This window comes from Neogemmobacter tilapiae, from assembly GCF_014652215.1.
Taxonomy (GTDB): domain Bacteria; phylum Pseudomonadota; class Alphaproteobacteria; order Rhodobacterales; family Rhodobacteraceae; genus Neogemmobacter; species Neogemmobacter tilapiae.
The window spans coordinates 283,867-339,484 of sequence record NZ_BMYJ01000003.1; the positions used below are offsets into that span (position 1 = coordinate 283,867).

Sequence of the window (55,618 nt, forward strand, 5' to 3'; positions counted from 1 at the left end):
ATGATCGTGACCGCCTTTGACAAGGGCGAACTGGCAAGCATCAAGCCCTTTCTGAACGCTGATGTTCTGGACAGTTTTTCCGAAGCGGTGGCCGCGCGGGAAGCCCAGGGCCTGACCATTCAATCGACTTTTGTCGGCATCCGCGAAGTGGCCATTGATCAGGTCGAATTTGACCGCACGACGAAATGGGCCGAAGTTTCGGTGCGTTTTGTGGCGGAGCTGACGACGGTTGTGCGCGACAAGGCCGGAGTTGTGGTCGAGGGCAGCAGCAGCGAGATCAAACGCCAGCGCGATGTCTGGACCTTTGCCCGCACGATGGGCTCGTCCGATCCGAACTGGCAACTGGTTGCGACCGGGGATTGATGCGTGGCGGTCGTGCCCTTGCGGTTCTGGCGCTGCTGATGGCAGGGCTTGGCGCGACGGCTGGCCGTGCCGAGGTGGAGGTTCTGACCTTTGCCGAACTGGCTGGGTGGGAGGACGACAACCATCTGGCGGCATTGAAGGTGTTTCGCCAGACCTGTGATCAGCTGAAAGACCCGGAATGGCGGCCGATCTGCGATCTGGCGGCGCAGGCGGAAACGACCGAAGCGGCGGCGCGATCGTTCTTTGAGATGTTCTTCAAACCCGTGGTGATCGGCAACCCCCCCGCCCTGTTCACCGGCTATTACGAACCTGAACTTGAAGGTTCGCCGGTGCGCAGCGGGAATTTCATCTATCCGCTTTACGCCAAGCCGAAAGATCATGTTGAAGGCCAGCAATATTACAGCCGCGACCAGATTGATCAGCAGGGGATTCTGGCGGGCAGGGGTTTGGAGATCGCCTGGCTGAACGACCCTGTGGATGTGTATTTCCTGCAAATCCAAGGCTCGGGCCGTATTCGGATGCCGAATGGCGATGTGGTTCGAGTGGGTTATGCGGGCAAGAACGGCCATCCCTATCGTTCCATCGGGCAGGCCTTGGTGGACAGGGGCTTGATGACGCTGTCCGAAGCCTCGGCCCCGGCGATCCGGGCTTGGGTGAAACGCAACGGCAGCTATGGGTTGGATTTGCTGTCGCACAATCCGTCCTATGTGTTTTTCCGCAAGCTGCGGGATGTTGCGGCGAACAAGGGGCCGATTGGTGCGATGGGGCGTTCGATCACCACAATGCGGTCGGTGGCGATTGATCCGGCCTTTGTGCCCTTGGGCGCGCCGGTCTGGGTGGAAAAGGATGGCGATAAACCCCTGCGCCGGCTGATGGTGGCGCAAGACACCGGCGGGGCGATCAAAGGGGCGCAGCGGGCCGATATTTTTTATGGCACGGGTTGGGATGCGGGCGAGGCGGCGGGGATGATCAAAGATCCGGGTCGTCTGGTCGTGCTGTTGCCCATCGACCGGGCCTATGCCGCCCTTCTGCCGGAAGACTGACCCATGACCCGCCGCCGTCGCACCTTGCGCCCCGAGGAAGAGGCGCTTTGGCAGGCCGTGGCCAGAACGGCGGTGCCGATGCATGCCAAGGCGGCGGCCCCGGTGGATCATCAGCCGGTGGAAAACCTGCCGACGGTGGTGAATGTGGAACAACCGCCGAAACCACGCATCCCCAAATTCGCGCTGGGCCAAAAGGCCCATGCCAGCCGGGACCATGATATTTTGCCCGGCCTAGCCGAACGTCTGGCGGCGGCCCCGTTGCGGATGGATGCCAAGGCCTTTGGCCGCATGACGCGCGGGAAACTCTCGCCCGAGGCGCGGATTGATCTGCATGGCATGACGCTGGCCGAGGCACATCCTGAACTGATCCGCTTTGTGCTGAATGCCCATGCGGATGGTCTGCGTCTGGTGTTGGTGATCACCGGCAAGGGCAAGGACAGGGACGATGGCGGCCCCATTCCCCAACGTTTTGGCGTGTTGCGGCATCAGGTGCCCGTCTGGCTGCGGCAGATGCCGCTGGCGGCTGTGGTTTTGCAAACCGCCGAGGCGCATTTGAAACATGGCGGTGGTGGGGCCTATTACGTCTATCTGCGGCGGGGCCGTTAGGCCTGCGCGCCTCGGACCAAAGTGCCCACCAAAGCCTGCAATTCGCGGCGTAAGTCTGCCTCACCAACCGAAGCAAAGCGCCCTTCCAGCGACAGGTCGATCACCCCATGCACGGCGGCAAACATCGTGCGCGCCCGTGCCCGAATCAGTTTTTCATCGGCATCCGGCAGCAGGGCCTGCAAGGGCCGGATAATTTCCGCGATCAAGACGCCCTGTTGTTCGCGCAGCCAATCGGGAATTTCGGGCGGGTTGTGGTCAAACAGCGCCTCCCAAGCCTTGCGATGGGTCAGCGCGAAATCCAGATAGGCCGCGGCTAGGGCCTGAAGCACGCCCTCGGGATCGGACTTTTCGGCCACGGCGGAGGAAAGCGCCTGCCCCAGCCGCTGCAAGGTGCGTGCGCCGACATGCAGAATCAAATCATCCAGATCGGCGAAGACCGTATAGATCGCGCCCAAGGCACAGCCCGCGTCCTGCGCGATTTCGCGCGCCCGCAGCCCCGTCAGGCCCTGCGCGACGATCCGCGCCTCGGTCGCATCCAGCAGCCTTTGCCGCAGATCATCCCGTTTTTCCTCACGTTTTCCGGCCATCGAAAAATTCCTGAACGTTGTTCACAAAATTCTTGAACAGCGTTCAGAATCATGCGATACAGGTTTCATGAACGATGTTCATAAAACAGGAGGCCGGAATGATCAAACTCTTTATGACGCTGATGCGGGGTCGGGCCGAAGACACGGCCGAGGCGACGCGTGACCACTATGCCCTGCCACTTTTGCGCCAGCAGATCCGCGAGGCGGCAGGGGCGATTGATAGCGCACGGCGGGCGGTGGCTTTGGCGATGGCGCAGCACGAACAGGAAAAGGCGCTGGGCGCGAAACTGGCCGGGCAGTTGGCGGATCTTGAGGCGCGGGCGATGGCCGCGCTGGAGGCGGGTGATGAAGCCCTAGCGCGCGAAGCGGCAGGCATGATCGCGGAACTGGAGGCCGAGGCGGATTGCTCCAAAGTCGCAGAGGCCCGGTTTGGGGCAGAAGTGACCCGCCTGCGCAAAGCCCTGCGTGAGGCGGAGGGGCGGCTGCGTGCCCTGCAACGTGGGGAACGGTTGTCTGTGGCGGTGGACCGTTCGCAGAAGCTGCGCGAGGTGCTGCCCGAAGGCGGCGACGCGCCGCTGGACGCCGCCGAGGCGACTTTGGCCCGCCTGGCTGGGCGGCAGGAACAGGCCGATCTGATGGCCGGGGCGATGGCAGAACTGAAGGATGAAACCCGTGTCGATGGGCTGCGTGCGAAACTGGCCGAGGCCGGTCATGGCCCAGCCCTGAAACCCAGCGCCGAAAGCGTGCTGGAACGTCTGAAACAACAACGGGCTGCGGCCTGATAGGAGATGATTATGAACGACAATCTTCCCACCAAACCCTCGTCCGCCTTTGCAACCTTCACCTATGTCAGCTTTGCCGTCGCGGCGGTCATGATGGCGGGCGGTATCTACTTTCTGGAGGCGAGTTTTGCCGCCAAAGGCTTTTATTCCATGTCGGCGCTGATGCTGGTGCATACCACGGTGTCGGCCACCAAGCTGATGCGTGACAATGAAGAATCGACACGCCTGCACAACCGGCTGGAAGAAGCCCGCACCGAACGCCTGCTGATGGAGGTGAACGCGGGCAAGACAAGCCTGTAACGCAACAAACCCGGGCCATTGGTCCGGGTTTTCTAACGCGTCACCTCTGCACCAATCACCGCCACCGGGGCCAAGAAGACTCCGGTGGCTTTGCGCACGGTGATGATCGCGCCGGGCAAAAGCCCCACGCGCATCCGCTGATCATCGGCCAAGGCCTGATCCACCGAACCAATGCCGGAAAGCAGGGCAATCAGCGTCGGCGAATTGCCGACGTTGAAATGGCCGCCGTCCACATTGAAATTCGACGTGTCAAAGAAGGTCACTTCCAGATCGGAGACTTTGGTCAGATCTGTCAGGTTGCCCAGCCGTTCAGGCTCTCCTGTCAAGGTGCTGGACACCTTCAGCGCGAAATCGCGGCGTGAACCAAAGATGATAAAGGGCTGCGGCAACTGGCCCAAGGCATGGGCCTGCCCGCGGAATACATCGACATCCAGATCAGGTGAGATCAGCACAACCGCACCCAGCCGATCAATCAAGCTTTGGTTCCCGCGCAGCGCCATGTTGCGCAAGGCTTCCATCGTGACGGCGCCACCCATCGAATGGGCCACCAGATAGATCTTGCGGGCACCAGACCGTGCCACCTGGCCAATCAGCGTTTCCAGCCCATCCCGTGCAAAGGTCGCCGCATCGCGATCATGCACATAACCCAAGGGGTTGGCATTGGAGGGCCAGGAATAGTGAATGATCGTGCCCGAGAATTTCAGATCATAGGAAAGCTGCGCCAGCCGATACAGACCCTCGGCGAAGTTGGTGTTGAAGCCGTGGATAAAGATCACCGCCTCGCGCCCCGGATTGTCAGCCCCACGCAGGGCCGCCGACAGGTTCGCGTCGAACAGGTCTTCGGGCATCCGCGTCGCCGCCTTGGCCACGAAATGCCGCAGCGGGTCGGGGGTGCCGTTCTTGCGCGGCACGGGCACATCCCCCGTCTCGCGGTCGGGCGGCACGGAAATGTCATAGCGCCCGAACAGCACCTGCTCCGAGGCGGTCGCGCCGAACTGGTCGGTTTCCGGGTCTACCGCCCTCGTCGTGCCGACGAAAATCGGCACGATGGTTCCGCCCTGCGCGTTGGGCAGAACCGTCAAACGCCCGCGTGGCGCGCAGGCGGTCAGAGTCAAGGCGCTGCCGGACAGAATCAGGAAGCGGCGGGTCGGGTCAAAGGACATAGCGGCTGATATCGGCATTGCGGGCCAGGCTGCCCACATGGAATTCCACGAAAACCGCATCCACTGTGATACCCTCACCCTTCCGGTCCGGGGCGGTAAAGGACAGCTCCTCAAACACCCGCTCCATCACCGTATACAACCGGCGCGCGCCAATATTCTCCACGCTGCCGTTCACTTCCGCCGCAATCCGCGCAATCGCAGCGACACCATCCGGGGCAAACGTCACAGACACCCCTTCGGTTCCCAGCAAGGCCGCATATTGCCGCGTCAGGGCATTGTCGGTTTCCGTCAGGATGCGCAGGAAATCGCCCTCGGTCAGCGGTTTCAATTCCACCCGGATCGGCAGACGCCCCTGCAACTCGGGCAAAAGATCGGACGGTTTCGCGACATGAAACGCCCCCGAGGCGATAAAGAGGATATGATCCGTCTTCACCGGCCCGTATTTCGTCGAAACTGTCGTCCCCTCGATCAAGGGCAACAAATCCCGCTGCACCCCTTCGCGGCTGACATCCGCCCCGCGCGCATCGGCGCGGGCGCAGATTTTGTCGATTTCGTCCAGAAAGACGATGCCGCTGTCCTGCACCGCCCGCAGGGCCTCGGCCTTCACCGTTTCGTCGTCCAGCAGTTTGTCGGCCTCTTGCCCCAGCAAGATTTCGTGGCTTTCCGCCACCGTCATCCGCTTCTTTTCGCGCCGCTGAAAGGCTTTGCCGAACAGTTCCTGCAAACCCTGCATCTGCTGTTCCATGCCCTGCCCCATCATCGGCATGGTTGGACCCGCGTCGGTCACCTCGATCTCGATCTCGGTCTCGTCCAATTCGCCGGCTTTCAGCTTGCGGCGGAACATTTCGCGCGTCTGTTCCCGTGCATCACGCCCGGCCACTGCCTCGATCACCCGATCTTCGGCAGCTTTCAACGCCCGCGCCCGAACCTCATCCCGCATTCTTTCGCGGGTTTCGATCATCGCGGCGTCCACCAGATCGCGGATGATGCTGTCCACATCGCGACCGACATAGCCCACTTCGGTGAACTTCGTCGCCTCGACCTTGAGGAATGGCGCCCGCGCCAGTTTCGCCAGACGGCGACTGATTTCCGTCTTGCCCACCCCGGTCGGCCCGATCATCAGGATGTTCTTGGGATAAACCTCATCCCGCAGATCATCGCCCAGCCGCTTTCGCCGCCAGCGATTGCGCAGGGCGACGGCCACGGCGCGTTTCGCCTCGGCCTGGCCAATGATGTAACGATCAAGTTCAGAGACGATTTCGCGTGGGGTCAGGTCGGTCATTCAACGGTCACATAGGGGGGCAATCTGGATTTGCCCGGAAAATTCGGAAGGGCGCGCATCACCGCACCCCGCATTTGCGTCCAGAACGTCCCCATCAAGGTAAGGATGATCCCCAGCACCAACAAGACCGCCGCCATCGGTGCGGTCTCACCACCGGCACGAAGCAGCCAACCGACCAAGATCGCCAGATAGACCACCGCCGCCGTCATGAACGAACGCCGGTCAATGATCAGCGCCAAAAGCGCCACCAAGGCCAAGACCACCGCCAGCAAAAGCTTGCCCGTCATATCGCCAGAATTCAGCGCCGTCAGCGCCACGGTGTTCACCAAGGCGGGGGCTGCCAGAATGTGCAACCAAAAGCCGCTGGCCGACGAGCGGCCCAGCCGATAGGGATCGCGCATGTCAAAGGCCACCCCGCCTGCAAAGGCGCAAAGGCCAAAGATCAGCGTGCCCAAAGCAAAACCCGATCCGGTGCGCAGATCGAACATTTCTGACCAAGAGGCGATTCCCGTCTGCAAGGGGGCGACGCTGTCGGTCAGCACAAAGATCAGGCCCATGCCTGCCAACCCGATGGGCACAAAGCTGAACGGCACCTTATAGGACCGATACCAAAAGCCCAGCACGGCCAGCACCACCAGAAAATAGCCGATCAGGAACAACCGTTCCGTCTGCCAGCCATCCCGGACAAGGCCCATCCCAAAGCCAATCGCCGCGGCCGCGCCCAAGGCAAAGCCAAGCGTCAACACGATGCTAGGCAAGGCCATCCGCCGCTTGAGTGTGAAATAGCGCGCAAAGGTCCAGCACAGCGCCGCCGTGATCGCCGGCATCAGAACCGAGCCCGCCACGCTGGTAAAGGCAAGGATCCCGCTGATCAGCAGGATCAGCCCCACGGATACAAAAATTTCGGCAAAGCCACGAAAGAACTCGAACGGCTCCTCATCGGCGGGCAGCGCGTCCCTTTGACCGTGTCTTGCTGCCGCCAAAGCCGTCAGGCTGGCGGCTTGCGCCTCATTCAGAATGCCCGCAGCAACGGCGGAACGGATGTCTTCGTCGGTAATCTGCACGGTGGAACCCTGCCCCTGACTTTAGCCTTCAATCGTCTCAACGGTCAGATTGCCGTTGGTATAAACACAAATATCCGCCGCAATGGCCATAGCACGCCGGGCGATGTCTTCTGCATCAAGATCCGTCGCCATCAGCCCCCGCGCCGCCGCCAACGCATAGTTCCCACCCGAACCTATCGCTGCAACGTCATTCTCTGGTTCTAGCACATCCCCCGCGCCGGTAATCACGAAAAGATCACGCCCATCCGTCACAATCAGCATCGCTTCAAGGTTGCGCAGATATTTGTCCAGCCGCCAATCTTTTGCCAATTCCACACAGGCCCGCGCCATCTGACCCGGCATTGACTCCAGCTTTTTCTCCAACCGTTCCAAAAGGGTAAAGGCATCCGCCGTCGATCCGGCAAAACCTGCCACCACATCCCGCCCACCGGGCGACAACCGCCGCACCTTGCGCGCCGTGCCTTTGATCACGGTCTGACCAAGGCTCACCTGCCCATCCCCAGCCACCACAACCCGCCCACCCCGGCGCACCGCCAGAATCGTCGTCCCATGCCATCCCGGGAATCGCTCTTCGGTCATCATGTCTCCTAGATACCGGCAAAATCGGCTTAGAAACTTCTGTCTACGATCTGCCGGAAATAGCGGCTGATCAAGATATAGCCCACCACCGCCAAGAGCAGCGACACACCAAAGACGTATAGCGGGCTGACGAAACTGGCCTCATACTGTCCGTAAAACCCCCGCCGCATCATCGCGATGATATGGACCAACGGGTTGTACCAAAGGATGTCCTGTGCCGAATTCGGCATCTCATCAAACAGAAAGATCACCCCCGAAATCAGGAAAAGTGGTGTCGTCGCAATCGAAAACAACGACGCATAGATCGGGAACATCGGCATCAGAAAGGCGTTGACCATCCCAACACCGATGCCAAAAGCTGTTGCCATCGCCGTCGCCATCAAAATCCAGCGCAAGTCGACGATGGTCCTTGTCTCGAACAACAGGATCATGCTGGAAAATATCAGCACCATGACGGCCATATGGGTCACAAGGTTCAGCAAAACCCGCGCCAGGATGGCGTCGAAAAACCGCACTGCCGGATAGCGCAGCAAAGACCGGGAATAGGTGATCGAGGTCGCAACCTTTTGCTGGATGCGCACATAGAGCATAAAGATCAGCATCCCCGTGGCGTAAAACATCGGAAAGCTGATGCCCAACGAGGGCTGCCTTAGCCGAAGGCCGACGCTGAACACGATGGTCAAGATCAAGACACTGCCGATCGGTTCGAGCAGGGCCCAAAGGTAGCCCCCGAAAGACCGCCCATAGGTCGTTGTCATTTCGCGCAGAACCAAGGCACCGACCGAGCGTCCGGTCCGCCAAGGCAGCGAAAAACTGCCCGGTCGTTGGGCGGCTGGAACAAAGCCAACCGGTTTCCGTCTCATGCGCGGTCACCCCGTGCTGTCGATCTCAAGACGGTCGCCCGGCAATGTCCTGCCGCGAAACCGCTTTGCGTCTGGATTTCATTGGCCCGTCTATAGTAGGAAACCCGTGGTAAGATCAAATTGCTTCCAGCCTTGGGACGGTTTTCCGCCCTGTGCTGGTAGGGTCGGCACAGAAAGCCGCCCTTTGGAAAAGGATGTCTCGGGTGAATTCCGAACAGGCGGACGGGCCGGAACCGGCAGAAGATAAGCTGGACGAACCGCGCAAAAGACGAAATGGCCAACAGGGCAGACCCGGTGTCGGGGCGGCAAGCAAGGCGGTTCCCCGTCTGGCACGGGCCGTCGGTGCCGCAGCGGTCCCCGCTCCGCCTGTCGGACCCATCGCGCCCATCCGTATGGCTGATGGCTCGGTCGCCAACCATCCCATCGGACCGGCCCGTGCCGAGGCCGCCAGTGGTGTCCGGCCACCGGCCGCCCGCGCCACGGTCAAGCGTCGCCACCGCTTGACGCTTTACACCTTCATTCTGGTTGTTGTCCTGCCGGTGGCCATGCTTGCGGGTTATTTGGGCAGCTTTGCGCAAGATCAGTATGCCTCTGAGTCAGGCTTTTCGGTGCGCAAGGAGGAAGGTGCCACATCGGTCGACATGATCGGCGGCCTGACCCAGCTGACGGGATCAGCCTCGACCGACGCGGAAATTCTTTATGACTATATCCGCAGCCCTGATCTTGTGGCCGATATTGACCGTGACCTTGACCTTTATGGGATCTACAGCCGCAACTATGACAAAGATCCGCTGTTCAGCCTTGCGCGTGATTCCACAATTGAGCAAAAAACCGACTATTGGCGGCGGATGGTGCTGGTCGAATACAATGAGGCGACCGGCCTGATCCGCCTTGAGGTGCGCGCCTTCACCGCCGAAGAGGCGCAGAAAGTCGGTCGTGCCATTCTGGAATACAGCAGCCAGATGATCAACCGTCTGTCCGACGCGGCGCGTGAAGATGCGACGCGTTATGCTGGGGCTGAACTGGAAAAAGCTGTCGAAACCTTGAAAGAAACCCGGGCGGCGATCACAGAATTCCGCACGCGGACCCAGATCATCGACCCGTTGGAAGACATTCGTCGGCAATCGAACCTTCTGAACAGTCTGGAGGTTCAGTTGGCTGAAGCAACGATTCAGCTTGATTCATTGCGGGCGACCGTCACCGTTTCGCGCAGCCCGCAGATTGAACAGACCGAACTGCGTATCTCGATCATCAAAAAGCAGATTGAAGAAGTTCGTGCCAAGATTGGTCTGGGGCAAGACGGCGATCGGGCGGATTCGGGCTATGCCCAGAAAGTCGCGGAATACGAAAGGCTGGTGGTTGACCGCGAAGTGTCTGAAGAACGATTCCGCGCGACCACCATGCTTTACAACGCGGCCCAAGCCGAAGCCGATCGCAAAAGCCGCTACCTTGCAGCCCATGTGGAGCCTACCCTTGCCGAAGGCGCACTTTATCCGCAGGCGCTGTTGCTGTTGCTGATGACCGGGGGTTTCCTGACCCTCGCCTGGGCACTTCTTGTGCTGATTTACTACAGTATCCGCGACCGGCGCTGAGGTCATGATTCGGCTGCGGAACCTGTCCAAATCCTATTTGTTGAACGGCCGTCGCAAAGTGGTGGCCGACAACATCAATATGATCTTCCCCTCGGGCGAATGTGTTGCCCTACTGGGCCGAAATGGGGCCGGAAAATCGACGCTGATGTCGATGATCGCCGGTTCCACCGAAATCGACCGGGGCGAGATCACCAGCACCGGCACAATTTCCTGGCCTGTCGGCTTTCGCGGTTCATTCCACCCCGACCTGAGTGGTGCGCAGAACACGCGCTTTGTCGCCCGCGTCTATGGCGTGGATACCGACGAATTGCTGGACTTCGTTGAAGAGTTTTCCGATTTGGGCGATCATTTCTATCTTCCGATCCGCAGCTATTCCTCGGGGATGCGGTCGCGTTTGTCTTTTGGCATGTCGATGGGCATCCACTTCGACACCTATTTGATCGACGAGGTGACCAGCGTCGGCGACGCTGATTTCCGCCGGAAAAGTGCAGCGGTGTTGCAGGATCGACTGGCCAACAGTGGCGCCATTGTTGTCACCCATTCCATGGCACAAATCCGCAAACTCTGCACTTCTGCGGCCGTTCTTGAGGACGGAAAGCTCACCTATTTCGACGATGTGGACGAGGCAATCAGTTTGCACCACAGGAATCTGGATGTCGCCGAAGAAGAAGCCGAAGAAATGGATGAAGGCGAGTGACAGCCTTGGCGATTGGCCAAAATAGATAAACATGTTCCTGTTAAGCGGCGCTTCACCCCGATCTGTCAGTCTGGGCCTTGGGTGAAATGTGTGGGTGACACGATGGCCAGGCAAACCAATGCCGCGCCAGTCATCATCAAAAGGAAGAAAGTCGTTGCGGGCGGCGGACACCACGGGGGTGCGTGGAAGGTCGCCTACGCCGATTTCGTGACGGCCATGATGGCCTTCTTTCTGCTGATGTGGCTGCTGGGGGCGACGACGGAAAAACAGCGCAAAGGCGTGGCGGATTATTTCAGTCCGGCGATTCCGATCAGCCCGCAATCGGGTGGCGGTTCGGGGGCTTTTCGCGGTGACAACGCTCTGAGCGCCGAAGACCTGGCCTATTCTGGCAAATCGCAATCCGTGCTGTCGGCGGAAGATATCCTTCAACGACAGGCGGCGGCCCAGGCCCAAAAAGATGCCGTCGACAAACAGCTGACCGCACTTGCCGGTGAAAGCATGACGATGGAACAGGCACTCCGTCATGTGGTGACCAAAGTCACCGATGAAGGCTTGGTGATCGAAATCTTTGACCTGCCGCAGGCGCCCTTGTTTCAGATCGACAGTGCCGAACCGCAAGACGTCACCCGGAACATCGCACCGATCTTGGCCGACGTGCTGGCCGTCGCCACGAATCAGTTGGCGGTGAACGGACATGTGCATTCCTATCCAATCACCATGATCGACAATCCAGCCTGGAGCCTGTCGTCGGCCCGCGCTGCCGCCATGCGCGATTTGCTGACCAAGGCGGGCCTTGAACGCCAAAGATTCCAACGTTTCAGCGGTTTTGCAGATCGAAAGCCTGTCACGGCGGATCCGACCGCCATCCGAAACAACCGCATCGAACTGGTGCTTTTGCGATGGGATCGATGAAAATGCACCGCCATTAGCATCATCTTAACAGGCCTCGGCGCAACGATGGTTACCATTGGAATTGACGTTGCAGAAAGGCTTCTGTCCCATGACCATCTCTTCGGCCCTCAACGCCGGCGTCGCCGGCTTGAACGCGAATGCCACCCGTTTGGCCACCATTTCCGACAACATCGCCAATGCCGGAACCTACGGCTACAAGCGCATGGTCAGCGCCTTTGAAAGCATGGTCATCTCGGAAGCGCCGGGCGCTGGCACCTATTCTGCGGGCGGCGTTCGCGCCTCCACCCTGCGACTGATCAATGAACGCGGCACGCTTGTTTCCACGACGAATGCCCTTGATCTGGCCATCAGCGGTCGGGGTATGTTGCCGGTCATGCAAAAGGTCGATGTCGGTGCACCGGGCAATCCAGGCCTGATGATGACGACAACGGCCTCGTTCTATCCCGATGCCAATGGTGTGCTGACCTCGCCTTCTGGTCTGGTGTTGCTTGGCTGGCCCGCCAATGACAACGGCCAGATCCCCAATTTCCCGCGCGATACGACGGCCGGTCTTGTCCCGGTCATTGTCAGCCCCAATCAGCAGGCCGGTGATCCGACCACGGCCATCACCCTGGGCGCAAATCTGCCCGCAACAGCCACGATGGCGGGCGCCTCGGGCGTCTCTTTGCCGCTGACCGTCGAATATTTCGGCAATCTTGGCACATCCGAAACGATGGAAATCAGCTTTACCCCCACCATTCCAGCCTCCGGTGCCTCGAACAGCTGGACAATGGAAATCCGCGACAACGCCCAAGGTGGGGCTGTCATTGGGGAATATACCCTGACCTTTGATGACACGCGTGGCGCTGGCGGCACCCTGGCCAGCGTCACGATGGTCTCTGGCGGTGCCTACGATCCGGGCGATGGCACAATTGCCCTGAATGTGGCCGGTGGTCCCTTGACCATGACCATCGGTCAGATTGGTCAGCAGGGCGGCCTAAGCCAATTGTCCGATACTTTTGCCCCTACCGGTATCACGAAAAATGGTTCGCCCGTCGGCTCGCTAACGGGGGTTGAGGTCGACGAAAAAGGCTATGTCATGGCCACCTATGACACGGGCTTTACCCGCCGCCTCTATCAGGTGCCCTTGGTCGACGTGCCAAATCTCAACGGCCTTGTCGCGATGGACAACCAGACCTATGAGGTCTCGCCCGATTCCGGCCCCTTCTTTCTGTGGAACGCAGGGGATGGTCCAACCGGTTCGGTGGTCGGCTATGCCCGCGAAGGTTCCACCACCGACGTTGCGGGCGAGTTGACCAATCTGATCCAGACCCAGCGCGCCTATTCGTCGAATGCCAAGGTTATCCAGACGGTCGCATTGTCCTTGGCCGAATTGACCGACTTCCCGGTCGAGATTTCGGATTGAACGGTGGCCATCTTGTTGTTGGTCGCCTTGATGGTTTGCAGGGCCACCATGGCGCTGTTGTTTGTCAGAAGCGAAGACATTTGCCTTTTCCTTTGCGTCCGCCGCCCGTTTCGGCGGCATGTCACCGTTGTTGCCAACGGCCATTCGGGCATCCGACCCTTGCAGCCGACCTTTGGGGCTGCGCCATCCCGTCGTGGGATGCAGGGTCAGATTGCGGGCAAAGTTCTAAGGCTTTGCTAAACCCAACCGGCTGCCGCCTTTGGAATGCGACAAATTTTACTCAAATCCGCCGGGCCATTTGCGGTGCTGGCGGTTCCATCGCGGCGCGGCGGCCCTTGCCGTCATAGGTGGCAAGGCCTTGCGCGGCGGCGATCACTTCCGCCAACCTTTGCCTTGCCGCGCGCAGCCCCCGACCCGAGGCGTCGAGACAACGGACATTGCGCTGGGCCGAGGCGCGCAGACGCTTGGCCTGCGGGCTGTCGGCCAGCGACTCCAACGCTGGCAAAAACATCTCGATCTGCTGCCGATGCAATGTCAGATTGTCCCACCGACCCTGCAACAAATCGCCGCTCAAAGCGTCCAGCACCTGCTCCAAGGCTTGCATCTGTTCCTCAGGGGTCATTTCTGGGCCTCGTGGCGTTTCAAAGCCTCAAAAATGGATTGGGACAGTCCGATTCCCCCGGCCCGCACCAAGGCCTCCGCCTGCTTTTCTCGCAGGAATGACGAAAACTGCGCTTCTCCGGCGCCGCCACCAAAGCTTTCTCGGGTCTGCCCGACCCCGGCATGGCCCAGCATTTCCGACAGAAAAGCCGATTCCAGTGCTTGGGCCTTGGCCCAAAGCGGATCGGCGGCTTGGGGCCTTGGCCCCGCGACGATGGGTTCAATCATGGCCTTCTGGTCCTTTGACGATTTTCCCCAGTTTGCGCCAAGGCGGTAAACAAGCAGTAAGGATTTCCCGCCATTCTGGCGCTGTTTGGTAAATTTCGGGGAAAGCAATGCAGGTCACGGCGATTCTGGGTTTGGCCATGCCGGTGGCGACCGAACAGATGCAGGGCATGCCTTTGGCCGGCGGGGAATGGTCCAACCTACTGGCGGCCTTTGCCGCGACCGAGGAAGACGCCCTGCCCGATGCCTCGGTGACCTTGCCGGATCTGGCCGTTTCGTTTGTGGCCCCTTCGGCACCAACCGTGGCCGGGCCAGCGCCCGTTCCACAGGCGGCTTCGAATCCCCAGGTTCAGGGAACAGGGCCGGTGGCAGAGGTCGCCGCCGCTGATTCCGCAAAGGCAGCTTTGTCCGCTTTGCCTTCCGCCGTGGCCGCGTCGCCACCACCGGAAGGTGCCAGTGACGTCCCGGCCGATCCCGCTGAAAAGCCTGTTGTCATTGTGCAAGCCGCTCCCAAGGCCCTGTTGGGCCCAAAGCGTTCGATGGCCGAGAATATGTGGGAAATGCAGGGGCTTATCCCAAAGCCCCCGATCCAGGAAACCTTAGACGAAACCCACGAAATGCCACCAGCGCTTCCCGTGTCAAGGGTTGTCCGCACCGTTACCCGAGGCTCTACACCCTCTGAAAGCCGCCCCATCGCAGCGCAGGGCGCGAACATCGAAACCGTTCACAACCCTGATGAAATCCCCCGCCTGCTGTCGACAGAATCCGCCCTCGAACCCCACTTTATCGGCACATCCCCTTCTGCCCCCCTGCCGCTGATGCATAGCCCTGCGCCCAATGCCGCCCAGCCGCTGGCCCAGACCCTGTCCCCCAGCTTCATCGCACAGGTTCAAGCTCAGGCGGCTGCGCCCGTTCCGGGGGGAATCAACATCACGCTTGATCCGGTCGAACTTGGGGAATTGCAGATGGTCATGCTGCAAGAGGGCGAAAGCCTGCACATCGCCATCACCGCCGAGCGCCCTGAGACACTGGAACTTCTGCGGCGGCACGGCGATCAACTGGCCCAGGAACTGCGGCAGGCCGGGTTTCAATCCACCAGTTTCAGCTTTTCCCAAAGCGGCCAAGACGCCCGAACAACCACCCCCGCCAGAACTGACGATTCCCCCCCCCCGCCATCCCCGACCGAGTCAACAGACCCGGCCCCGCCCCGATCCACGGCGGCGGAGCAAGGCGGGCTCGATTTGCGCATCTAAAGGAAAACTTATGGAAATTACCCAATCCCTTCCCCAAACGCGGACGGCCTTGGAAACCAAGGCCTCGATAAATGCCGATTTCGATCTTTTCCTGAAAATGCTGACCACCCAGATGAAAAATCAGGATCCGCAAGACCCGATGGATTCCGCCGATTTTGCCGTCCAACTCGCGACCTTCTCGGGCGTCGAACAGCAGACCAAGACCAATCAGCTTCTTACCAGCTTGCAGGGCCAGATTGGCATGATGGGCCTGTCCCAAATGGCCGATTGGGTCGGACGCGAGGCGCGCTCGACCGCCCCAGTCTGGGTCGATGGTCAGCCCGTAACGCTGTCGCCTGCCCCGGCCCAAGGGGCTTCGCGCGCGGTGCTGGCGGTCTATAATGCCCAAGGCCAGCTTGTCTCGCGGCAGGATGTGCCGGTCAGCAGCGCCCCTATCGAATGGGCCCCCACCGATGCCGCCGGCAACCCGCTGCCGCAGGGGCAATATACCTTCAAACTGGAAAGCTATCAGGGTGAGGAAAAGATCGACACAAAGCCCGTCGAATCCTATGCCACGGTCGTCGAAATCCGCAGCGGCGCCTTTGGCACGATGGTCGTGATGGAAGGCGGGGCCGAGATTGCCGCCAGCGCCGTGACCGCCCTTCGGGGCTGACCCTTGCACTTTGCACCCCGGCAGGGCAGCGTCCCCGCGTGATGGATCAGACGCTTCCCCCTGCCGATATTCTGGCCGAACTCGCGGCCCAAAGGCCCGACCACCGGCCCGCCACGCCCTGGCAGATCCTGCCCGGCGGCCGCGTCAACCGGCTGTGGCAACAGGGCGATCTTGTCCTTAAAGTCTATGATCCCAATGGGGCAAGCCCGCTTTTCGCCAATGATCCAAAGGCCGAGGCTGCGGCCCTGCGCCATGTTGCCCCCTATGGCCTTGCCCCCGAACTCCGCGCCGAAGGGGCGGGTTGGGTCGCCTATGCCCATGTGCCGGGGCAAAACTGGCAGCAGGATGTCACCATTGTCGCTCGGCTTCTGGGGCGGCTCCACGCCCTGCCCACCCTGCCCGACCTGCCCGAAAAGCGCGAGGTCTGGCCCCATCCCACGGCCCTGCTGCATTACGATCCCGTCCCGGGCAACATCGTCATCCGTCCCGACCAGCCGCCCCTTCTTATCGACTGGCAATGCCCCGCCTTGGGCGATCCCGCCCATGATCTGGCCATCTTCCTGTCGCCCGCCATGCAGATGCTTTACGCCGGAAAACCCCTCTCCCGCGATGACCACGACCTGTTTCTGATGACCTATCCCAATCGTGAGACCGTCGCCCGTTACCAGACCCACGCCCCACAACTTCACCGCCGCATTGCCGATCATTGCCTCTGGCGCGCCGCAAGGTCCGCCCCCGGCTATGCCGAGGCGGCGCGGGCCGAAATGGCCCTCTTAGAGCAACGTCCCGACCCAGACACCCAAGGCCAAAAGTCCCGCGCCCCCTAGCGCCCAGACCAGCCGCTCGCGCCCAAAAGACGGCGGCTTTTCCGGCAAGGCATTCTGCTTTTGCAACTGCGCCTCGATCAGCCCCGGCAGGCGCGGCGCGAATCGTGCCAAGGCCTGCGCCGTCCGCCCCAGATCACGCAGCAAGGCCCGTGGCCCCACGTTCCGCGTGATATACCCCTCGACCACCGGACGGGCCACCTGCCAGATGTTGATATGCGGGTCCAGCGAACGCGCCACGCCCTCGACCACCACCATCGTCCTCTGCAACAGAATCAGCTCGGTCCGCGTCTGCATCCCGAAGCGTTCCGTCACCTCGAACAGATAGGCCAGCAGCCGCGACATCGAAATCTGGCTCGCATCCATCCCGAAAATCGGCTCGCCCACCACCCGCAGCGCCCGGGCAAATTCGTCGATATCCCGGTCGGGCGGCACATAGCCTGCTTCGAAATGCACCTCGGCCACCCGGCGATAGTCCTTGCGGATGAAACCCATCAGAATTTCCGCATAGACCCGCCGCGTGTAATCATCCAAGCGCCCCATGATGCCGAAATCATAGACGATGATATCACCATTCGCCGCCACCTTCAGGTTGCCCTGATGCATGTCGGCATGGAAATACCCATCCCGCAGCGCATGTTTCAGGAACATCTGCAACACCCGCGCCGCCAGAACCGTCCGGTCATGCCCCGCCGCATCCAGCGCCGCGTTGTCGGCCATATTCACGCCTTCGGCCCAGTCCAGCGTCATCACTTGGCGCGAGGAAAGATGCCACACCGGCTTTGGCACTTGCAGCCCTTCGTCCTTGGTCGTGTTGGCCGCAAATTCCGCCATCGCGGCGCTTTCCAGCCGCAGGTCCAATTCGCCCTGCACCACCCCGTCGAAATGCGTGATCACATCCATGGGGCGCAGGCGGCGCGCAAAGGGGGCCAGCAGTTCCACCGCCCGTGCCGCAAAGTAAAACGCGTCAATATCCTTGCGAAATGCCCGCGTGATATTGGGTCGCAGCACTTTGACCGCCACCTCTTGCCCTGTCCCTGCCAGCCGCGCGTGATGCACCTGCGCGATAGAGGCCGCCGCCACCGGATCAGAAAATTCGCTGAACATCTGATCGACCGGCAGTTCCAATTCTTGTTCGATCAGCGCCTTGGCCACCTCGGTCGGAAAGGGCGGCAGCTTGTCTTGCAGATATTTCAACTGCAAAGCCAGTTCATCGCCCACTACATCGGGCCGCGTCGAAAGCACCTGTCCGAATTTGATATAGGCCGGCCCCAACGCCGTCAGCGCCCGCGTCGCCGGTGGCAGGGCCGGATCACCCTTTAACCCCAACCATTTGAACGGCCAGCCCAGCGCATGGGCGGCAAAGCGAATGCGCGGCGGGGCGCGAAAGGCATCCAGCACGACGCCAATCGCCCCCGTGCGCTCCAGCGTCGCCAGCGTCCGCACCAGACGGATGATGTTATGCGGGCCCCGCAACTACAGCTTCCATCCTGAATGCAGCGCCGCGATCCCCATCGTCAGGTTCCGGTATTTCACCTGCCCAAAGCCCGCCTGCCGGATCATCGTGGCGAAGGTCTCTTGTTCCGGAAATTTGCGGATCGATTCGACCAGATATTGATAGCTGTCGCGATCTCCCGCGATGATCTGTCCCATCAGGGGAATCGCGTTGAACGAATAAATATCATAGGCCTTTTGCATCAAAGCATTCGGAATCTGGCTGAACTCCAGCACCATCAGCCGCCCACCGGGCCGCAACACGCGATAGGCTTCGGACAGTGCCTCGCTGATCCGCGTCACGTTTCGTATACCAAAACTGATTGTATAGGTATCGAAACTGTTATCTGGGAAAGGCAGTGCCATCGCGTCGCCCACCACCCAATCCAGCCGTTCCGCCAGACTGTCCGCCTCGGCCCGCTTGCGGCCCTCGACCAGCATCGCCTCGGTCATGTCCACCACGACCGCATTCGCCCCCGGCGCACGGCGCAGGAAACGAAAGGCGACATCACCCGTCCCGCCCGCCACATCCAGCAAGCGCTGACCGGGGCGCGGCGCCAGCCAGTCCATCATCGCATCCTTCCAGATCCGGTGAATGCCCAGCGACATGGCGTCGTTCATCACGTCATATTTGTTGGCCACGCGCGAAAAAACGCCGTGAACCATCCCAGCCTTGTCAGCCTCGGGCACGGTTTGAAAGCCGAAATGGGTGGTGTTGTCGGTCATGGCGGGCCTTGCCGTTCCTGTTCCTGCACCCCCTTATAGGGCGCGGGCCGGAACCTGCAATGTGGAGCGGTCAAAGATGCCAGAACTGCCAGAGGTCGAAACCGTCCGCCGGGGCCTTGAACCGGTGATGACGGGCGCGCGGATTTTGCAGGCCGATGTGCGACGGCCCGATCTGCGCTGGGCTTTCCCGGAACGGATGGCCGAACGGCTGACGGGGGCCGATGTGCTGCGTCTGCGGCGGCGGTCAAAATATATTCTGGCCGATCTCTCCACCGGCGAATCGCTTTTGGTGCATCTGGGCATGTCGGGGCGGATGCTGGTTTCAGGGGCGATGCTCGGCCAATTTGTGCAGAACCACCCGGCACCCGCGAAACATGACCATGTGGTGCTGGATATGGACGGCGGGGCACGGGTGACGTTCAACGATGCCCGCCGCTTTGGCATGATGGACCTGCTGCCCACCGCCACCGCCGAACAGCACCCCTTGCTGGCAGGCATAGGCCCCGAACCCTTTGGCAACGATTTCAACGAAGAATGGCTGATCCAGCGCTTCAAGGGCCGCAAGACCCCGGTGAAATCGGCCTTGCTCGATCAGAAAATCGTCGCTGGTCTGGGCAACATCTATGTCGCCGAAGTTCTCTTCCGCGCCGGCCTCCGGCCCGACCGTCTGGCGGGCGATCTGACCGAAGCCCAAACCGCCGCCCTTGTCCCTCTGATCCGCCAAGTGCTGGACGAGGCTATTCTGGCGGGCGGTTCCTCCCTGCGCGACTATCGCCAATCCGACGGCGAGCTCGGCTATTTCCAGCACGCCTTCCGCGTCTATGGCCGCGAAGGCCAGCCCTGCCCCACCCCCGGCTGCACCGGCCATGTGGAACGCATCGTCCAGTCGGGGCGTTCCTCCTTTTACTGTCCCCAATGTCAAAGGTGACTTGCCTGCTGCATTGCAGCTAAGATAGGGACGCGGCCCATGCCAAACCGGGGATTCTCATGGCCTATGAAACGCTGATCGTCGAGGTCGAGGATTATGTCGCGACCATCCGCCTGAACCGGCCCGATGCGCTGAACGCGCTGAACGCCCGCCTCATGTCGGAACTCGCCCAGGCCGTGACCGAGGCCGACCGCAACGACACCGTCCGCTGCATCGTCCTGACCGGTTCCGAAAAGGCCTTCGCCGCAGGGGCCGATGTCAAGGAAATGGCCGAACTTTCCTATGTTGATGTCTTTCAGGCCGATTTCTTCGCCCAAGACGCCGACACCATCGCCCGCGCTCGCAAGCCCATCATCGCTGCCGTCGCAGGCTATGCCCTTGGAGGCGGCTGCGAACTCGCCATGATCTGCGATTTCATCATCGCCGCCGACAATGCCAAATTCGGCCAACCCGAAATCAATTTGGGCATTGTCGCCGGCATGGGCGGCAGCCAGCGCCTCACCCGATTCGTCGGCAAGGCCAAGGCGATGGACATGCACCTGACCGGCCGCTTCATGGATGCCGCCGAGGCCGAACGCTGCGGCCTTGTCAGCCGCGTTGTGCCGCTGAAATCGCTGATGGAAGAGGCCATGAAGGCCGCGCAGAAGGTCGCTGAAAAGTCCAAGGTCACCGCGATGGCCGTCAAGGAATCGGTGAACCGCGCCTTTGAAACCACGCTGCGCGAAGGGCTGCTTTACGAACGCCGCATGTTCCATGCCATGTTCGCCACCGAAGACCAAAAGGAAGGCATGGCCGCTTTCCTGGAAAAACGGCAGCCCCAGTTCCGCGACCGCTGATTCCCTGTTCCCTTTTCCCCCATTCTCCCCTATAGGCCCCCGTTACATGCGCGTGGGCCCGCTTAGGCAAGAATCATCCCTGTCGGTCAGACGGGGGCTTGGGGCTTTCGTGCGAACAGTTTGAACAGACCCAAGGATCGACCCACATGGCCAATACGCCCCAGTCCAAAAAGCGCGCCCGTCAGTCGGAAACGCGCTATGCCGTGAACAAACAGCGCCGTTCGCGCATCCGCACCTTCCTGCGCAAAGTCGAAGAAGCGCTCGCTTCGGGCGATCAGGCTGCTGCGGCTTCCGCCCTGCAAGCCGCCCAGCCGGAACTGCAACGCGGCGTCTCCAAGGGCGTTCTGCACAAGAACACCGTCTCGCGCAAAATCTCGCGTCTTGCTTCGCGCGTCAAAGGCCTGAACCAAGCCTGATTCTCGTTGAATTGTCTGACAAAAGCGCGCCGCTTGGCGCGCTTTTTCATTTGAATCAAGGGTTTGAATACCACCCGTTGCCCGTTTGCAAGGGCGCGCAGATTCGGTTCAACCAAATTCATGTCAAGAAAGAAGTTCGGTTGCAGCCCCCTTCAACCCCGCGCTAGCTTGGCCCTGCGATTCACCTGTCCTGGGGGACGAGACGTGATTGCGATCTGAAAGTCCGGCGTTTGGGCCGCTGCGCTGCCGCAGTGGGGTCTGGATTTTTGTCGCGTGATCATCGGTCGGCACCGTGCCTGCGGTTCCGATCTGCACCTTTGTCACGATCCGGGGTGGGATCGTGTTTTTGGTGTTTCCCCGGACCCAAGGCCGCAAGGCCGATCGTAACGAGTAGGCGGAGGGATTTTGCCCTTCGGAACATATAAAAACAGACTGGAACGGGTCAAAATGACGAACGATATGTGGGGGAAAATTCGTGAAGAGCTTCGGCAAAGGGTTGGCAAAAACAATTATGTGACCTGGATCGAACCCCTGCGTCTGGCTGACCTGCGCAATGGTGTCGCCCGATTCGAGGTTCCGACAACTTTTTTCGGCGATTGGGTGTCGCGCAATTTTGCCGACCACATTTGCAGCCATCTGAACAACTCTGGCCAGTCAGTCGACCGGGTGGAATTTTCCGTGACCGCCCGCGCCCCGGTGGCTGCAAAACCGGTGGCCAAACCCGTCGCCCGCGCTGCCGAAGAACTGCCCGGCGCACCGCTGGACCAGCGATTCACCTTCGAAACCTTTGTCGTGGGCAAGCCCAACGAACTCGCCCATGCCGCCGCCCGTCGTGTGGCCGAAGGTGGCCCTGTCACCTTTAACCCGCTGTTCCTGTATGGCGGCGTGGGCTTGGGTAAAACCCACCTGATGCACGCCATCGCCCATGAATTGCAGGCCCGTCAGCCGGAATTGCGCGTGCTCTATCTGTCCGCCGAACAATTCATGTATCGCTTTGTTCAGGCCCTGCGCGAACGCCAGATCATGGATTTCAAGGAACTCTTCCGTTCCGTCGATGTCCTGATGGTCGATGACGTGCAATTCATCGCGGGCAAGGATTCGACGCAGGAAGAATTCTTCCACACCTTCAACGCGCTGGTCGATCAGAACAAACAGATCGTCATTTCGGCGGATCGTGCGCCGGGTGAGATCAAGGATCTGGAAGAACGCATCAAATCGCGCCTGCAATGCGGCTTGGTCGTTGACCTGCATCCGACCGATTACGAACTGCGCTTGGGCATTCTGCAAACCAAGGCCGAACAATACCGCCAGCAATATCGCGGTCTGGTTCTCGCCGAGGGCGTCTTGGAATTCCTCGCGCACCGCATCACCACGAACGTCCGCGTGTTGGAAGGCGCGCTGACCCGGCTTTTCGCCTTCGCCAGCCTTGTGGGCCGCGAAATCACGCTGGAACTGACGCAAGACTGCCTGTCCGACATCCTCCGCGCCTCGGACCGCAAGGTCACGATCGAGGAAATCCAGCGCAAAGTGGCCGAACATTACAACATCCGCCTGTCGGACATGATCGGCCCGAAACGCCTGCGCAACATCGCCCGCCCCCGGCAGATTGCCATGTATCTGGCCAAACAACTGACCCCGCGCAGCCTGCCCGAAATCGGGCGGCGCTTCGGTGGTCGGGACCACACCACCATCATGCACGGCGTCCGCAAGATCGAAGAGCTGATGTCCACCGACAGCCAGCTTTCGGACGATCTGCAAATGCTGAAACGCGTGTTGCAGGCATAAGGCGACAGACCATCGCCCACAAGCAAAGGGCGCGCCTTCACCGCGCCCTTTGCGATCTAACCAAAACGCCCCATGTCATATTCAGAATTACGCATAAATCAGAGTTTTGATAGGGTTGTGCCGATTTTCACGCGTGAAATCCGTGACCAGATAGGGATGCCTGTGGCCCTCACCCTTGACGCCCCGACCAATCCAAAGGATTGTCATCAAAAGGCTTGCCGACCGGTGGGAACCGGGTAAATTTCTGCTCCCGTCGTCGGCCCCGAACAAAGGTAACAGGGATGAAGATCAGCATCGAACGCGGCGCGCTCCTCAAGGCGCTGGGGCAGGCCCAGTCGGTTGTCGAACGCCGGGCGACGATCCCGATCCTGTCGAACGTGCTGATCGATGCCGAGGGTGATCAGGTTTCTTTCCGGACGACCGACCTTGATATCGAGGTCGTGGACCGCGCCCCCGCGATGGTGGAACGGCCGGGCGCGACCACGGTTTCGGCGGTGATGCTGCATGAAATCGTGCGGAAACTTCCCGACGGCGCGCTGGTGACCCTGGCCGAGGATTCGGCCTCCGGTCGGCTGACCATCGCTGCGGGCCGGTCAACCTTCAGCCTCGCCACCCTGCCGAAAGAAGATTTCCCGGTGATGGCCAGCTCGGAATATGCCTCCAACTTCTCGGCCAAGGCCCCGGTTTTGCGGCGGCTGTTCGACAAGGCAAAATTCGCCATTTCGACCGAGGAAACCCGCTATTATCTGAACGGCGTCTACATGCATGTCTCGACCGCCGACGGCGGCCAAGTCCTGCGCTGCGTGGCGACCGATGGCCACCGTCTGGCCCGGATCGACGCCGACCTGCCCGAAGGGGCGACGGGCATGCCGGGCGTGATCGTGCCGCGCAAAACGGTGGGCGAGCTGCGGAAGCTGCTGGATGATGACGACGCCATCATCGCGGTTTCGGTGAGCGAGACGAAGATCCGTTTTGCGACCCCGGCGATCACGCTGACCTCAAAGGTGATCGACGGGACATTCCCGGATTACACGCGGGTGATCCCGACAGGGAACACGAAGCGGCTGGAAGTGGATGCGACGGAATTTGCCAAAGCGGTGGACCGTGTGGCGACCGTTTCTTCGGAACGCTCGCGGGCGGTTAAGCTGGCCTTGGATGAGGACCGGCTGGTTCTGTCGGTGAACGCCCCCGACAGCGGTGCCGCTGAAGAAGAATTGGCGGTCGCCTATGGGGACGAGCCGCTGGAGATTGGCTTTAACGCGAAATATCTGCTGGAAATCGCCAGCCAGGTGGACCGGGAAAACGCCGTGTTCCTGTTCAATTCCTCGGGCGATCCGACGCTGATGCGCGAGGGGAATGACACTTCGGCGGTCTATGTTGTGATGCCGATGCGCGTCTGACCGAAGCCGGGGGCTAGCCCCCCGGACCCCCAAGGTATTTTTGGCAAGATGAAAGGGGTTAGGGGCATTGATTTCGTCGCTGACCCTTTCGCATTTCCGCAGCCATGCATTGGGGCGGCTGGCCTTTGATGGTCGGCCTGTGGCTTTGGCGGGGCCGAACGGGGCGGGCAAGACCAATGTGCTGGAGGCAATCTCGTTGTTGTCGCCGGGGCGGGGCCTCAGGCGTGCCGATGGGGCGGATCTTTCGCGGCGGCCAGAGGGCCTTGGCTGGAAGGTGATGGCCGATCTTGCCGGGCATCAGGTGGAAACTTGGGCGGAGCCGGGCGAGGGGCGGCAGGTTCGGATCAATGGGAAGGCTGCGGCGCAGGTCGCCTTGGGTCGGCTGGCGCGGGTCTTGTGGCTGGTGCCCGCGATGGACCGGTTGTGGATTGAGGGGGCTGAGGGGCGCAGGCGGTTTCTGGATCGGATGGCGCTGTCCTTTTTCCCCGACCATGCCGAGGCGACCTTGGGTTATGAAAAGGCGATGCGCGACAGGAACCGGCTGTTGAAGGATCAGGTGAGCGACGCGCATTGGTATGCCGCCTTGGAAGGGCAGATGGCGCAGGCGGGGGCAGTGATTGACGCCAATCGAAGGGCCGCCTTGGCGCGGATCATAGCGGGCCAAGTCGAAGGGCCCTTTCCCGTAGCCGCCTTGACGCTGGAACCGGGTGAGGGCGCTTGGGAGGGCGATCTGGCCGAGGCTTTGGCGGCGGGGCGGCGGCGGGATATGGCGGCCGGGCGCAGCCTGAACGGGCCCCACCGCGCCGATCTGGCGGCCGTTTTTGCCGCCAAGGGTGTGCCCGCCGATCAATGCTCGACAGGGGAACAGAAGGCGCTGCTGATCAGTCTGATCTTGGCCAATGCAAGGGCCTTGGCCGAGGAACCGGTGATTCTGCTGCTGGATGAGGTGGCAGCCCATCTGGACGAAGCGCGCCGTGCCGCACTTTATGATGCGATCTGTGGGTTAAGGGCGCAGGCTTTCATGACGGGCACCGAGGCGGGCCTGTTTGACAGCCTGGGCGGGCGGGGGCAGGGCTTTACCGTTTATGAACAGGACGGTCGGTCGATGATTTCAGAGGGATTGTGATGGATATTCAACGTGTCACGCTGATCACCCTTGGGGTGCAGGATCTGGCGGCAGCCAAGGGTTTTTACGAAAGGCTGGGCTGGGTTCAGCGCGACGGGACCGAGGGCGTGGCCTTTTACCAGATGCAGGGCGCGGTTTTGGGCCTGTTCGGGCAGGCCGATCTGGCCGCGGATCAGGGACGTCCGGGGGCCACATTGGGCACCGGGGCCATCACGCTGGCGCAGAACTTTTCGACCGAGGCGCAGGTGGATACCGCCTTTGCGCAGGCTTTGGCGGCGGGCGCGACCGCACTGAAACAACCCGAAAAGGTGTTTTGGGGCGGCTATTCCGGCTATTGGGCCGATCTGGATGGTCATGTCTGGGAAGTGGCGATGAATCCGTTTTGGCCGCTGGGGCCGGGGGGCAGCCTGACCTTGCCGGGGGCGGTCGAAACCATTGTGGAGCAGGATTTGGGCGCGCAGGATGATCGGCAGATTGCTGATTTGCTCGCCCGCTGTTTCACTACCGACTTTGGCGGGCGGTCTTATTTCATGACCCGGCATCATTGGCGGCATGTTATCCGCGATGATGGCCAGATCGTCGCGCATATGGGCGTGCAGTTGCGTTCCATGCGCTTGGGTGGTCGGCTTATCACGGTGGCAGGCCTGTCCGATGTGGCCAGCGATCCGGCGCATCGCGGCAAGGGGTTGGCGGCAACGCTTTTGCAGGCCGCGATCCAGCGCGCCAAGAACAGTCCTGCGGAATATTTCCTGCTGTTCGGCACGGCGGGGCTTTATGCTGGGGCGGGATTCCGCAAGGTCACCAATCCGATGACCTATCTGGATCTGACCGGGGCCAAGACCGCAGAGATCCATCATGAAAAGGCCGACAGCCTGATGGTTCTGCCGCTGCGCGACACGGCTTGGCAGGACGAGGCTGAACTGGATCTGCTGGGTGGGCTTTTCTGATGACGGTCAGTCTTTGGGAGTTGGGGGTCTATGCCCTTGCCATGGCGGGGCTTTGGGTGGTGCCCGGTCCGGTCTGGGTGGCACTGATTGCCCGGGCGCTGTCGGGCGGTTTTGCCAGCGCCTGGCCCCTGGCGGTGGGCGTGGTGCTGGGCGATCTGATCTGGCCGATTTGCGCCATCTTTGGCCTGTCTTGGGTGCTTTCGGTCTATGGCGATTTCCTAAGCGTGCTGCGCTGGGTCGCCTCGGGTGTCTTTGTTTTGATGGGCGCGATGCTGATCCGCAAACCCGCCGCCGCCCTGTCCGCCGACAGCCGCCTGACCAAACCGGGGCGCTGGGCCGGGTTTCTGACCGGTCTTGCCGCAGTGATTGGCAACCCAAAGGCCATTCTGTTCTATATGGGCGTGCTGCCGGGGTTCTTTAACCTTGGCCGCGTCACCGCCCCCGATATCGCCGCCATCTTGTTCATTTCCGCGCTTGTGCCGCTGCTGGGCAACCTGGTCCTTGCGCTGTTTGTTGACCGGGCCCGGGCGCTGATTTCTTCGCCGGAAAACCTGCACCGCATCAACATCGGTTCGGGTCTGTTGCTGATCCTTGTTGGCGTGGTGATTGTTTTCACCTGACCACCAAATCTTGTGGCCATTGCGTGACATTCCCCCCTGTCACCGCTATAAGATGCGCACCACAAGAAGGGCAAAGAACACATGGCCGAACCCGTAAAGAAACCCGGCGAATATGGCGCTGATTCCATCAAGGTTTTGAAGGGGTTAGAGGCTGTCCGCAAACGGCCGGGCATGTATATCGGTGACACCGATGACGGGTCGGGCCTGCACCATATGGTGTATGAGGTGGTGGACAACGGCATTGACGAGGCTTTGGCCGGCCATGCGACCGAGGTTTCGGTGACGATCCATGCCGATGACTCTGTTTCCGTGCGCGACAACGGGCGGGGCATCCCGGTGGACATCCACGCCGAGGAAGGTGTTTCGGCGGCCGAGGTCATTATGACCCAACTGCACGCGGGCGGCAAATTCAACAACACGGATGACAGCGGCAACGCTTATAAGGTCTCGGGCGGGTTGCATGGCGTGGGCGTTTCGGTGGTGAACGCCTTGTCGGAATGGCTGGAGCTGACGGTCTGGCGGAATGACACGGAATATCGCGCGCGGTTTGAACACGGCGATTGTGTGGTGCATGTGCATGAGGTGGGTCCAGCACCGGGGATGAAGGGCACGCAGGTGCGCTTTCTGGCGAGCGCCAAGACGAACCACCCTGAAGGGACGTTCGCGAACCTGGAATACAGTTTCAAGACGCTGGAAAACCGGCTGCGGGAACTGGCCTTTCTGAATTCCGGCGTGCGGATTGTCATTGCTGACGAACGCCACCCGGAGCCTCTGCGGACCGAGCTTTACTATGACGGCGGGGTCAAGGAATTCGTCAAGTATCTGGACCGTTCGAAACAGGCGGTGATGCCGGAACCGATCTATATGGTGGGGGAACGCGCGGGGATCACGGTCGAAGTGGCCATGTGGTGGAACGACAGCTATCATGAAAGCGTGTTGCCCTTTACCAACAACATCCCGCAGCGCGATGGGGGCACCCATCTGGCAGGTTTCCGGGGCGCGCTGACGCGGACCATCGGGGCCTATGCACAGTCCAGCGGCATTGCGAAAAAGGAAAAGGTGGATTTCACCGGGGATGACGCGCGCGAAGGGCTGACCTGCGTTTTGTCGGTGAAAGTGCCGGATCCGAAGTTTTCCAGCCAGACGAAAGACAAGCTGGTTTCCAGCGAAGTCCGGCCGGCGGTGGAAAATCTGGTGAACGAAAAACTGAGCGAATGGTTTGAGGAAAACCCGGCCACCGCGAAAATCATCGTCGGCAAGATCATCGAGGCGGCCTTGGCCCGCGAAGCGGCGCGGAAAGCGCGCGAGTTGACGCGGCGCAAGACGGCGCTGGATGTGGCGAGCCTGCCGGGCAAGCTGGCCGATTGTCAGGAACGCGATCCATCCAAATCGGAACTGTTTCTGGTCGAGGGGGACAGCGCGGGCGGTTCGGCCAAACAGGGGCGGTCACGGTCCAATCAGGCGGTTTTGCCCCTGCGCGGCAAAATCCTGAACGTGGAACGGGCACGGTTTGACCGGATGCTGGGTTCGCAGGAGATTGGCACGCTGATCACGGCCCTGGGCACGGGTATTGGGCGCGATGAGTTCGACATCAGCAAACTGCGCTACCACAAGGTCGTCATCATGACCGACGCTGATGTCGACGGTGCGCATATCCGCACACTGCTGCTGACATTCTTCTTCCGGCAGATGCCCGAATTGATCGAAGGTGGCTATCTCTATATCGCGCAACCGCCGCTTTATAAGGTCTCGCGCGGACGGTCCGAGGTCTATCTGAAGGATCAAGCGGCGCTGGAAGACTATCTGATCGAGATGGGTGTTGAGGGCGCGGTTCTGCGGCTGGGCTCGGGCGAGGAAATCGCCGGTTCCGATCTGGCCCGCGTGGTCGAAGGGGCCCGCGCCTTCCGCAAGGTGCTGGACAGCTTCCCCACCAACTATCCCCGCAACATTCTGGAACAGGCGGCGCTGGCCGGGGCTTTTGATGCGGGGCAGGCGGATGCCGATCTGCAACGCGTCGCGGATCAGGTGGCGCAGCGGCTGGATATGGTGGCGCTGGAATATGAACGCGGCTGGAATGGCCGGATCACGCAAGACCACGGCATTCGCCTGTCGCGCATTCTGCGCGGTGTGGAAGAGTTGCGCACGCTGGATGGCGCTGTGCTGCGTTCGGGTGAGGCACGGCGTCTGGCGCAGGCCGCTGGCCCCGCTAAACCGCTTTACGCCCGTCCCGCCCGGCTGGTGCGCAAGGATCGCGAGCAGATGATCCACGGGCCGGTGGAATTGCTCAAGGCCATTCTGGCCGAAGGGGAAAAGGGTCTGTCGCTGCAACGCTACAAAGGCTTGGGCGAAATGAACCCGGAACAGCTGTGGGAAACCACGCTGGACCCCGAGGCCCGCACATTCTTGCAAGTGAAAGTGGATGACGTGGCCGAGGCGGATGACATCTTTACCAAGCTGATGGGCGATGTCGTCGAACCCCGGCGCGAATTCATTCAGGCCAATGCCTTGAGCGTTGAGAACCTGGATGCCTGAACCAATCAGCCCCGGCGCAGGTCGGGGCCGATTTTAGATCAGCGTCGCCATATGTTGCATGCAAATGTAATGCGTGATCTCGCCCGCGTCGTTCTTGATTGATCGCAGATCGCAGACGTTCCAGAACTCGCTACCATCCTTGCGATAATTCAGGATCACGATCCTTCCGGATTCCCCTGTTCGCATCAGAAAGCGGAACATTTCGACCGCATCCGGCGAAGTTTTCGTCCCCTGTAGGACGCTCAGATTGCGCCCCACCACCTCGCCTGCCTGATAGCCAGTGTTCCGCGTAAAGCTATCGGTCACCGAAACCACCGGTGCACCGGGCGTCGCAGCGCAGATCACCACCCAACCATCGCTGGACAGCTTCATCTTGGATGGGTCGTAGGGTTTCGCTTGAAAGACCATGATCTGCTTGCTGCACTCTACCGCGACGAATATCGCGCGGCTTCTACAATCTCTACAATACTCTGTCGCAGTCTTCTGTCTGAAATAGCGACGAAACTTGTCACCAATCGGGCAACCAGATCGGTATCCGACACCACATCGCCCTGATCGGCCGGTGGTGCGGGTTGGGGTGAAGGCGTTTCCCGCACGGGCAAGATTGCATCCAGCGAAATTCCATAATGCTCGACCAGCGTGTAGATGTGTACCAGACTGATCTTGCTGCTGGCATCCTCGTATTTCTGGTATTGCTGCGGGCTCACCCCCAGAACCGCAGCGGCCCCCGTCTGGGTCAGACCCCGGTCCACCCGGATCTGCCGCAAACGGCTGCCGATATAGCGGTAAACTTCGCTGGGCAGATTGTCGTCAATCTGCATCTTTCACGACCCTGCCCAAATCTGCCTCCCACGCACCTTCAGTCTCTTCTAGGCATCATGGCACATGATTCGCCACAAGGCACGAATTTCTTATGAATTAGAAGAACATGGATGGCTATTCGGTTGTAGCTGAAACGTTTACACAATCCCCGCTAGAAAGTCTGGCGTAAATCTGGCGTAAATCCCGGAATGTAAGAGTTTCGTGATGAGCAATCTTCCAAAACGCGGGTTTTTCTTCAAAATTGATATAGACAAACGTTGCATGATGATAGATTAAGCATCCATCCAAGGCGGCAACTGCTAGACTTCGAGAGATGCAATTCGGGCTTGAATGGAAAGCCGGTCCGCAAGGGGTAGATGTTATGTGTGGTTGTATTAAGCAATGCGTATAACATTGTAACGATGAAATGGCCGAATGTACGGCTTAAAATGAAACACTGCTTGTAAGAGTAAAGGACTGAATATGTCGATTATCGCAGAAACCGCTTCCATCTCGGGCTTCATCGGGGCTTGCCTCGTGGATACTGACACCGGCTTGATGCTGGCGTCCGAGGGTGGTGGCAAAGGGAAACTTGATCTGGACGCCGCAGCGGCCATGAACACTGCTTTCGTCAAGGCCAAGCGCCAGGCGATGCAAGTTCTGCAACTGGACACCTATATCGAAGATATTCTGATCACGCTGGGCAATCAGATCCACCTGATCCGCCCGCTGGAAAAGAACCCGACGATGTTCATCTATGTCGCGCTGAACCGCACCGACGCCAATCTGGGCATGGCGCGCATTCAGTTGAAGACGATTGAAAGCAAGCTGGAAATCTGATTTCCGCAGATGGTAAAAAAAAGGGCCGGGGCAGCGACACTGCTCCGGCCCTTTCGCATGGCGGCCCCGACAGGATTCGAACCTGTGACCTACCGCTTAGGAGGCGGTCGCTCTATCCCCTGAGCTACGGGGCCTGCGGGCCATACATGCGGTCAAACGGGGCGCAAGGCAAGTGCGGGCTTGGACAAACGCGAATCGCGGCGCTAAGACTGGGGAAATCCCCGTGAAAGGCCGCAGCCCGTGACGATACCGCCCCGCCGCCCCATGACCCTGCGCGACGTGTCCGAAGCCTCGGGCGTCAGCGAAATGACGGTCAGCCGGGTCTTGCGCAACCGGGGCGAGGTGTCGCCCGCCACCCGCGAAAAGGTGCTGCTGGCCGCCCGCGCGCTGGGCTATGTGCCGAACAAGATTGCGGGTGCGCTGGCCAGTCAGCGGGTGAATCTGGTAGGGGTGATCATCCCGTCACTGTCGAACATGGTCTTCCCCGAGGTGATGACCGGTATTTCCGAAGGGCTGGATGGAACTGGCCTTCAGCCGGTGGTGGGCGTCACGAATTACAGGCCGGAGCAGGAAGAGAAAGTCCTGTATGAAATGCTGTCCTGGCGGCCCTCGGGGGTGATCATCGCGGGGCTGGAACATACCGATGCGACGCGGGCGATGCTGGAACATGCCGACATTCCGACGGTGGAAATCATGGATGTCGATGGCACGCCGGTCGACAGCGCGGTCGGCATTTCGCACCGGCGGGCAGGTCTGGAAATGGCGCAGACGATCCTGGCGGCGGGCTATCGGCGGATCGGCTTTCTGGGCACGATGATGCCCTATGACCACCGGGCGCGAAAGCGGCTGGAGGGTTTTGTGGAGGGGTTGGCCAAGGGTGGGATCAAGCTGGCGGATGAAGAGTTCTATTCGGGCGGTTCGGCGCTGCTGAAGGGGCGCGAGATGACCGAAGCGATTTTGACGCGGAACCCGGATCTGGATTTCCTGTATTATTCCAATGACATGATCGGGGCCGGGGGGCTGCTATATTGCCTTGAAAAGGGCATCGACGTGCCGGGGAAACTGGGTCTTGCGGGATTCAACGGGGTGGAACTGCTGGAAGGGTTGCCGCGCCATCTGGCGACCATGGACGCCTGCCGTCTGGACATCGGCCAAGCCGCCGCTGCGATCATCGCGGCCAAAGGGGCGCGGCGGGGGGAAGTGGTGGAGCTAAGCCCTAAGCTGGAGCCGGGCGATACGATTCGGCGATGAAATGTCTTATATTGTCACCCGCCGCTATCAACCCAGCGATCTGGCAGCATGTCTTGCAGTCTTTGACAGCAATCTTCCAATGTATTTTGCCCCCGAAGAGCGGACAGAATTTTACGAATTTCTGGTCGAGACCGATTTTCGGTTCAACCCTTTCCTTGTCCTAAGCCAAAATAACCGATGCATCGCCTGTGGCGGGCTGAATATTGATGGCGGCACGGCCTCGCTTTGCTGGGGGATGGTGGTGGCGGATTTGCACGGGCAAGGCTTTGGGTCGCATCTGACAGAGGTGCGTCTTGAACTGGCGCGGGTGACGCCAGGCTTGCAATCAGTGCATATGATCACCAGTCAGCACACGGGTGCGTTTTATCAACGCTTCGGCTTTGAACTCTCTGAAGTCACACCGAACGGCATCGGTGTCGGCTTGGACCGTTGGGCTATGACACTACACCTTAACCCGGCATCGTGACGATGATCGCGCCTTTGTCGGTCGCCACAACGGTATGTTCATATTGCACGCAAGGGGCGGAGGGGTCGGCGTAAAGCGTCCAGCCGTCATCGCCCGATTCCGCCCATTGCCCGCCCATCGACAGGAAGGGTTCCACCGTCAGCACCAGCCCCCGATGCATCCGCCGTTTGTCGCGGTTGGGCCAGGTCGGCACTTCGCCCGGTTCTTCATGCAGAGCACGTCCCACGCCATGGCTCGCCAGATTGCGGATGAGGGTATAGCGGTTGGCTGCCGCAAAACGCCCGATGGCATTGCCGATGCCCGACAGCGGTTTGTCATGGCCCACCTGCGCAATGCCGATCTGCATCGCCTTTTTCCCGTCGCGGCACAGCCGTTCCAGCGAAGGCTTCACCGTGCCCATCCGAAACGTTGCCCCGGTGTCGGCAAAATAGCCGCCCTTGCTGGCTGACACGTCGATGTTCACCAGATCGCCGTTGCGGATGATCCGGTCGCCGGGAATGCCATGGGCGATTTCCTCGTTCACGCTGATGCAGGTGGCGCCGGGAAAGTCATAGGTGGATTCGGGCGCCGAAACGGCCCCCTCGCGTTCCAGAAAGGCCCGACCGATGGCATCAAGCTCCCACGTCGTCATCCCCGGCTCCAAGGCCTTTCCCATGGCTTGCAAGGTGTTGGCCACAATGCGCCCAATCGCTTGCAGGCCTTCGAGTTCGTCTTGCTGGGTGATGGTCATGGGTTTCGGTCCTGTTGGGAGAGGGCTGTGTAGCATTGCTACAGAAGCAGGGCCAGCGCCTGACCGTGGGGTGGCGCGTGCTACGGTGCGTCGGGGCGCTTTATGGTGCAAACGGCATCCATGGCTTGGATCAAAGCGCTTACATCACCAAAGCGCCAGCCCGAAGGGGCGGGCAGGCGCTGGCCCTGCGCCTTCGGCGCGTACCGGGCCGGGGATAGACGTCACGATGCGAATAGATGATGCTGGAAATCAGCTCTTGGCAGAATTTTTGGAGGCGCTATGAACAGCAAGTTTTTTGCCGCCGTTGCCGTCGGCCTGTCACTTTTTGCAACGCAACAGGCGCAAGCCTGTCTTGTGGCGGGTGGCGTGAGATTCCAATACATCCAGTTTGCTGATGTTGTCGTGATTGGAAAAATCGAGAATTACAGAAAGATAATGACTGTTCAAACCGTCGTCGCGACGACTGAATCGCTTGAAGTAGAACGAAGCGTTCAAAACGAATACGTGAGTTTCGACATTCTGATTCAAGAAACACTTCGCGGTGATGCTGTCGGCAGAATTTCAGTTGTGTGGAAAAATGATCGACGGCTTGATCCTGCATCCTTGGCGAAGGGATCGAAGTTGATTGCGCTTATAGCTCCTGATTCCCCCGGTCCCGATCCGTCCGAAGATGTCTTGCCGCGGGTGGAGTCGGAGTTGATGTCCGTTATCGAACCTCTTTGCGCCTTACCACTCATCCTTACCGTGCCTTCAGAAGATGAGCAGCATGTGCGTGAGATGCTGGCTTATGATTGATCCCAACCAAGTGTTATCTCCCCTTCCTCACCCCCTCAACGCCCCACCCTCAACGCCCGCAATCCGCACGTTCATCAGCGTCCCCTCGGGCATATCCACGCCAAACCGCACTTCGGTAAACTGCTCCGTCCGCCCCATCCTTGGCCCTTCGGTCAGCACCCGGTGTTCCACGCCCACTTGCGCCTCCAAGTGCCGCGCCAAGGCCAAATCCCCAGCCAAACGCAACCGCCCAGCGCGTTCCTTGCGGATATCCCCCGGCACTTGCGGCATGCGGGCGGCGGGGGTTCCCTTGCGGGCGGAATAGGGGAAGACGTGCAGGAAGGTCAGGCCGCAATCCTCCACCAGCCGCAAGCTGTTCTCAAACATCGCTTCCGTCTCGGTCGGGAAACCCGCAATCAGATCGGCGCCAAAGATCATGTCGGGGCGCAAACGCCGCGCCTCCTCACAGAATCGGATCGAATCATCCCGCAAATGGCGGCGTTTCATCCGCTTCAGGATCATGTCATCGCCCGCCTGCAAGGACAGGTGCAGATGGGGCATCAGGCGGGGTTCGGTGGCGATGGCTTGCATCAGGTTCTCATCCGCCTCGATCGAATCGATCGAACTGATCCGCAGGCGCGGCAGATCGGGCACCAGCCGCAGGATGCGCATGACCAGATCGCCAAGACGCGGCAGGCCGGGAAGGTCAGCGCCCCATGAGGTCAGGTCGACCCCTGTCAAGACAACCTCAAGAAAACCCTTGTCCACCAAGCGTTTGATCTGGTCGATCACCACCCCCGCCGGGACGGACCGAGAATTTCCCCGGCCAAAGGGGATGATGCAGAACGTGCAGCGGTGGTCACAGCCGTTTTGCACCTGCACATAGGCGCGGTGGCGGCCGAAACCGTCGATCAGATGCCCCGCCGTTTCGCGCACCGACATGATGTCATCGACCTGCACCTTTTCGGTCTGCCCGATGAAATCGGCCCCCATTCCGGCCCAGGTTTCCGGCTTCATCTTTTCCGTGTTGCCGATGACCCGCGTCACCTCGGCCATCGCGGCAAAGGTTTCGGGTTCGGTCTGCGCCGCGCAGCCCGTTACGATGATCTGCGCATGCGGGTTGTCGCGCGACAGGCGGCGGATGTCTTGCTTGGCTTTGCGCACAGCCTCGGCTGTCACGGCGCAGGTGTTCACGATCACCGCGTTTTGCAGGCCCGCCTTGGCGGCCAGTTCGCGCATCGCTTCGGTTTCATAGGCGTTCAGACGGCAGCCCAGCGTTTCAAAGACCGGGGCGTTCATGCCAGTGCCATCATCGCGGGGGTCAGGCGGCCCTCAAACACATAGGCGACAGGCCCGGTCAGCCAAACGCCATCCTCGCGCCAATCGGCGACCAACTGGCCGCCATCGACATCAATCACCACCCGACGCCCCGTCAGGCCGCGCCGATGGGCGGCCACGGCGGCGGCACAAGCGCCCGAACCGCAGGCCAGTGTGACGCCCGTCCCGCGTTCCCAAACGCGCATCCGCAGATGGTCGGGGGCGATCAGGCTGATGAATTCCACGTTGGTCTTTTCGGGGAACAGGGGATCATTCTCATAACGCGGGCCAAGGGTCAGCAAATCCACCGCCTCGGCATCCGCCACAGGGAATACGCAATGCGGATTGCCCATGCCCACGGCCAAGGGCGCGCCGTCCAAGGGAAGGGCCGTCAGATCAACATCGCCCGACAGGGGAACCTGCTGCCAGTCCAGCAAGGGCTGGCCCATGTTCACACTGACCCGGCCCTGATCATCCCGCACGGCCTGCAAGGCCCCCCGCGCGGTTTTCAGAACCACCGCATCGGCCCCGGTTTCCACCATCACCAGATCGGCCACGCAGCGCGTGGCATTGCCGCAGGCCCCCGCCCGGCTTCCATCGCTGTTCCAGAAATCCAGCTTCAGCCCCGGCGTGCCCCCGCCATGCAGTTCCGCCAGCTGATCATAGCCAACCCCCCGGTGCCTGTCGCCTATCGCCTGCGCCAAGGCAGCCGTCATCATCGGCCCGCCTTTCCCGCGCGAGTCGATCACCACAAAGTCATTGCCCGCCCCGTGCATTTTCACAAAGCGCAACCCGGATTCGTTTCTGTCCAGCATCATGGGCCCCGTTTACGCGCTTGCAGAAGAATTTGCCAGATCGCGCGAAATTCTGGCAGATTGCCCCTTGACCCCCCCGAGTTAAGTTTCTATCCCCCGCCGCAGTGGGCCGGTAGCTCAGTTGGTAGAGCAACTGACTTTTAATCAGTAGGTCTCGGGTTCGAGCCCCGACCGGCTCACCATTTCACCGCCATGCAAAGCAAAAGTCACCACGTTGTGGCTTTGCTTTGCATAGGTCGGTCGTTCCCTGTCGATGAAAGACCAGAGGGCCCAGCAAAAAGCCCGGCATTTCGGCCGGGCCTTGGGCAGTTCTCTGGCGCGCAATCAGCCGCGCAAGACGCCACCTGTCGCTTTGGCCACCTTTTCGATGATTCTGGCGCTGACCGCCTCAATCTCGGCTTCGGTCAGGGTCTTGTCGGTCGGCTGCAAGCGCACCGAAATGGCCAGCGACTTTTTCCCAGCGCCCATCTGCGCCTCGGCCTTGTCGCCGGTGAACTGGTCGAACACCCGCACCGCCGCGATCAGCGCCTTGTCGGCCCCTTGCGCGGCGTTGACCATTGTCAAAGCCTCCACCCCTTTGTCCACCACAAACGCAAAGTCCCGTTCCACCGGTTGCAGGTCGCTGGCTTGCAGCGCCGCCTTGGCGGTGGCGTTCACCTTTGGCTGCGGCACGGCCTCAAGATAGACCGTCAGCGCCATCGCAGGCCCTTTCACATCCATCGCGGCCAAAACTTTCGGATGCACCTCGCCGAACATCGCCAGTTTCACCGGCCCAAGGCCGATTTCGCCCGAACGGCCCGGATGGAACCAGCCTTCGACCTTGCGCCCGACCTGCACGCGCTGCGGCGCGCCAAGGGCGGCCAGAACCGCCTCGGCATCGGCCTTGGCGTCGAACACATCGACCATCCGGCGCGAGCCATGCGGATCGCGCGCCGCCTGTGCGCCGACCAGCAGCGCCGTCGCCTGCACCCGCTGCTCGCCCGGTTCGCCGCCCGTGAAGACCGGCCCCAGTTCAAACAGCGCCAGATCCATGAAACCCCGCGCCTGATTGCGCGCCGCCGCGCGCAGCAGGCCGGGCAAAAGATCGGGCCGCATATGCGACATTTCCGAAGAAATCGGGTTGTCCACCCGCAGGGCATCGGAACCGCCGCCGAACAGCGCAGCCGCGCCTGCATCAATAAAGCTGTAGGTGACGCATTCGTTGTAACCCAAGGCCGCCAGCGTCCGCCGCGCTGCCTTTTCACGCTTTTGCAGCGGTGTCAGGATGGGTTTCGGCACGCCCGGCAGCATGCGGGCCATAGGCTGGCCTTTGAGGTTCGACAGCGAGGCGACGCGGGCCACCTCTTCCACCAAATCCGCCTCACCCTGCACATCGGGCCGCCAGCCGGGTGGGAAAGCTTGGTTGCCCTCCAAGCGGAAGCCCAGCGCGGTGAGCGTCTGACGCTGTTCCGATTCGGGGATGTCGAGGCCCACCAGCGCGCCGACACGGGCCGGATCAAAGCGATAGCTGCGGGTCATGTCGGGGATGGCCCCGTCGATGACCACATCGGAAGGCGTGCCGCCGCAAAGGTCCAGAATCATCTGCGTCGCCAGTTCCAATCCATCGACCGTAAAGGCCGGATCAATGCCGCGTTCAAAGCGATAGCGGGCGTCGGAGTTGATTTTCAGCGCGCGGCCCGTGGCGGCAATGGTGATCGGATCCCACCAAGCGCTTTCCAGAAACACATCGACGGTTTCCGGCGTGCAGCCCGAGACTTCGCCACCCATGATGCCCGCCAGACTTTCCGGCCCCTGATCATCGGAGATCAGCATCTGGCCCGCCGCCAGCGTATAGGTCTTGCCGTCTAGGGCCAGCAGCTCCTCACCCCCCTTGGCGGGATGAATGCGCAGGTCGCCTTTGACCTTGGCCGCGTCAAAGACATGCAGGGGGCGGGACAGGCCGAAGGTGAAATAGTTGGTGATGTCGACAAGGGCCGAGATGGGGCGCAGCCCGATGGCCTTTAGCCGCGCCTGCATCCAATCGGGCGAAGGGCCGTTCTTGACGCCGCGAATGACGCGGCCCGAAAAGACGGGGCAGCCTTTGGCCTTCAAAGCCGGGTCAATCTGCACGCCGATGGGCGAAGGGAATTGGCCTTTGATGGCGACAATTGGCATGTCTTTCAGCTTGCCCAAACCGCGGGCCGCCAGATCGCGGGCAATGCCGCGCACGCCCAAGGCATCGGGGCGGTTCGGGGTGATCTTGACCCAGATCATCGGGTCATTGAGGCCCTTGTAGTCGATGTAGCGTTGGCCGAGTAGCGTGCCTTCGGGCAGTTCGATGATGCCATCGTGGTCTTCGGACAGTTCCAGTTCGCGTTCGGAACACATCATGCCGTTCGATTCAACGCCGCGAATGACCCCCGGTTTCAGATCAACGCCGGTGCCCGGCACATGGGTTCCGGGCGGGGCGAAAACGCCAATCAGGCCGGTGCGGGCATTGGGGGCACCGCAAACAACCTGCACCTCGACCGATGGGCCATCCGGCCCTTCTGGCCTCGTTTCCACCCGGCAGACGCGCAGGCGGTCGGCGTTGGGATGTTGCGAGGCCTCGATGATGCGGGCCACGCGGAAGGCCCCCAGCCGGGCTGCCGGATCCTCGACCCCTTCGACCTCATGCCCCAGATCGGTCAGGGCGAACAGGATTTCGTCCAGCGAGGCCGAGGTTTCCAGATGGTCTTTCAGCCAGGACAGGGTGAATTTCATGGCAAGGGTCCGCAGATAAGTTGTGACCGCACGGGATTAGCCGAAGCCGGACCAAAGTAAAAGGGCGCGGATTTGGCTTTACTTTAGGCCAAGGCCGCTTAGTCATTTCGGCATGGGACGCCAGAAACTTGTATCCGATGCCGAAGTCTTTGCCCTGATCCGCCCGCTTTTGGTGGCGGGGGGCGAAAAAGCCGTGTCCTTTGGGACGGTTTCAAGGGCGACGGGGCTGGCGGGGGCGACGCTGGTGCAAAGGTTTGGCACGGCGGATGGGATGATCAACGCCTTGGCGCGGGCGGAATGGGCGGCCTTGCAGGCGCGGCTGGCGGACCTGCCCGATGGGGCGGCGCATCAGGCGTTGAAAGCCTTGGGGGCGTTTCCGGCCTGGCTTTTGGTGATCAGCCAGCGCGAGGTGGGGCTGCGGCAGACGGCGCTGGATTTCCGGGTGGCGGTGCAGGCGGAACTGGCGGGGCGTCTGGGGGGCGGGGCCAAGGGCCATGAACAGGCGGCGCTGGCCTTTGCCCTTTGGCAGGGTCAGGCGCTTTGGGAGGCTTTGGGGGACAAAGACTTTCGCCTGAAGGATGGGATGAAGCGGATCAGCGGGTAAGGGCAGGGGCGGCCCGGCAGGAAAAAGGGGCCGTTCCGGCATGGAACGACCCCAGGGATTAAGCTTGGTTTGGGTTAGGAAGCGGCGCGGCCCTGACGTTCCCGCATCCCATCGCGGATGATGGCCTTGATCAGCGCCACCCCCATAAGGGCCAGCACAAAGCTGAAGGGCAGCGCGCCGATGATCATGGCGGTCTGGATGGCCGACAGACCCCCGGCGAACAGCAGGGCGGCGATCACCAACGTCAGGGCGACGCCCCAGACGACGATGTGAATCCGGCCCTTCTGCGTCTCATCCCCGGCGGCATTGATCGTGTTGATGATCAGCACCGCCGAATCTGCCGAGGTGACAAGATAGGTCAGCAGCAAGACCACCAGCAGCGCCGACATGGCGACGGCCAGCGTTGGCGACAGCAGTTGGTTGACCGTCACGAACAATTGGCTGGAGAGGCTGGCATCGAGAATGGCACCGCCCGCACCGCCGTTCAGTTCCAGATCAATGGCAGTGCCCCCCGCCATGGCGAACCAGATGAAGCACATGAGCGAGGGGACAACCATGGCACCCAGCACATATTCCCGCAGGCTGCGCCCTTTCGAGATCCGCGCCAGAAACAGGCCAACGAAGGGGGCAAAGGCGATCCACCAAGCCCAGTAGAAGATGGTCCAAGACCCCTGCCATCCGGCCAAGGCATCGCCGGTTTCGGTGCCATCGGGTTGCCAGACGGTGAACATCATGGCGGGAAGCGCCAGAAGATAATCCCCAATGCCGACAAACAGCGCCTTGAGTGCAAAGGCCGTCGATCCGAACAGCAGCAGAAAGGCCAGAAAGAAGAAGGTCAGGCCCATGTTCAGGTTCGACAGCCATTTGATGCCCTTGCCGACGCCTGACAGCGCCGACAGCGTCGAAAGGCCCATGACAAGCAACAGCGCCACGACCATCGCCGCATTGCTGGGGCTGCCATCGGCGGCCATCAGCCAGCCCGCGCCCGAAATGTTGTGCAAGCCGCTGGCGAATTGCGACACACCAAAGCCGATGGTCACGGCCACGCCCAGCACCGTGGCGATCACCGCCACAATGTCGATCACATGGCCCAGCCCGCCGGACAGGCTGCTGCCGAACAGCGGCGTCAGCCCTGAACGGATCGTCAGCGGCAGGCCGCGCCGATAGCTGAAAAAGGCCAAGGCCAGCCCAGTCAGGGCATAGCAACCCCAAGCCGTCAGCCCCCAATGCAGAAAAGACCACTTGAACGCGCTGCGCACCACGTCGGCGCTTTCGGCCTGCATCTGGCCCATGATGATTTCGGGATTGGTCGAAAAGTGATAAATCGGCTCACCGGTGGAATAGGTTAGCATCCCGATGCCGATCCCGGCCCCGAACATCATCGAGAACCAGGAAAAGGTGGAGAACTCGGGCTTTTCCCCCTCGGCCCCCAGCCGGATGCGCCCGGTCGAAGGCCAGATGGCCAGCGCCAGACAGGTCAAAAGGTAAAAGGCCATCACCAGGATGTACCAAGTACCAAAGGATTTCAGCAGATAGCCGTTCACCGCCGAAAGCATATCGCCCGCTTGCTGCGGAAAGGCCGCCGCCCAGACGATCAGCAGGCCCACCAGAATTTTCGATCCGACGGTGACGATGGTGTTGAAGCCCTCATAAAAACCGGAATTGGCGGTTTCGATGGGCAGGTCCGTAAGGGGTGGCTTGATGGTCATGTCTAACTCCCTATGTTACGTCCCGGCGCGTTTCACGCTCTTGTGACGCGGCGAAAATGCGGCATGTCACAGATTTGCGACGACCAGTCGCGAAGCATCGGGCCCTAAAAACGACACTGGTGTCGATTTTTCGACGCAGCCGTCTTGGGGCCACAGGGATTTTGCTGGGGAGAGAAAGGGATTCAGCCGGATTTCAGCTGTTAGACCAGCGCTGCCACAGCCAGATCAGCACCGCGGCGCCCAAGACGGCGCCGACAAAACCGGCGGTCCATCCTGCAATTGTGACCAGCACGCGCAGGATCAGCCAGCCGACAAAGGCCCCGCCGACACCGATGGCCATGGTGGTCGGCACATCGGTTTGCACCTTCATCAGCCGCGTGGCCAGAAAGCCCGCAGCGGTGCCGATGATCAGGATCAGCAGGATGGATGGCATGGACGTTCCCCTTTCCCGCAAGATGGGGGGTCAGGCCTTTGCCATCAAGCCCCCAGAGGTTTTGTCAGCAGCACCCATTCGCTGGCCTCGACCGCCCAATCGCCTTTCACCACATTGCGCCTTGCGCGTTCTTGGTATCCCTTGGCCCGATAGAGCCGCTGCGCCTCGGCATGGGTGTCGGCGGCGATCAGGCTGATCACGCTTTTGCCCATCGCGTGGGCCACCACCTCGGCCTGCGCCAAAAGCGCCGAACCGCAGCCGCGGCCGCGATGGGCCGGATCGGTCGCCAGAACGTTCAGATACCAGGAACCCGGCGCCAAAGCCTCAAGCTGTAGCAGGGGCACAAAGATTTCGGGCGTGTCGGGGTCAATCCCGCCCGGTTCTTCATCGGCTGGATAGCCCAAAAGGCAGGCCGCCACCGCGCCATCCACCTCGGCCAGCCAAGCGTTGCTAAAGGAGAAGTTGCCCACCGCCCGCGCCGCCCTTTCGCGGCCATAGGCCAAGGCATCGCCCTCTGGCCCCACCGATTTCCGCCAGAAATGCAGCGGCAGATCATCCGCCGCCATATTGATGAACCGCACCAGATCGCCCGCATCCGACGCTTTTGCCTTACGGATCAACATCCCCGCCCCCTTCTTGCCTTGCCAGCCGCACCCCGCCGCCCTACCACAGGCCAACAACCCCGCCAAATCCTGAAAGGACTGTCATGAGCGATATGGTTTTCCGCTTTCCCGCCCCCGGACCCGAGCCGCTGCTGACCGATCTGGAAGGCTGGGTGAAGGTTGAGGGCAACCCGACGATGAAAACCTGGGTGCAGCATACGTCCATCGACGGCTGTCTGATCAGCGGCACATGGGAGGCCACCACCGGCACTTGGCACGCCAGTTACAAATTCTACGAATTCGTCCACCTGATCGAAGGCCAGATCACGATCACGCCGGATGGGGGAGCGGCTGTGACCCTGCATCCGGGCGATGGGTTTGTGGTGGAGCCGGGGTTCGCGGGGCATTGGCGGATTGAGAAGCCGGTGCGGAAGCATTTTTGTATTCGGTTGAAGTGACGGGGGGGACTGAACCCACCGCAACGGTCGGCCGGATCAGGCCGTGGCGTGCGGATTTAGCTGCCCTGCGTCGGGCAAAGGAGCGCGCTAGAGTTTGGCCGCGAAAAGTTATCCGTCCATGCGGCGACGCGGAAGAAAGCCGAGCTCAAAGCATGCGCGGGGCCGGTGGCTGCTTCCGTGTCGCATAAGGATCAAGGCTAGCTTGCAGTAGAAGAGCGGGGGTACGATCTGATAGACGGGTTTGAAGGGCAAAGGCGTGATGGTCGCGCAGGATGGAATGGCGCGGGCGACTCATCCAGTCCACACGTCCTTTGACGGTGATGGTCAGCGATCAGGGTTTCAACCAAATGTAGTACATGTTGATAGAAGATATCGCGGCCGTGGCCGCGCGATATGTCTACGGTCACGAGGTCGGACAAGTTTACCTCCAGGCCCGAACGCAATTCTCAATGTCTTCAGGTGGAATCTGATCGCTGAAGCCACCGCTCGACCGGCCACTTTTGGCTACAGCAAATGGTTCGACAGCCGGTGGGTGGCAGTTGTTGGCCTGACCTTCGCAACGCAGCCTTTTCCCCGATTTTCATGCGTAGGCCGCTCTGCGGAAGGGGGCGGTGCCACCAGAGTGCAGAAAGCGCAGCTTGCTGCTGGTGTGGATTGGCAAAGTGGGCCTGCGCAGAACAAGCCGCCCGACCGCAAGATTCAGGCGGCCTGCTTTGAATGGAACGTAGCGCACCATTGCAGGATCGCTTCGCTGTCAGGCCGCAAAAGCGTTTCCAGCCCCCCCGCAAAAGCTATGAAAGCATCCGAATTCAGGTTGTTGACGCCCAGCAGCACGGGGATATCCAGCTCCAGCGCCAGAATGATGGCTGGAACCAGTCCGCGCCCCTCGGCCTCGCGCTTGCCAAATTTGTTGACGATCAGAAGGTCGGCGCCGGGAAGGCGGTCAATCACCTGCACCACGCTCTGTTCAAGCGCGCCGCTGTCCAAACGGCAACCCCGCGCCAATTCACCGCGATCTTCGCTGATGCGGACCTGCGGACCATCAGGCAGAATGCGGATATCCATGTCGCAATGGCGGCGCCCTTCCCGTTGCAGGTTGCTCTGCACCGTTCCGGCAAGGCGCAGGCCCTGCTTTTCCAGATCGGCCACGACATCGGCCAGAAGGGCATCGGTCGCCCCGCGACCGGGAACCGAGACATAAGCCAGTTTCATCATGCGGCCTTTAGGTTGACGCCCTCGACTTGGGCGGATTGCAAAAGGGTTTCGGCATAGGCACGGACGGCATGAACCCAGGCCGATTTCTCCGCTGCCAAACGCAGGCGGGGGGCGACCACGGCAAAGGGCAGAACGTCGCCCAATGCAAAGGCATCCAGTCGGATCAGGTGAAAGCCAAAGGGGGTTTCAACGGGGCCTGCGATCTGACCCTCATCCATCACCCGAAGGGCGCGTTCAAAGGCGGGAACGGTGTCCCCCGGCCCGACCTGGCCCAGACGCCCCCCATGGGCGCGGGAGGAACAGGCGGATTGTTCCCGCGCGATCTGGTCCCACAGGGCTGGTCGGTCCAAAAGACTGGCCAGGGCTACCCCAGACAAAGCCCTAGCCTTTTGCCGCGCCTCGGTCTCCTCCTCGGGCGCAGCAAACAGGATATGCGCCACGTCCCACAGGGGTGGGGCACGAAAGCGGTTGGGTTCAGAGTCGTAAAGCGCCCGCAAGGCCGCGTCATCGACAGGTTCAGGGGTCACCGCTTGTTCCAGCAACTGGCGGATCAGGGCCTCCTCCTCGGTTTCCCACTGACCGGGGGCGCTTTCTTGCGGGTCGGGCGTCAGACCCACCGCACGGGCCTTTTGCAACAAGACTTCGCGCAGGGCCAGCGCTTGGGCGGCGGACCGCCAAGCCAGGCCAGGTTTGCCCTTGGGGGCGGGGTGCATCTGCGCCTCGGCGGCGATACGGGCCGGGTCGATGGTAACGCCATTGACCGAAACGGGGGGCAATAGCGGTTTCATGCGCGGTCCCCCTTCAGCGGTTCAACACCCGGCACCGGGGCACGCGCCCCCCGGCGGGACCGGACAATCTGATATCCGGGCCGCCAGAGGTAACGGACGGGGGCGGAAACCATATGGACAAGGCGGGTAAAGGGGAACAGCAGAAAGATTAGCAAACCCAGCGAGATATGCGTTTTGAAGATCCAGTGGACATCGGTGATATGATCCGCTGCCCCGGCCTGAAGATAGACAATCCCTTGGGCCCAGGACATCAGCTTGGTCATCTCATGTCCGTCCAGATGTTGCAGCGAGACAAAGATCGACCCAAGCCCCAGCAAAAGCTGCAACATCAGCAAAACCATGATGCCGGTATCGGCAAGGGTCGAATGGGCGCGGATGCGGGGATCAAAGAGGCGGCGGTGCAACAGCAAAAGACCACCGACCAGAGCCAAGGTTCCAGCCACGCCGCCCGCGATGACGGCGAGCAACTGCTTGGCCCCATGGCTGATGCCAAGGGCGTCAAACAGGGCGATCGGGGTCAGAAGGCCCACCATATGCCCTGCCAGAATGAACAGAACGCCCACATGGAACAGGACAGAACCCAGAATGAATTGGCGTTTGCGCAAAAGCTGGCTGGATTTCGTTTTCCAGGTAAAGGGGTCGCGTTCATAGCGGGCGATGCTGCCCATGATCATCACGGTGATGGCGATGTAAGGAAAAATGCCAAAGATGAAGTTGTGCATCTGGGCCTCCTTTATTCTGCGGGTTGGGGTTGGGGCGCATCCATCCGCGCCAGAAGATCACGGCTGACAGGGCAGCCGGCGTTCGGATCGGGTCCAAAGACGACCTGGGCTTCGGCATAGACCTGATCCAGCGCCGCCAGATCATTCGGGTCATCATCCGGCTGGGCGGCCAAAAGGGCCGAGGCCGCATCATCCCCCGCTTCGGCAAAGGTCGAAACCGTTTCCAGCACGGCGGCATAGGGGCTGGTGCGTCGCGCCAACCGTTCGGCCAGGGCCGAAAGGATGGGGCCAGCATCGGCCAGCACATCATGGGCGGTTTCCAGCGATTGGGTCGACAGGAATTCCAGCAGAACGGGCAGATGATCGGGCAATTCGGTGCTGTCCAGATCAAGGCCCCCCGCCCGATAGATTTCCAAAAGGTCCAGCATCGCGCCGCCCCGGTCGCGGCCTTCGCCGTGGATATGTTCGAACAGGTTCAGCGAAAGGCTGCGGGTCCGGTCAAACAGCAGAACATAGTCTTCCTGCAAATCCCACAGATCGCCCGTCGCCAGCCGTTTCAGCAGGCGGTCAAGGTCAGTCAGCCGATGGGGGCCGAACAGGCCCTCCTCATGCAGGATGTGGCGAATGGTGGGGATCGCCTCGACCAGTTCGGCCGAAGGATAGGTCAGCAGCGCGGAAAGGGCCTGAAAGCTTTTCATGACTGGATGAACTCCGTCGGGGCGCGGAAGGTCTTGCCGCCGCCAAAAAGGGATTTGCCGTTGCTGCCCGAAGAACAGCCGTTGCTGTCGGTAAAGCCGCAACCGGACCGCAGGTCATAGGCGTCTTCGACCAGCTCGCGGTGGGTTGTGGGGATCACGAAACGCTTTTCGTAATCGGCGATGGCCATCAGGTCATACATCTCTTCGATCTGCCCCGGTGTCAGCCCCACCTTTTCCGCCGCCCCAAGGTTCAGGATTCCATCGACCGATTTCGACCGCATATAGGACCGCATCGCCAGCATCCGCTCCAGCGCGGCGACGACAGGTTCTTCGTCCCCCGCTGTCAGCATATTGGCCAGATAGCGCACCGGAATGCGCAAGCTGCGGACATCGGGCATGTCATCTTCGGCGGCAATACGGCCGGCCGCTGCTGCGTTCTGAATGGGCGACAGGGGTGGCACATACCAGACCATCGGCAGGGTCCGGTATTCCGGGTGCAGCGGAAAGGCGATCTTCCATTCCATCGCCATTTTCCAGATGGGCGAGGCTTGCGCACCTTTGATCCAATCCTCCGGGATGCCTTCGGCACGGGCAGCGGCGATCACCTTGGGGTCGGATGGGTCAAGAAAGACGCCAAGCTGGGCATCGTAAAGGTCCATTTCCTTTTCCGTGCTGGCCGCTTCGGCGATCTTATCGGCGTCATAAAGCATGACACCCAGATAGCGGATGCGGCCCACGCAGGTTTCCGAACAGACGGTCGGTTGCCCGCTTTCCAGACGCGGATAGCACAGCGTGCATTTTTCCGATTTGCCGCTGGACCAGTTGTAATAGATTTTTTTGTAGGGGCAGCCCGAAACACACATCCGCCAGCCCCGGCACTTTTCCTGATCAATCAGCACGACACCATCGTCTTCGCGCTTGTAGATGGCCCCCGAGGGGCAGGCCGCGACACAGGCCGGGTTCAGGCAGTGTTCGCAAAGCCGCGGCAGATACATCATAAAGGTGTTTTCATATTCCCCGTAGATGTCCTTCTGGATGCCTTCAAAGTTGTAGTCTTTCGACCGCTTTTCAAACTCGCCACCCAGAATCTCTTCCCAGTTCGGGCCCCATTCAATCTTTTCCATCCGCTGGCCCGTCAGCTTTGACCGGGGCCTCGCCGTGGGAAAGGCCTGCATTTCGGGGGCCGATTTCAGATGGTCATGGTCAAAGTCGAAGGGTTCGTAAAAGTCGTCGATTTCGGGCAGGTTCGGGTTGGCAAAGATATTCGCCAGAACCCGCCATTTCGCCCCCTGTTTCGGCACCAGATGGCCCGCCTTGGTGCGGCTCCAGCCACCGTTCCAGCGCTGCTGGTTTTCCCAATCCTTGGGATAGCCGATGCCCGGCTTTGTTTCGACATTGTTGAACCACGCGTATTCCACGCCTTCGCGGCTGGTCCAAACGTTCTTGCAGGTCACCGAACAGGTGTGACAGCCGATGCATTTGTCCAGGTTCAGCACCATGCCGATTTGCGCACGCACTTTCATTCTGCTGCCTCTTGGGTTGCGGGTTGGTCCAGCCATTCGACCTTGTTCATCTTGCGGATGATGACGAATTCGTCGCGGTTGGCGCCAACGGTGCCGTAATAGTTGAAACCATAGGAAAGCTGGGCATAACCGCCGATCATATGGGTGGGTTTCAGAACCGTGCGGGTGACCGAGTTGTGAATGCCGCCGCGCAGGCCGGTGATCTGGCTGCCCGGTGTGTTCACGATCTTTTCCTGGGCGTGATACATCATCGTCATGCCCTCCTTGACGCGCTGCGACACCACCGCCCGCGCCGTCAGCACGCCATTGCTGTTGAAAACCTCGATCCAGTCGTTGTCGAGGATCCCCGCTTTTCTAGCGTCCACTTCGGAGACCCAGACCACCGGGCCGCCCCGGTTCAGGGTCAGCATCAACAGGTTGTCGGAATAGGTCGAATGGATACCCCATTTCTGGTGCGGGGTGATGAAGTTCAGGATGACATGCTTTTCCCCCGCCTTCAGCTTGCCTGCCGCCGGGCTGATGGTTTTCAGATCGACCGGAGGCCGCCATGTGACAAAGGTTTCCCCAAAGGCGCGCATCCATTCGTGATCCTGATACAACTGCTGCCGCCCCGAAAGGGTGCGCCATGGGATCAGTTCATGCACGTTCGTCCAGCCGGCGTTATAGCAGACCTCTTCGCTTTCGATCCCCGACCAGGTTGGGCTGGAAATGATCTTGCGGGGCTGCGCCGCGATGTCGCGGAAGCGGATCTTCTCATCCTCTTTCGGCAGGGCCAGATGGGCATGTTCGCGCCCCGTGGCCTTGGTCAGCGCATTCCACGCCTTGACCGCCACTTCACCATTGGTTTCGGGGGCCAGCATCAGGATCACTTCGGCCGCATCAATCGCTGTGTCGATTTTCGCCAGCCCCTTGGCCGCGCCATCCCGATGCACGCCGTTCAGCGCCTTCAGGTGATGCACCTCGGTTTCGGTGTTCCAGCCAATGCCCTTGCCGCCATTGCCCAGCTTGTCGAGCAGGGGCCCAAGCGAGGTGAAGCGGGCGTAGAGGTTGGGATAATCCCGTTCGACGGCGATATAGGCGGGGGCGGTTTGACCGGGGATCAGGTCACATTCGCCGCGTTTCCAGTCGGCGACATGGGGCTGCGTCACCTCCATCGCGGTGTCATGTTGCAGGGGAAGCTGCACGATGTCGGTTTCCACACCCAACACTTCTGGCGCGACTTCGCTGAACTTTTTCGCGATGGATTTAAAGATTTCCCAATCGGTTCTGGATTCGTAAGCCGGGTCCACCGCCGCCTGAAGCGGGTGGATAAAGGGGTGCATGTCCGAGGTGTTCAGGTCATCCTTTTCATACCAGCTGGCGGTGGGCAGGACGATATCGGCATAGACAGCGGTGGTGGACATCCGAAAGTCGATGGTCACCAGCAGATCGAGTTTGCCTTCGGGGGCCTGATCGTGCCAGCGCGCCTCGACGGGCTTTTGGCGACCTTCCTGCCCTAAATCGCGGCCCAACACGCCGTGATCGGTGCCCAGTAGGTGTTTCAGGAAATATTCATGCCCCTTGCCCGACGACCCCAGCAGGTTCGACCGCCAGACAAACAGATTGCGCGGCCAGTTTTCGGGGGCGTCCGGGTCTTGGCAGGACATTTCCAGACGGCCCGCTTTCAGCTCCCGCGCCACGTAATCCTTGGCCTCGATCCCTTCGGCGCGGGCCTTGCGGCCCAGCTCCAGCGGGTTGGTCCGCAGTTGCGGGGCCGAGGGCAGCCAGCCCATCCGTTCGGCGCGGATATTGTAGTCGATCAGCGAAAGCTGCTCCCAATCGCCTTTGGGCGCAGTCGGCGACAGGATTTCGCGGGCCGAAACGGTTTCATAGCGCCATTGGTCGGTATGGGCATACCAAGCGCTCGTTGAATTCATGTGGCGCGGCGGGCGTGCCCAATCGGTGGCAAAGGCCAAGGGGGCCCAGCCGGTTTGCGGGCGCAGTTTTTCCTGCCCCACATAATGCGCCCAACCGCCGCCCGATTGGCCGATGCAGCCGCAGAAGATCAACATGTTGATTACGCTGCGATAGTTCATGTCCATGTGGAACCAATGGTTCATCGCCGCACCGATGATGATCATCGAACGGCCCTTGGTCTTTTCGGCATTGGCCGCAAATTCACGGGCGACCTGAATGATCTTGTCGCGGCGAACCCCGGTGATGCGTTCGGCCCAAGCCGGGGTAAAGGGTTCGTCGGCATCATAATCCCGCGCAACGTTCTTGCCGCCCAGACCACGATCCAAACCGTAATTCGCGCAAAGCAGGTCAAAGACGGTGGCCACCTGCACGTCGCGCCCATCGGCCAAAGTCAGGCGTTTGATGGGCACATTGCGCGCCAGCACCTGCCCGCGTGGATCGTTTTCAAAGCCGTTGGTGGCAAGGCCGCCGAACCAGGGGAAATCGACGCTGGCGATGTCGTCGTGGTCGGTATCCAGAATCAGCGTCGTTTTCAGGGAAACTTCGGTGCCGTCGGCCTTTTGCTCAAGGTTCCACTGGCCCGCATCACCCCAGCGGAACCCGATAGAGCCATTCGGCACGACGATCTTGCCGCTGTCGTCAAACCCTACCGTCTTCCATTCCGGCTTGTTCGCCTGCCCCAAACCGCCCAGGTCGGCGGCGCGCAACTGACGCCCGGGGATCAGGCGACCGTCCTGTTCCTCCAACAGCACCAACATCGGCATATCGGTGTAGCGGCGGCAGTAATCTTCGAAATAGTCCACCTGCCGATCCAGATGGAATTCGCGCAGGATCACATGGCCCATCGCCAGCCCCAGCGCCGCGTCTGTGCCCTGTTTCACGTTCAGCCAGATATCGCCGAACTTGGTCGCCTCGGCATAGTCCGGGGACACCACCGCCGACTTCGCCCCGCGATAGCGCGCCTCGGTATAAAAATGCGCATCCGGCGTGCGGGTCTGGGGCACGTTGGAACCCCAAAGGATCAGATAACCCGCATTATACCAATCGGCACTTTCCGGCACGTCGGTCTGTTCACCCCAAGTTTGGGGCGATGCGGGGGGAAGGTCGCAATACCAGTCATAGAAGGACATGCAGGTGCCGCCCAGCAGCGACAGATAACGCGACCCTGCCGCATAGCTGACCATCGACATGGCGGGGATCGGCGAAAAGCCGAAAACCCGGTCGGGGCCATAGGTCTTGGCCGTATAGGCGTTGGCGGCGGCGGTGATTTCGGTCGCCTCCTCCCAAGTTGCCCGCACAAAGCCGCCCTTGCCGCGGATGCGGGTATAAGACGCCCGCGCCGCTGGATCAGACTGGATCGCAGCCCAAGCGGCCACCGGGGCCAGCGTCCGCCGCTTTTCGCGCCATAGCTTCAGCAGACGGCCCCGGATCAAGGGCGTCTTCACCCGGTTGGCGCTGTAGAGATACCAACTGTAGGACGCCCCCCGCGCACAGCCACGCGGTTCGTGGTTCGGCATTCCGGCGCGGGTGCGGGGGTAATCGGTCTGTTGGGTTTCCCAGGTGACAATCCCGGATTTCACATAAATCTTCCAACTGCATGACCCGGTGCAGTTCACCCCATGGGTCGAACGCACAATCTTGTCATGCCGCCAGCGGGAACGATACGTATCCTCCCAGTCGCGGTTTTCAATCGTGGTCTGGCCGTGCCCATCGGCAAAGGTATCCTTGCGCAGGGTTTTAAAGAAATTCAGGCGGTCGAGGAGATGGCTCATCGGCTGGCCTCCTTATGCAGCGGGTTGGGCATGGGCCGCAGGGCGCATGCGATGTTCGATGTCGTGAAGCAGGCCGCCCCGGCGGGTGTAGACGGCCCATGTCAGGATCAGGCAGACCCCGTAAAACCCGAGGAACAGCCAAAGTGCGGCGATGGGGTTGCCCGTCAGCGCGATCGAGGAGCCATAGGCCTTGGGGATAAAGAACCCGCCATAGGCACCGATGGCGCTTGAAAAGGCGACGATGCCCGCCGATTCCATGGCGGTCTGGCGCGCCAGATCGGCCCCCGAAAGCTGCGGCATCAGACGGGGCACTTCCTTCCCCATGATCACGGGGATCATCTGAAAGGTCGAGGCGTTGCCGACGCCAGTAAAGAAGAACAGCGCCATGAAGCCCGCGAAAAAGGCGGTAAAGTTCCCGGCATTCAGCGCCCAGATGACCACCGAGACGCTGGCAATCATGCCGACAAAGACCCAGAAGGTGACACGCCCGCCGCCCAGACGGTCAGCCAACCAGCCCGTTCCCGCGCGGGAAAGCGCGCCGACCAGCGGGCCAAGAAAGACATAGCCCAGCACGTCCATATCGGGGAAGGCGATCTTAGCCAGCAGGGGGAAGCCCGCCGAATAGCCGATGAAGCTGCCAAAGGTGCCGATATAAAGCACACACATCAGCCAGTTGTGACGCCGCGAAAAGATCACCGATTGCTGGGTGAAACTCGCCCTTGCATCGGCAATGTCATTCATCCCCAGCCAGGCGGCCACGGTGGACGCCAGAATGAACGGCACCCAGACAAAGCCTGCGTTTTGCAGCCACAACTGCCCCCCATCCGGCAGGCTTTGCGCCGCCCCGCCCATGGCACCAAAGACGCCCATGGTGATGACGACGGGCACGACAAATTGCATGACACTGACGCCAAGGTTCCCCAGACCGGCATTCAGGGCCAAAGCATTGCCCTTTTCGGCCTTGGGGAAGAAATAGCCAATGTTCGCCATGGACGAGGCAAAATTCGCCCCCCCCAGCCCGCACAGCAGGGCCAGGATCAAGAAGACCAGATAGGGGGTTTGGGGATCTTGCACCGCATAGCCGATGCCCAGGGCGGGAACCATCAGCGAGGCGGTGGAAAGCGTCGTCCACAAGCGCCCGCCAAAGATCGGCACCATAAAGCCGTAAAAGATCCGCAGGGTTGCGCCCGACAGGGCGGGAAGTGCCGCCAGCCAGAACAGTTGTTCGGGTGTAAAGCCAAACCCGATGGCCGGCAGTTTGGCGACAACCATCGACCAGACCATCCAGACCGAAAAGGCCAGCAGCAGCGCCGGAATCGACAGCCACAGGTTCCGCCTTGCGATGCTGCGCCCCCTGTCCGCCCAAAAGCGGCTGTCCTCGGGCCGCCAGTCCTCCAGAACGCGCGGCATCCGGGTCCGCTCGGGGTGGTGGATTTCGGCCATTTCTGGCAATTCCGGCAGGGCATCCAGCGCCGCCCCATGCACCGCCCGTTCCATCGCGCGGATCGACAGATGCATCCAGGTCAGCGCCATCCCGACCAGCAGGAACAGCAGCGCAAAACAGGATGTGTAAATCCCCGTGGCATCCAGCAGCGCCCCAAAGACGATGGGCAGGATAAAGCCGCCAAGGCCGCCAATCATGCCGACCAGACCGCCCACAGCGCCCACATGGTTCGGATAATAGACGGGGATATGCTTAAAGACGGCGGCTTTGCCGAGGCTCATGAAAAAGCCCAAGACAAACATCGTCACCACAAAGGGCCAAAGGCCCATTTCGGTGCTGAAGTGGATCGGGCCGCCCTTGCCCTGAATGGTGTAATCGGTCGGCGGATAAGACAGCATGAACAGCAGGATCAGGCTGAAACCAAAGGTCCAGTACATCACCGAACGCGCCCCGAAACGGTCGGACAGATGCCCGCCATAGGCCCGGAACAGGCTGGCCGACAGGCTGAACGCCGCCGCCGCCATCCCTGCGGTCCGCACATCGACGCCATAAACGTCGATCAGGTAATGCGGCATCCACAGGGCCAGCGCCACAAAGGCCCCAAAGACAAAGAAGTAATAGACCGAAAAGCGCCAGACTTGCAGGTTCTTCAACGGTGCGAACTGCTGGGCCAGCGAGGGGGCCTTAACCCCTGCCTGACGCCGCGCAATCAGTTCGGGATCATCCTTGGCGAACAGGTAGAAGGCGACCGCCATCAGCGCCAGCCCTGCCGCCCAAGCGTTCGCAACCCCCTGCCAGCCATAGGCCACCATCACAAAGGGGGCCACGAACTTGGTGACCGCCGCCCCCACGTTCCCCGCGCCAAAGATGCCAAGGGCTGTGCCTTGGTGGCCCTTGTCATACCAGCGCGACACATAGGCCACCCCAATGATGAACGACCCGCCTGCCAGCCCAATGCCAAGCGCGGCAAAAAGAAAGGTGATGTAGGTGGTCGCAAAGGTCAGCAACCAGGTTGCCAGCGCTGCCGCCAGCATTTGCATCGAAAACACCATCCGCCCGCCGAAACGTTCGGTCCAGACCCCCAGAAACAGCCGCACCAGTGACCCTGTCAGGATGGGCGTCGCCACCAGAAGCCCGTATTGAAATTCGGTCAGCGACAGCTCTTTCTTGATCTCGATCCCAATGATCGAAAAAATCGTCCAGACCGCAAAACACGCCGTAAAAGCGATGGTTGACAGCGCCAGCGCCCTGTTCTGATCGCCTTTCGCGACCGTCGAACCCTCTATCATGGTTCCCTCCTGTGCCGGATCAGCCCGGTTTCAAAGGGTCATCGCGCAGGGTGGCCGCGCTCAACTTGATCTGAATCAAGTGGCAGCTTGGGCTATGGCCAAAACCAACAGTGATTGAGGTTTGCCTGCGAAGTACGGCGAAAATTTTGGTGCGGCACTTGATTTATCGTGCTCTTTTGGTTGATAAAGATCAAGCAATCTAGACCTGATCGGTTCCCATGCACGCCAAAGACCTGCCCGAGATCCGTCACCTGCCGCTTTTCCGCGACATGCGGCAAGCCAGCTTTGATACGCTGATGGACAAGGCCTATGCGCAAAGTTTTCCAATGGGGCTGGAACTGATCCGTCAAGGTGATCCTGCGGATTTCCTGCATGTCGTTATGGAAGGCTCGGTGGAACTTTATGCTCATTGGGCAGGGCATGAATCGACCATGGCGGTGGTGCATCCCGTGGGCACCTTTATTCTGGCGGCCTGCGTTCGGGACCAACCCTATCTGATGTCAGCCCGCACGCTGGAGCGGTCGCGGATCATCCTGATCCCAGCCTCCGATCTGCGGGTGACGTTTCGACAGGATCCCGATTTTGCAGTGTCAGTCGTGACCGAATTGGCGGGGTGTTACCGCGCCGTCATCCGCCACACCAAGGGGCTGAAATTGCGCAATTCGCGCGAAAGGATTGCGGCTTGGTTTTGGCGGCAAGCGGCGCAGAGGGGCAATTTGGCCAGTTTCGTGCTGCCCGTGGAAAAGCGGTTTCTTGCCTCGTATCTGGGAATGACGCCTGAAAACCTTTCGCGTTCGCTGAAATCGCTCGAGGCGGACGGGGTTAAGGTCGACGGCAGCCGCGTTATTATCACAGACCGGGCGCGGCTTGAGGCTTTGGTGCAGCCCGATCCTCTGATCGACGGGGCCTAAACCGCCCTATGCGGCCCAGAACAGCGATGGCAACGGTCAGCAGTTTGATCGTGCTTTCCTGTACGTTTGACTACTGCCGCATCGCCCACAGGACCA

At 60.9% G+C, this 55,618-nt stretch carries 54 protein-coding genes, 2 tRNA genes and 2 pseudogenes (1 of these 58 cut by a window edge); 30 read left to right on the forward strand and 28 right to left on the reverse strand.

The genetic code is table 11. The annotated features are described in order from the left end of the window. The 3 genes in view from IE095_RS06400 to IE095_RS06410 are tightly spaced (at most 3 nt apart) and all read left to right on the forward strand, a layout consistent with a single transcriptional unit that may run on beyond the window. Positions 1 to 363, forward strand: the 3' portion of a protein-coding gene (locus tag IE095_RS06400) for a Tim44/TimA family putative adaptor protein (protein WP_189410786.1). Its footprint begins 294 nt before the window's first position; the window shows 363 of its 657 coding nt (coding positions 295-657); its start codon lies off the left edge, out of view; the stop codon is at positions 361 to 363. Further along, positions 363 to 1,406, forward strand: a complete 1,044-nt coding sequence (gene mltA, locus IE095_RS06405) for a murein transglycosylase A (RefSeq protein ID WP_189410787.1) — start codon at positions 363 to 365, stop codon at positions 1,404 to 1,406. The genes IE095_RS06400 and mltA overlap by 1 nt, the downstream gene beginning before the upstream one ends. Positions 1,407 to 1,409: 3 nt before the next feature. Next, positions 1,410 to 2,012, forward strand: coding sequence for a Smr/MutS family protein (locus tag IE095_RS06410; protein WP_189410788.1), 603 nt, complete (start codon positions 1,410 to 1,412; stop codon positions 2,010 to 2,012). On the opposite strand, the gene IE095_RS06415 is transcribed toward IE095_RS06410, so the two are convergent. Continuing rightward, positions 2,009 to 2,599, reverse strand: a complete 591-nt coding sequence (locus IE095_RS06415; protein ID WP_189410789.1) for a TetR/AcrR family transcriptional regulator — start codon at positions 2,597 to 2,599, stop codon at positions 2,009 to 2,011. The two genes, IE095_RS06410 and IE095_RS06415, sit on opposite strands and share 4 nt — an antisense overlap. A gap of 98 nt (positions 2,600 to 2,697) precedes the next feature. On the opposite strand from IE095_RS06415, the gene IE095_RS06420 reads away from it, so the two are divergent. Together IE095_RS06420 and IE095_RS06425 are read left to right on the forward strand one after the other, a co-directional pair. Next, positions 2,698 to 3,381 carry a PspA/IM30 family protein gene (locus tag IE095_RS06420; protein ID WP_189410790.1) on the forward strand — a complete coding sequence of 228 codons (684 nt, stop codon included), beginning with the start codon at positions 2,698 to 2,700 and terminating at the stop codon, positions 3,379 to 3,381. Between the two features lie 12 nt (positions 3,382 to 3,393). Continuing rightward, positions 3,394 to 3,681 carry a YiaA/YiaB family inner membrane protein gene (locus IE095_RS06425; protein WP_189410791.1) on the forward strand — a complete coding sequence of 96 codons (288 nt, stop codon included), beginning with the start codon at positions 3,394 to 3,396 and terminating at the stop codon, positions 3,679 to 3,681. Positions 3,682 to 3,713: 32 nt separating this feature from the next. Here the strand turns inward: IE095_RS06425 and IE095_RS06430 are convergent, their stop codons facing one another. The 5 genes from IE095_RS06430 to IE095_RS06450 are packed head-to-tail and all read right to left on the reverse strand — an operon-like array spanning position 3,714 to position 8,632. Further along, positions 3,714 to 4,844, reverse strand: a complete 1,131-nt coding sequence (locus tag IE095_RS06430; RefSeq protein WP_189410792.1) for an alpha/beta hydrolase — start codon at positions 4,842 to 4,844, stop codon at positions 3,714 to 3,716. Continuing rightward, on the reverse strand, positions 4,834 to 6,126 hold the full coding sequence (gene hslU / locus IE095_RS06435) for an ATP-dependent protease ATPase subunit HslU (protein ID WP_189410793.1): 1,293 nt from the start codon (positions 6,124 to 6,126) through the stop codon (positions 4,834 to 4,836). The genes IE095_RS06430 and hslU overlap by 11 nt, the downstream gene beginning before the upstream one ends. Continuing rightward, complete coding sequence (locus IE095_RS06440; RefSeq protein ID WP_189410794.1) at positions 6,123 to 7,190, reverse strand: hypothetical protein; 1,068 nt, start codon at positions 7,188 to 7,190, stop codon at positions 6,123 to 6,125. The genes hslU and IE095_RS06440 overlap by 4 nt, the downstream gene beginning before the upstream one ends. 21 nt (positions 7,191 to 7,211) lie before the next feature. Continuing rightward, a complete protein-coding gene (gene hslV / locus IE095_RS06445) occupies positions 7,212 to 7,769 on the reverse strand; it encodes an ATP-dependent protease subunit HslV (RefSeq protein ID WP_189410795.1) in 558 nt (185 codons plus the stop codon). 29 nt (positions 7,770 to 7,798) lie between these two features. Next, a complete protein-coding gene (locus tag IE095_RS06450; protein ID WP_189410796.1) occupies positions 7,799 to 8,632 on the reverse strand; it encodes an ABC transporter permease in 834 nt (277 codons plus the stop codon). 203 nt (positions 8,633 to 8,835) lie between these two features. Here IE095_RS06450 and IE095_RS06455 point away from each other — a divergent pair, with 203 nt between their 5' ends. From IE095_RS06455 to IE095_RS06470, 4 genes are all read left to right on the forward strand, one after another. Continuing rightward, entirely contained in the window at positions 8,836 to 10,224 is a 1,389-nt protein-coding gene (locus tag IE095_RS06455) for a KpsE/RkpR family capsule polysaccharide export protein (RefSeq protein WP_229804584.1), read from the forward strand. A 4-nt stretch (positions 10,225 to 10,228) separates the two neighbouring features. Continuing rightward, positions 10,229 to 10,921, forward strand: coding sequence for an ABC transporter ATP-binding protein (locus IE095_RS06460; RefSeq protein ID WP_189410798.1), 693 nt, complete (start codon positions 10,229 to 10,231; stop codon positions 10,919 to 10,921). Positions 10,922 to 11,023: 102 nt separating this feature from the next. Further along, positions 11,024 to 11,833: a flagellar motor protein MotB gene (locus tag IE095_RS06465; RefSeq protein WP_189410799.1), complete on the forward strand. Its 810-nt coding sequence runs from the start codon at positions 11,024 to 11,026 to the stop codon at positions 11,831 to 11,833. Between the two features lie 88 nt (positions 11,834 to 11,921). Continuing rightward, positions 11,922 to 13,238, forward strand: a complete 1,317-nt coding sequence (locus IE095_RS06470) for a flagellar hook protein FlgE (protein ID WP_189410800.1) — start codon at positions 11,922 to 11,924, stop codon at positions 13,236 to 13,238. Here the strand turns inward: IE095_RS06470 and IE095_RS18765 are convergent. The 3 genes and pseudogenes from IE095_RS18765 to IE095_RS06480 all read right to left on the reverse strand — a co-directional run. Then, positions 13,178 to 13,318, reverse strand: a pseudogene (locus IE095_RS18765) (flagellin N-terminal helical domain-containing protein); the annotation flags it as partial. The gene IE095_RS06470 and the pseudogene IE095_RS18765 sit on opposite strands and share 61 nt — an antisense overlap. Before the next feature lie 200 nt (positions 13,319 to 13,518). Then, positions 13,519 to 13,860 (reverse strand): hypothetical protein, encoded by a 342-nt coding sequence (locus tag IE095_RS06475; RefSeq protein ID WP_189410801.1) that lies wholly within the window; start codon positions 13,858 to 13,860, stop codon positions 13,519 to 13,521. Next, positions 13,857 to 14,126, reverse strand: a complete 270-nt coding sequence (locus IE095_RS06480; protein ID WP_189410802.1) for a rod-binding protein — start codon at positions 14,124 to 14,126, stop codon at positions 13,857 to 13,859. Before IE095_RS06480 ends, IE095_RS06475 begins: the two co-directional genes overlap by 4 nt. A 107-nt stretch (positions 14,127 to 14,233) precedes the next feature. Between IE095_RS06480 and fliK the strand changes: the two genes are divergently transcribed. Genes fliK through IE095_RS06495 form a run of 3 tightly spaced genes read left to right on the forward strand, consistent with a single transcriptional unit; the run spans position 14,234 to position 16,855 of the window. Then, a complete protein-coding gene (gene fliK / locus IE095_RS06485) occupies positions 14,234 to 15,376 on the forward strand; it encodes a flagellar hook-length control protein FliK (protein WP_189410803.1) in 1,143 nt (380 codons plus the stop codon). Positions 15,377 to 15,386: 10 nt separating this feature from the next. Continuing rightward, the gene (locus IE095_RS06490) at positions 15,387 to 16,028 is read left to right on the forward strand and encodes a flagellar hook capping FlgD N-terminal domain-containing protein (RefSeq protein WP_189410804.1); all 642 of its coding nucleotides are present in this window, start codon (positions 15,387 to 15,389) and stop codon (positions 16,026 to 16,028) included. Positions 16,029 to 16,069: 41 nt separating this feature from the next. Further along, positions 16,070 to 16,855 carry a phosphotransferase gene (locus tag IE095_RS06495; RefSeq protein ID WP_189410805.1) on the forward strand — a complete coding sequence of 262 codons (786 nt, stop codon included), beginning with the start codon at positions 16,070 to 16,072 and terminating at the stop codon, positions 16,853 to 16,855. On the opposite strand, the gene ubiB is transcribed toward IE095_RS06495, so the two are convergent. Both ubiB and ubiE read right to left on the reverse strand, forming a co-directional pair. Next, positions 16,802 to 18,328, reverse strand: a complete 1,527-nt coding sequence (ubiB, locus tag IE095_RS06500; protein ID WP_189410806.1) for a 2-polyprenylphenol 6-hydroxylase — start codon at positions 18,326 to 18,328, stop codon at positions 16,802 to 16,804. The two genes, IE095_RS06495 and ubiB, sit on opposite strands and share 54 nt — an antisense overlap. Further along, the gene (gene ubiE / locus IE095_RS06505; protein WP_189410807.1) at positions 18,329 to 19,072 is read right to left on the reverse strand and encodes a bifunctional demethylmenaquinone methyltransferase/2-methoxy-6-polyprenyl-1,4-benzoquinol methylase UbiE; all 744 of its coding nucleotides are present in this window, start codon (positions 19,070 to 19,072) and stop codon (positions 18,329 to 18,331) included. Between the two features lie 76 nt (positions 19,073 to 19,148). On the opposite strand from ubiE, the gene mutM reads away from it, so the two are divergent. The 10 genes and pseudogenes from mutM (at position 19,149) to gyrB (ending at position 29,662) form a co-directional block, all read left to right on the forward strand. Continuing rightward, complete coding sequence (gene mutM / locus IE095_RS06510; RefSeq protein WP_189410808.1) at positions 19,149 to 20,000, forward strand: bifunctional DNA-formamidopyrimidine glycosylase/DNA-(apurinic or apyrimidinic site) lyase; 852 nt, start codon at positions 19,149 to 19,151, stop codon at positions 19,998 to 20,000. Between the two features lie 59 nt (positions 20,001 to 20,059). Then, positions 20,060 to 20,836, forward strand: a complete 777-nt coding sequence (locus IE095_RS06515; RefSeq protein ID WP_189410809.1) for an enoyl-CoA hydratase — start codon at positions 20,060 to 20,062, stop codon at positions 20,834 to 20,836. A gap of 146 nt (positions 20,837 to 20,982) precedes the next feature. Then, positions 20,983 to 21,252: a 30S ribosomal protein S20 gene (gene rpsT / locus IE095_RS06520; RefSeq protein ID WP_189410810.1), complete on the forward strand. Its 270-nt coding sequence runs from the start codon at positions 20,983 to 20,985 to the stop codon at positions 21,250 to 21,252. Positions 21,253 to 21,699: 447 nt separating this feature from the next. Then, positions 21,700 to 23,037: a chromosomal replication initiator protein DnaA gene (dnaA, locus tag IE095_RS06525; RefSeq protein ID WP_189410811.1), complete on the forward strand. Its 1,338-nt coding sequence runs from the start codon at positions 21,700 to 21,702 to the stop codon at positions 23,035 to 23,037. A 281-nt stretch (positions 23,038 to 23,318) separates the two neighbouring features. Next, positions 23,319 to 24,437 (forward strand): DNA polymerase III subunit beta, encoded by a 1,119-nt coding sequence (gene dnaN / locus IE095_RS06530; RefSeq protein ID WP_189410812.1) that lies wholly within the window; start codon positions 23,319 to 23,321, stop codon positions 24,435 to 24,437. A 67-nt stretch (positions 24,438 to 24,504) separates the two neighbouring features. Further along, positions 24,505 to 25,563 carry a DNA replication/repair protein RecF gene (gene recF / locus IE095_RS06535; protein ID WP_189410813.1) on the forward strand — a complete coding sequence of 353 codons (1,059 nt, stop codon included), beginning with the start codon at positions 24,505 to 24,507 and terminating at the stop codon, positions 25,561 to 25,563. Next, positions 25,563 to 25,982, forward strand: a pseudogene (locus tag IE095_RS18280) (VOC family protein); the annotation flags it as partial. The gene recF and the pseudogene IE095_RS18280, both read left to right, overlap by 1 nt. Before the next feature lie 18 nt (positions 25,983 to 26,000). Next, positions 26,001 to 26,510, forward strand: coding sequence for a GNAT family N-acetyltransferase (locus IE095_RS18285; protein ID WP_229804592.1), 510 nt, complete (start codon positions 26,001 to 26,003; stop codon positions 26,508 to 26,510). Next, the gene (locus IE095_RS06545) at positions 26,510 to 27,130 is read left to right on the forward strand and encodes a LysE family translocator (RefSeq protein ID WP_189410815.1); all 621 of its coding nucleotides are present in this window, start codon (positions 26,510 to 26,512) and stop codon (positions 27,128 to 27,130) included. Before IE095_RS18285 ends, IE095_RS06545 begins: the two co-directional genes overlap by 1 nt. Before the next feature lie 81 nt (positions 27,131 to 27,211). Beyond that, positions 27,212 to 29,662, forward strand: a complete 2,451-nt coding sequence (gene gyrB / locus IE095_RS06550; protein WP_189410816.1) for a DNA topoisomerase (ATP-hydrolyzing) subunit B — start codon at positions 27,212 to 27,214, stop codon at positions 29,660 to 29,662. Positions 29,663 to 29,695: 33 nt separating this feature from the next. On the opposite strand, the gene IE095_RS06555 is transcribed toward gyrB, so the two are convergent. Both IE095_RS06555 and IE095_RS06560 read right to left on the reverse strand, forming a co-directional pair. Further along, the gene (locus IE095_RS06555; RefSeq protein WP_189410817.1) at positions 29,696 to 30,034 is read right to left on the reverse strand and encodes a PAS domain-containing protein; all 339 of its coding nucleotides are present in this window, start codon (positions 30,032 to 30,034) and stop codon (positions 29,696 to 29,698) included. A 53-nt stretch (positions 30,035 to 30,087) separates the two neighbouring features. Beyond that, positions 30,088 to 30,483, reverse strand: coding sequence for a helix-turn-helix domain-containing protein (locus tag IE095_RS06560; protein WP_189410818.1), 396 nt, complete (start codon positions 30,481 to 30,483; stop codon positions 30,088 to 30,090). A 463-nt stretch (positions 30,484 to 30,946) separates the two neighbouring features. Between IE095_RS06560 and IE095_RS06565 the strand changes: the two genes are divergently transcribed. Further along, positions 30,947 to 31,303, forward strand: coding sequence for a roadblock/LC7 domain-containing protein (locus tag IE095_RS06565; RefSeq protein WP_189410819.1), 357 nt, complete (start codon positions 30,947 to 30,949; stop codon positions 31,301 to 31,303). Positions 31,304 to 31,361: 58 nt separating this feature from the next. Here the strand turns inward: IE095_RS06565 and IE095_RS06570 are convergent. Next, positions 31,362 to 31,437: transfer RNA gene (locus tag IE095_RS06570), tRNA-Arg, on the reverse strand. A gap of 130 nt (positions 31,438 to 31,567) precedes the next feature. On the opposite strand from IE095_RS06570, the gene IE095_RS06575 reads away from it, so the two are divergent. Then, complete coding sequence (locus tag IE095_RS06575; protein WP_189410891.1) at positions 31,568 to 32,554, forward strand: LacI family DNA-binding transcriptional regulator; 987 nt, start codon at positions 31,568 to 31,570, stop codon at positions 32,552 to 32,554. Position 32,555: 1 nt separating this feature from the next. Further along, complete coding sequence (locus tag IE095_RS06580) at positions 32,556 to 33,020, forward strand: GNAT family N-acetyltransferase (protein ID WP_189410820.1); 465 nt, start codon at positions 32,556 to 32,558, stop codon at positions 33,018 to 33,020. Here IE095_RS06580 and map read toward each other — a convergent pair. Further along, positions 33,004 to 33,750 carry a type I methionyl aminopeptidase gene (map, locus tag IE095_RS06585; protein WP_189410821.1) on the reverse strand — a complete coding sequence of 249 codons (747 nt, stop codon included), beginning with the start codon at positions 33,748 to 33,750 and terminating at the stop codon, positions 33,004 to 33,006. The genes IE095_RS06580 and map overlap by 17 nt on opposite strands. Positions 33,751 to 34,029: 279 nt before the next feature. Between map and IE095_RS06590 the strand changes: the two genes are divergently transcribed. Further along, on the forward strand, positions 34,030 to 34,545 hold the full coding sequence (locus tag IE095_RS06590) for a hypothetical protein (RefSeq protein WP_189410822.1): 516 nt from the start codon (positions 34,030 to 34,032) through the stop codon (positions 34,543 to 34,545). Between the two features lie 27 nt (positions 34,546 to 34,572). Here IE095_RS06590 and mtaB read toward each other — a convergent pair whose 3' ends face one another. Both mtaB and dapF read right to left on the reverse strand, forming a co-directional pair. Next, positions 34,573 to 35,823 carry a tRNA (N(6)-L-threonylcarbamoyladenosine(37)-C(2))-methylthiotransferase MtaB gene (gene mtaB / locus IE095_RS06595; protein WP_189410823.1) on the reverse strand — a complete coding sequence of 417 codons (1,251 nt, stop codon included), beginning with the start codon at positions 35,821 to 35,823 and terminating at the stop codon, positions 34,573 to 34,575. Further along, entirely contained in the window at positions 35,820 to 36,656 is an 837-nt protein-coding gene (gene dapF / locus IE095_RS06600; protein WP_189410892.1) for a diaminopimelate epimerase, read from the reverse strand. The genes mtaB and dapF overlap by 4 nt, the downstream gene beginning before the upstream one ends. 106 nt (positions 36,657 to 36,762) lie before the next feature. Here dapF and IE095_RS06605 point away from each other — a divergent pair. After that, positions 36,763 to 36,838 (forward strand) — tRNA-Lys (locus IE095_RS06605). A gap of 142 nt (positions 36,839 to 36,980) precedes the next feature. On the opposite strand, the gene pheT is transcribed toward IE095_RS06605, so the two are convergent. Then, positions 36,981 to 39,398 (reverse strand): phenylalanine--tRNA ligase subunit beta, encoded by a 2,418-nt coding sequence (gene pheT, locus IE095_RS06610; protein WP_189410824.1) that lies wholly within the window; start codon positions 39,396 to 39,398, stop codon positions 36,981 to 36,983. A gap of 112 nt (positions 39,399 to 39,510) precedes the next feature. Here pheT and IE095_RS06615 point away from each other — a divergent pair, with 112 nt between their 5' ends. After that, on the forward strand, positions 39,511 to 40,002 hold the full coding sequence (locus IE095_RS06615) for a transcriptional regulator (protein ID WP_189410825.1): 492 nt from the start codon (positions 39,511 to 39,513) through the stop codon (positions 40,000 to 40,002). Between the two features lie 74 nt (positions 40,003 to 40,076). Here IE095_RS06615 and IE095_RS06620 read toward each other — a convergent pair whose 3' ends face one another. The 3 genes from IE095_RS06620 to IE095_RS06630 form a co-directional block, all read right to left on the reverse strand. Further along, a complete protein-coding gene (locus IE095_RS06620) occupies positions 40,077 to 41,711 on the reverse strand; it encodes a BCCT family transporter (protein ID WP_189410826.1) in 1,635 nt (544 codons plus the stop codon). Between the two features lie 193 nt (positions 41,712 to 41,904). After that, positions 41,905 to 42,144, reverse strand: coding sequence for a GlsB/YeaQ/YmgE family stress response membrane protein (locus IE095_RS06625; RefSeq protein ID WP_189410827.1), 240 nt, complete (start codon positions 42,142 to 42,144; stop codon positions 41,905 to 41,907). 44 nt (positions 42,145 to 42,188) lie between these two features. Then, entirely contained in the window at positions 42,189 to 42,767 is a 579-nt protein-coding gene (locus tag IE095_RS06630; protein ID WP_189410828.1) for a GNAT family N-acetyltransferase, read from the reverse strand. A gap of 83 nt (positions 42,768 to 42,850) precedes the next feature. Here IE095_RS06630 and IE095_RS06635 point away from each other — a divergent pair, with 83 nt between their 5' ends. Beyond that, positions 42,851 to 43,204, forward strand: a complete 354-nt coding sequence (locus IE095_RS06635; protein WP_189410829.1) for a cupin domain-containing protein — start codon at positions 42,851 to 42,853, stop codon at positions 43,202 to 43,204. Positions 43,205 to 43,903: 699 nt separating this feature from the next. On the opposite strand, the gene IE095_RS06640 is transcribed toward IE095_RS06635, so the two are convergent. From IE095_RS06640 to IE095_RS06670, 7 genes are read right to left on the reverse strand one after another with little or no spacing between them, the layout of a single operon-like run. After that, on the reverse strand, positions 43,904 to 44,416 hold the full coding sequence (locus IE095_RS06640; protein ID WP_189410830.1) for a DUF2478 domain-containing protein: 513 nt from the start codon (positions 44,414 to 44,416) through the stop codon (positions 43,904 to 43,906). Continuing rightward, on the reverse strand, positions 44,416 to 45,207 hold the full coding sequence (locus tag IE095_RS06645; protein WP_189410831.1) for a peptidylprolyl isomerase: 792 nt from the start codon (positions 45,205 to 45,207) through the stop codon (positions 44,416 to 44,418). The genes IE095_RS06640 and IE095_RS06645 overlap by 1 nt, the downstream gene beginning before the upstream one ends. Further along, positions 45,204 to 45,929, reverse strand: coding sequence for a respiratory nitrate reductase subunit gamma (gene narI, locus IE095_RS06650; protein ID WP_189410832.1), 726 nt, complete (start codon positions 45,927 to 45,929; stop codon positions 45,204 to 45,206). The genes IE095_RS06645 and narI overlap by 4 nt, the downstream gene beginning before the upstream one ends. Positions 45,930 to 45,940: 11 nt before the next feature. Then, entirely contained in the window at positions 45,941 to 46,627 is a 687-nt protein-coding gene (gene narJ, locus IE095_RS06655) for a nitrate reductase molybdenum cofactor assembly chaperone (protein WP_189410833.1), read from the reverse strand. Continuing rightward, positions 46,624 to 48,150, reverse strand: a complete 1,527-nt coding sequence (narH, locus tag IE095_RS06660) for a nitrate reductase subunit beta (RefSeq protein ID WP_189410834.1) — start codon at positions 48,148 to 48,150, stop codon at positions 46,624 to 46,626. Before narH ends, narJ begins: the two co-directional genes overlap by 4 nt. Continuing rightward, positions 48,147 to 51,878 (reverse strand): nitrate reductase subunit alpha, encoded by a 3,732-nt coding sequence (locus IE095_RS06665; RefSeq protein WP_189410835.1) that lies wholly within the window; start codon positions 51,876 to 51,878, stop codon positions 48,147 to 48,149. Before IE095_RS06665 ends, narH begins: the two co-directional genes overlap by 4 nt. A gap of 12 nt (positions 51,879 to 51,890) precedes the next feature. Continuing rightward, positions 51,891 to 54,611, reverse strand: coding sequence for a nitrate/nitrite transporter (locus tag IE095_RS06670; protein ID WP_189410836.1), 2,721 nt, complete (start codon positions 54,609 to 54,611; stop codon positions 51,891 to 51,893). A 218-nt stretch (positions 54,612 to 54,829) separates the two neighbouring features. On the opposite strand from IE095_RS06670, the gene IE095_RS06675 reads away from it, so the two are divergent. Further along, entirely contained in the window at positions 54,830 to 55,522 is a 693-nt protein-coding gene (locus tag IE095_RS06675) for a helix-turn-helix domain-containing protein (protein ID WP_189410837.1), read from the forward strand. Positions 55,523 to 55,618 lie beyond the last annotated feature (96 nt).

Bases quoted from the DNA above. Each gene is read 5' to 3' on its own strand.
- IE095_RS06675 (WP_189410837.1), top strand. From the start codon at position 54,830: ATGCACGCCAAAGACCTGCCCGAGATCCGTCACCTGCCGCTTTTCCGC.
- IE095_RS06410 (WP_189410788.1), top strand. From the start codon at position 1,410: ATGACCCGCCGCCGTCGCACCTTGCGCCCCGAGGAAGAGGCGCTTTGG.
- dapF (WP_189410892.1), bottom strand. From the start codon at position 36,656: ATGCTGGACAGAAACGAATCCGGGTTGCGCTTTGTGAAAATGCACGGG.
- IE095_RS06460 (WP_189410798.1), top strand. From the start codon at position 10,229: ATGATTCGGCTGCGGAACCTGTCCAAATCCTATTTGTTGAACGGCCGT.
- rpsT (WP_189410810.1), top strand. From the start codon at position 20,983: ATGGCCAATACGCCCCAGTCCAAAAAGCGCGCCCGTCAGTCGGAAACG.
- IE095_RS06475 (WP_189410801.1), bottom strand. From the start codon at position 13,860: ATGACCCCTGAGGAACAGATGCAAGCCTTGGAGCAGGTGCTGGACGCT.
- narI (WP_189410832.1), bottom strand. From the start codon at position 45,929: ATGCACAACTTCATCTTTGGCATTTTTCCTTACATCGCCATCACCGTG.
- IE095_RS06630 (WP_189410828.1), bottom strand. From the start codon at position 42,767: ATGTTGATCCGTAAGGCAAAAGCGTCGGATGCGGGCGATCTGGTGCGG.
- IE095_RS06515 (WP_189410809.1), top strand. From the start codon at position 20,060: ATGGCCTATGAAACGCTGATCGTCGAGGTCGAGGATTATGTCGCGACC.
- IE095_RS06495 (WP_189410805.1), top strand. From the start codon at position 16,070: ATGGATCAGACGCTTCCCCCTGCCGATATTCTGGCCGAACTCGCGGCC.
- IE095_RS06580 (WP_189410820.1), top strand. From the start codon at position 32,556: ATGTCTTATATTGTCACCCGCCGCTATCAACCCAGCGATCTGGCAGCA.
- IE095_RS06615 (WP_189410825.1), top strand. From the start codon at position 39,511: ATGGGACGCCAGAAACTTGTATCCGATGCCGAAGTCTTTGCCCTGATC.
- IE095_RS06555 (WP_189410817.1), bottom strand. From the start codon at position 30,034: ATGAAGCTGTCCAGCGATGGTTGGGTGGTGATCTGCGCTGCGACGCCC.
- IE095_RS06635 (WP_189410829.1), top strand. From the start codon at position 42,851: ATGAGCGATATGGTTTTCCGCTTTCCCGCCCCCGGACCCGAGCCGCTG.
- IE095_RS06620 (WP_189410826.1), bottom strand. From the start codon at position 41,711: ATGACCATCAAGCCACCCCTTACGGACCTGCCCATCGAAACCGCCAAT.
- IE095_RS06640 (WP_189410830.1), bottom strand. From the start codon at position 44,416: ATGAAACTGGCTTATGTCTCGGTTCCCGGTCGCGGGGCGACCGATGCC.
- hslU (WP_189410793.1), bottom strand. From the start codon at position 6,126: ATGACCGACCTGACCCCACGCGAAATCGTCTCTGAACTTGATCGTTAC.
- narJ (WP_189410833.1), bottom strand. From the start codon at position 46,627: ATGAAAAGCTTTCAGGCCCTTTCCGCGCTGCTGACCTATCCTTCGGCC.
- IE095_RS06430 (WP_189410792.1), bottom strand. From the start codon at position 4,844: ATGTCCTTTGACCCGACCCGCCGCTTCCTGATTCTGTCCGGCAGCGCC.
- IE095_RS06415 (WP_189410789.1), bottom strand. From the start codon at position 2,599: ATGGCCGGAAAACGTGAGGAAAAACGGGATGATCTGCGGCAAAGGCTG.
- pheT (WP_189410824.1), bottom strand. From the start codon at position 39,398: ATGAAATTCACCCTGTCCTGGCTGAAAGACCATCTGGAAACCTCGGCC.
- IE095_RS06490 (WP_189410804.1), top strand. From the start codon at position 15,387: ATGGAAATTACCCAATCCCTTCCCCAAACGCGGACGGCCTTGGAAACC.
- IE095_RS06425 (WP_189410791.1), top strand. From the start codon at position 3,394: ATGAACGACAATCTTCCCACCAAACCCTCGTCCGCCTTTGCAACCTTC.
- IE095_RS06450 (WP_189410796.1), bottom strand. From the start codon at position 8,632: ATGAGACGGAAACCGGTTGGCTTTGTTCCAGCCGCCCAACGACCGGGC.
- IE095_RS06625 (WP_189410827.1), bottom strand. From the start codon at position 42,144: ATGCCATCCATCCTGCTGATCCTGATCATCGGCACCGCTGCGGGCTTT.
- IE095_RS06565 (WP_189410819.1), top strand. From the start codon at position 30,947: ATGTCGATTATCGCAGAAACCGCTTCCATCTCGGGCTTCATCGGGGCT.
- IE095_RS06545 (WP_189410815.1), top strand. From the start codon at position 26,510: ATGACGGTCAGTCTTTGGGAGTTGGGGGTCTATGCCCTTGCCATGGCG.
- IE095_RS06480 (WP_189410802.1), bottom strand. From the start codon at position 14,126: ATGATTGAACCCATCGTCGCGGGGCCAAGGCCCCAAGCCGCCGATCCG.
- hslV (WP_189410795.1), bottom strand. From the start codon at position 7,769: ATGACCGAAGAGCGATTCCCGGGATGGCATGGGACGACGATTCTGGCG.
- IE095_RS06575 (WP_189410891.1), top strand. From the start codon at position 31,568: ATGACCCTGCGCGACGTGTCCGAAGCCTCGGGCGTCAGCGAAATGACG.
- mutM (WP_189410808.1), top strand. From the start codon at position 19,149: ATGCCAGAACTGCCAGAGGTCGAAACCGTCCGCCGGGGCCTTGAACCG.
- map (WP_189410821.1), bottom strand. From the start codon at position 33,750: ATGACCATCACCCAGCAAGACGAACTCGAAGGCCTGCAAGCGATTGGG.
- mltA (WP_189410787.1), top strand. From the start codon at position 363: ATGCGTGGCGGTCGTGCCCTTGCGGTTCTGGCGCTGCTGATGGCAGGG.
- IE095_RS06670 (WP_189410836.1), bottom strand. From the start codon at position 54,611: ATGATAGAGGGTTCGACGGTCGCGAAAGGCGATCAGAACAGGGCGCTG.
- IE095_RS06590 (WP_189410822.1), top strand. From the start codon at position 34,030: ATGAACAGCAAGTTTTTTGCCGCCGTTGCCGTCGGCCTGTCACTTTTT.
- IE095_RS06560 (WP_189410818.1), bottom strand. From the start codon at position 30,483: ATGCAGATTGACGACAATCTGCCCAGCGAAGTTTACCGCTATATCGGC.
- IE095_RS06470 (WP_189410800.1), top strand. From the start codon at position 11,922: ATGACCATCTCTTCGGCCCTCAACGCCGGCGTCGCCGGCTTGAACGCG.
- IE095_RS06465 (WP_189410799.1), top strand. From the start codon at position 11,024: ATGGCCAGGCAAACCAATGCCGCGCCAGTCATCATCAAAAGGAAGAAA.
- ubiE (WP_189410807.1), bottom strand. From the start codon at position 19,072: ATGACCGACAACACCACCCATTTCGGCTTTCAAACCGTGCCCGAGGCT.
- IE095_RS06420 (WP_189410790.1), top strand. From the start codon at position 2,698: ATGATCAAACTCTTTATGACGCTGATGCGGGGTCGGGCCGAAGACACG.
- mtaB (WP_189410823.1), bottom strand. From the start codon at position 35,823: ATGAACGCCCCGGTCTTTGAAACGCTGGGCTGCCGTCTGAACGCCTAT.
- fliK (WP_189410803.1), top strand. From the start codon at position 14,234: ATGCAGGTCACGGCGATTCTGGGTTTGGCCATGCCGGTGGCGACCGAA.
- gyrB (WP_189410816.1), top strand. From the start codon at position 27,212: ATGGCCGAACCCGTAAAGAAACCCGGCGAATATGGCGCTGATTCCATC.
- IE095_RS06645 (WP_189410831.1), bottom strand. From the start codon at position 45,207: ATGAAACCGCTATTGCCCCCCGTTTCGGTCAATGGCGTTACCATCGAC.
- dnaN (WP_189410812.1), top strand. From the start codon at position 23,319: ATGAAGATCAGCATCGAACGCGGCGCGCTCCTCAAGGCGCTGGGGCAG.
- dnaA (WP_189410811.1), top strand. From the start codon at position 21,700: ATGACGAACGATATGTGGGGGAAAATTCGTGAAGAGCTTCGGCAAAGG.
- IE095_RS06665 (WP_189410835.1), bottom strand. From the start codon at position 51,878: ATGAGCCATCTCCTCGACCGCCTGAATTTCTTTAAAACCCTGCGCAAG.
- narH (WP_189410834.1), bottom strand. From the start codon at position 48,150: ATGAAAGTGCGTGCGCAAATCGGCATGGTGCTGAACCTGGACAAATGC.